Below are 41,007 nucleotides of genomic sequence, written 5' to 3' on the forward strand. Positions count from 1 at the left end.
CGCGCTTGTTGAAGGCCATGAGCCTTCGGATGAATTGATCGAGGACATCCGCCAGTTCGTCAAGAAGGAATTGGCGGCCCACGCAGCGCCGCGTGAAATCGAATTCAAAGACAAGCTTCCGAAAACACGAAGCGGCAAGATCATGCGCCGCGTCCTGAAAGCTTGGGAATTGGACTTGCCGACTGGCGATTTGTCCACAATGGAAGATTAAAAAAAGCCCCTCTGCATTTGCAGAGGGGCTTTCATCATGCTGCGTCTTCTTCACTTTCCGGAGCCTCCGTCTCAGGTTCTGACGGCTCTTCTGGTTCCTCCGGTTCTTCAGGTTCTTCAGGTGGTGCTTCTTCCTCTTCTTCCGGTTCTTCTGGAGCTGGAGTTTCTTCTGCCGGTTCTTCCTCAGCAGGCTCTTCTTCCGGCTCCTGTCTTTCAGTTTCTTGAGATGGAGCCGGAGTTTCTTCTCTTTCCGGTTCCGGTGCAGGCTCCGGTTTCGGCTCTGGTTTTGGCGCTTCGATCGTCACGCCATTGGATGCGGCCGATTGCCGGCCTGTGATATCCACGGCGACGACTGTGTATGTGCCGGGGCCAGGTGCGTTATAGGAGTTGCTGCTTGATTCGGAAACAGAAGCGACTCTGCTGCCGCCGCGGAAAACACGGTAGCCGACGACATCGTTCGAAGCGGAATCGCTCCAAGTGATTGTGCGCCCATTGATCGATGTTCCGACCGGTGCAGGGGCTGCGCTGTCTGCGTCGAATTTCGCGCTGGAAACGACATTGCTGAACCTGGAGCTGCCAGGGAATAATTTGCCGGCGTCTCCGCCAAATGGAGCGAGCATCCGGTCGACATATTCTTCCGAGACACCGAGGCCGCCGCCTGATACAAATTCACTTGGCGTATTCGATAGGGCAGCATAGCGTTTGCCGTTGATGGTCGTATACGATCCGCTGCTCAAGCTGTCATCGCCGTCTTTCGGTGTCATGATGTCAGCGATGAACAAGTCGGAGCGGACTAAACCTGCTTTTTTACAAGCATCGCTCGGTGCGTAGCCTGAAATGCCGCAGAACGAGCGGGTGACGACGCCGTCAGGTTCCTGGAATTTGTCTCCGGTACCGATTGCGTCAGGAGCAACATCATAGGTCGTATTCATCAAGTTCGCCCATAATTGGTTGACGCGGACGGATGGCTGCAAGTTCTGGTTTCTGAAATTATCCAGCGAATATTTTTCCTTGTCATAGCCGAGCCAGACGCCCATCGTGATGTTAGGGTTGTAGCCGACGAGCCAGACGTCGCGTGTTTCTTGTGTAGTTCCTGTCTTGCCTGCAAAATCAGCATTGAATTTGAGCATGCCGTTTGCACGGTTTGCTGTTCCGCGGTCTGTTTTGAAGACATCGCGCAGCATATCGGTCAATACGTAAGAAGCTTGAGGGGTGAAAACGTCTTTCGCCTCGGCCTCATGTTCATAGATGACATTGCCGTCTGCGTCTTCGATTTTATCGATCATGGTCGTTTCCATATGCTTGCCGCCGTTAGCTAAGGTGGCGTAGGCATTGGCGACTTCTTCCACCGACCCTTCGATGCCGCCGCCAAGTGCTGCTGAGACGACGCCATCGTTTTCATCAACGCGGGAGAAGCCGTTGTCGATCATGTATTGGATCGGCATCTCATCACGCATTTGTGCAAACAAACGCAAAGCGGGAAGGTTTTGGGATTGGGCGAGTGCATCGCGTGCCGGCATGATGCCTTGTTCACTTGTCGGGATGAAGTTTGCCGGTTCGTAGCTACTGCCGTTGTCGTTCATGGTGAACTTCACATCGACTACTGGGCTGCCTGCGCCGATTACGCCATTTTCCAGTGCGGGGCCGTAGACTAGCAATGGCTTCACCGTCGAACCGATCGAACGGTAAGCTTGCGTTGCATGGTTCAAGTTCTCGATTTCGTGGTCACGCCCGCCGACGAAGCTCAAGATACGGCCGGTATCGTTTTCCAATGTGACACTGCCGACTTGTACGGGCAATTGGCGGGTTTGCGTTTCGCCGTCTTCATCAATATAATCTTCAGATAAAGTCGTGCCGTATCCTTGGTAGGCTTTCTGTGTGTTTTCTTGCGCTACATATAACTCTTTATTGATGCTGGAATGGATGCGGTAGCCGTTCGACCGTACGGCCCGGTCTGCCAGTATCGCATATTCTTCATAAAGGTTTTGGTCTTGCTTCAGTGTTTCGGGATCTACGCCGTTTTGTTCCGCCAATACATCCATGATGATGCGGGTGGCTCGTTTTTCAAGCTCGGCTGTCACAAATGGGAAGTCTTCGTATGAACGGGTTTCATCTTTGCGGAAATCAGCGACAATATCGTATTCCAAAGCTTCTTGATATTCCGCTTCCGTGATATAGCCCGTTTCAAGCATGCGGTACAGCACTGTTTTCATGCGGTTAAGGCCAGGTTCTAAAGCTTCGCCTTCTTTAGGCGTACCGCCGGGCCCGTATGGTGTATAGCTGAAAGGCGCTTTCGGGATTCCGGCGATGAATGCTGCCTGCGGCAAGTTCAACTCGCTTGCAGGCACATTGAATATGCCTTTTGCTGCCGTTTCGATTCCCGCGATATTCATGCCTGCCGAGTTTCGGCCATATGGAATGATATTCAGGTAAGCTTCCATGATATCTTCTTTGTTCATGAATTTCTCAAGGCGCATGGCCAGGAGGATTTCTTTCGCTTTTCGCTCGTAAGATACTTCATTTGTCAAAATCTGGTTTTTGATCAATTGCTGCGTCAAAGTCGATCCGCCGGTTTGGCTGTCTGAATTGGAGACATCCTGGAACAAGCCGCGCATGATCGCTTTCGGGACGATGCCTTCATGTTCGTAGAAATATTCATCTTCCGTAGCCAGGACTGCGTCGATGGCCACATCGGAGACATCTTCCAGATTCGTTTCTTCGCGGTCAAGGTCGGTCTGCAATTTGCCGAGGTACGTATTGTCGGCGAAGTACAATTGGGAAGTCTCTTCGTAACTATAGATGTCCGACAGCATTTCCTCTTCGGTCCGCAGCTGTTCTTCGTCCACCAATGAAGCGAAATAGCCGGCTCCTGCCGATGCGGCAAATACGCCGCCCGCCACCAATATAATAGCTAGAATGATTGCCAAGTTCCAAATGACTCCCGTGGTGATTTTAAAGCGCTTAAACCATTTATGGGAAGTCCATCTATCGGTTGTTTCCTCTGCCTTCAATAACCATCTTCTCAATTTGTCTTGCACATTATCCCCCTCCTAAAAATCTTTTCTATTATAGCATAATCCGATAATTGAAACGAAAGATATTGACAATCTTTAGGATTCAAGTACACTACATAATAGAATCTTCATAATCAAACGGAGAAAGGCCCGCAGTAGGGCGTGCAATTTTGAAACCAGAGAGCCGGTGGGAGGTGCAAACCGGCCAAAATGCATGCGCCGAATTACAGGCCCGGAGTTTGCGGAAGTGCCCCGTCTGGCACATTTGAGTGGGAGGATGCGTCCTCCAAGCTGGGTGGTACCGCGCATTTGCGTCCCTGCATGAATTTCATGCAGGGGCTTTTTTGTGTCCCGGCAACCAGGCGAAGCAGATAAAGGGAGGAAATTTACATGACAAATGCATTGATCGACGATTTAAACTGGCGCGGGCTTCTGTACCAGCAAACGGATGAAGAAGGAATGGCGGAAGTGCTGGATCGGGAAAAGATTTCATTGTATTGCGGTGTCGACCCGACTGCCGACAGCATGCACATCGGCCATATCGTGCCGCTTTTGACTTTGCGCCGTTTCCAATTGCACGGACATCGCCCAATCCTGTTGGTGGGCGGGGCGACCGGCATGATCGGGGATCCATCCGGCCGCAATGAAGAGCGCCAATTGCAGTCGACGGAACAGATTGACCGCAATGTCGAATCGATCAAAAAACAAATGGAGCAGATCTTTGATTTCCAGACGGAGAACGGGGCGAAGATGGTCAATAACCGTGATTGGATCGGCGGCATGAGCGTCATTGAGTTCCTGCGCGATTACGGTAAATTGATTTCCGTCAATTACATGTTGGCGAAAGACTCGGTCGCATCGCGTCTCGAAGGCGGAATTTCGTTTACGGAGTTTTCCTATACCTTAATCCAAGCGATCGACTTCAACCATCTCTACAATGAATACAATTGCCGCGTTCAGATCGGCGGGTCGGATCAGTGGGGCAATATCACTTCAGGCCTTGAAGTGATCCGCAAGACGCACGAGGAAGAAGCAAAAGCGTTCGGCATCACGATTCCGCTCGTGACAAAAGCGGACGGCACGAAATTCGGGAAGACAGCGGGCGGGGCCGTATGGCTCGATGCGAAAAAAACTTCGCCGTATGAGTTTTACCAGTTCTGGATCAATACGGCGGATGCGGATGTCGTCAAATACTTGAAGATCTTCACGTTCATCGAAAAAGAACAAATCGAAAACTTGGCAGAAAGTGTCGAAACCGAAGCACACCTAAGAAAAGCGCAAACGGTCCTCGCGGAGGAAATGACGAAGCTCATCCACGGGGAAGAGGCGCTAGCGGATGCACAGCGTATTACGAAAGCCTTGTTCAGCGGCGACCTGAAAAGCTTGAGCGCAAATGAAATGAAGGCGGCATTCAAAGACGTTCCTTCTGTCGAGATGCCGAAAGAGGCGAAGCCGATCGTCGATTTGATCGTCGATGGGAAAGTATCGCCATCGAAACGCCAAGCTCGCGAAGACATCGCGAATGGGGCAATCTCCATTAACGGGGAGAAAATCCGTGACCTGGACTACGTCGTCGATGAAAAAGACCGTTTGGATGATGAATTCGCGATCGTCCGCCGCGGCAAGAAGAAATACCATATGGTCCATTTTGTTTAAATACGGAAGCCGCTTGCAGCTGCAAGCGGCTTTTTTAATGTGCATGCGGGTGTTTAATGCCCTTTCGACGGGGAAACACAGTCACTAGATACATGAACAGGATTCCAAACCATTCAAGGGAGGATGATAGGCATGTCACGAGTTGTCGGATCATACGGTACGGAAATGGAAGCGGTGGAAGTCATAGAGGATCTTCAGCGGCAAGGTTACCGGGATGAGGATATTTCAGTTCTCAGCAAAGATAAAAGAGACGTGGAGCGTGTAACGGAAGAAACCGGCACACAAGCTGGGGAAGGAGCTGCTGCAGGTGCTGCTACGGGCGGAGCATTAGGCGGTCTCGGCGGCGTCTTGGCGGGACTCGGTGCATTGGCGATTCCTGGCATCGGCCCAATTGTCGCAGCCGGGCCGATTGCAGCCGGCCTGACAGGCGCAGCGGCAGGAGCAGGCGTAGGCGGGATAGCCGGTGCCTTGATCGGCCTCGGCGTGCCGGAAGATGAAGCAAAAGGCTATGAAGACCAGTTCAAGGAAGGGCGGATACTCGTCTTGGTGGAAGAGGATGGGGCGAAGCAGCCTGACCGCAATGACGTGGACAGATTTACGGAAAAGGAAGATCCGTTGATCGGTACGGAACGCTCAACGAATATCCGCGGCGATGCCGGGCCAGGACGCGACCGGCTCTGAAGATCCGCACCCAAAAACCCCGCAGCGCTTTAATGGCGCTGCGGGGTTTTGGATGTCCCGGATTTATGCATGTGATTGCTTTTCCTTGATGAAGGATGGGAGCGGGAAGTCTTCGAAAGCTTGTGGATGGACAAGCTTGCCGAGCTTGATCGCCCCTTCGATCAGCCGTGGCGACGGCCGGCAGAACAAAGCCTCTTCCATGACGTGGATGTGTTCGATCGCTTTCATCGATTGCCAGTCCGGGCGTTTCAGTACGAGTTCCGGCTTTACTTTCGAGGTCATGATGCCGACCCAAGCGAGGAGGATGAAGTCCGGCTCGCGTTTTCTCACGGCTTCCCAGTCGGTTTGGATGTTCGCGGTTTCCTCGTCCTCGAAACAATTGTGGGCGCCGACAAGCCGGCTGATTTCACTGAGCCAATTGACGCCTCCCGGAGTGAAGACCGGTTTCGGCCACCATTCCCAGTACAAGGAAGGCGAGGAAGATGTGCTGTCGCCGCGTCTTTTAAGTTCAGCGATAGCGGCGTCATATTCCGCGAGGACCGCCGCGCTGTCGAAATGGATGGCTTCGGCCACCGTTTCCAGGTCGTGTCGGATGTCGGCGAGTGATTGCGGGTCCAGGATGAGGTGCGGAATGTTGCGTTTTTCGAGCTCTTCGATATTTTTTTCCATGCCGGGCACGCTGAGCGATGCCAATACAAGGTCCGGCGCCAAGGCTTCGACTTCATCCATTCGTATGGATAGGTCCGGGCCGAGGCGCGGAAGCCGTTCGATGCTCTTCGGCCAGTCGGAATAATCATCGACGCCGACCAGCAAATGATCGGCATTCAAAAAAGCGAGCAACTCGGTATTGCTAGGGCATATGGATACGATTCTCATAAAGATGCCTCCTTTATATGGCTACAGTGTAGCATAGCTTGGAGGAGGAATCGACGGAACGGCAAGAGCTGGCGATTTTCAATCGCTAAGCTTAAACTATTTATCAGGCATAGGACGGCACAGTTAAGAACGTGGATCCGGCTTGATTGAGAAGGGAGAGGGAACGGTGGATGCAGGAAAGATTATTTTATTGAATGGGGTCTCGAGCTCTGGAAAGTCGAGCTTGGCGAAAGAATTAGCTTATCAGCTGGAGAGTTACTTTCATTTAAGTATCGATGACTTTGACTTGGTGATCGAAAAAATGGAAGACCGCAACACGGAAAAGCTGATTCCGATTCCGACGGAAGTGTTTTTTCATGAGGCCGTCAGGATGTTCTCGGATAAAGGGGTCCATTTAGTGGTGGATCAAATTCTACATGATGAAGAAACGATTTCGCACCTCCTATCCGTGCTGAAGGGCTATCCTGTCTTGTTTGTGGGAGTTCATTGCCCTGCAGAGGAAATCGACCGGCGTGAAAAAAACAGGGGAGACCGCCCAATCGGCCAAGGCCGGGCCCAACTAGCGTTTGTCCACCGCCAAAACGAAACCTATGATATTGAAGTCAATACAGGAGAAATCCCGCTTAAGGCGGCGGCTGAAAAAATCATCAACAGGCTGGAAAGCGGAGAAGCTCTTAATGGCTGGCAGGCTTTAGGGAGACAGCGGGCTGGCGGCCTGCTATAAATAGCCACAAAAAACCCTCCAGGAGAACCTGGAGGGTTTTCGTCAATCATTAACGTGAGTAGAACTCAACGATCAATTGTTCGTTGATTTCAGCAGACAATTCGCTGCGCTCTGGGAGACGGACGAATGTGCCTTCTTTTTTGTCAGCGTCGATTGAAACGTATTCTGGAACGAAGCTGTTCACTTCGATCGCTTCGTTGACTACATCAAGGTTGTTGGACTTTTCGCGGAAAGCGATAGTTTGTCCTGGTTTTACGCTGTAAGACGGAATGTCTACGCGTTTGCCGTCAACAAGGATGTGGCCGTGGTTTACCAATTGGCGGGCTTGGCGGCGAGTGCGCGCAAGGCCGAGGCGGTAAACGACGTTATCAAGGCGTGTTTCAAGCAAGATCATGAAGTTCTCACCGTGTTTGCCTTCCATTTTACCGGCTTTGTTGAACAAAGTTTTGAACTGGCGTTCGTTAACTCCGTACATGAAGCGCAATTTTTGTTTTTCCTGCAATTGCAAACCGTATTCAGAAACTTTACGGCGTTGGTTAGCACCGTGCTGACCTGGTGCGTAAGGGCGTTTTTCGAGTTCTTTACCTGTGCCGCTCAAAGAAATTCCAAGGCGACGTGACAGTTTCCATGCTGGACCTGTATAACGAGACATAATGAGTCTCCTCCTCTGATTTGGTTTTTAGAGTAAAATAAAAACCAGATGTATTCATGCTGCAAGCCATTTTGTTTTCATGTACCTTCGCTCAGCAGCCAAGAGTTACGCGATACACCTCTGTCTAGACGAAAGCGCCGGAAATCCGGTTCATGCTTTTCTGGACAAGGAACAAAATGGGCAAACCCGCACATACAACTGCTGCGATTATTTTACACAAAGGCTAGTATACCCGATTTCGGCTGCGGCAGTCAATGGATAAAGGACAGGAATTGCAGAAATGAGGCTTTCTTTTTCCGGGCCCTCAGAGTAAAATGGAGATAGTTGTAAATGTAAGCGCTTTCTATTTTCAGTGAGGGGTGTATGAATGATGAAACAAAAGAAGAAATTTGAAACGGCAGTGATTCACGAGGGTTATGACAGTTCTGTGCATCATGACAGCCTGGCCACACCGCTTTACCAAACGTCGACGTATTCGTTCTTGAATGCCGAGCAAGGGGAAGCCCGGTTTGCCGGGGAACAGGACGGAAATATCTACTCGCGTCTCGGCAATCCGACAGTGCGCGTCTTGGAACAGCGGATGGCGGAGATTGAAGGAGGGGAAGCTGCACTGGCGTTCGGGTCGGGGATGGCCGCTGTCAGTGCCATCCTTGTCCACTTGACGAAAGCGGGCGACCATGTGCTATGTTCGCGCGGAATCTATGGCTGCACATTCGGGTTATTGGAAATCATGGAAGAAAAGTACGGCATTACGCATTCGCTGATTGCCATGACGACGGAACAGCAGATTGAACAGGCGATCCGGCCGGAGACGAAAGTCATCTATGTCGAAACACCGATCAATCCGACCATGGAGCTCGTCAATTTGCGAGCGGTCGAGGCAGCCGCCAAAAAACACGGCTTGCGGGTGGTCGTCGATAATACGTTCAGCTCGCCGTATTTGCAAAACCCGCTCGAGTTCGGCGCGGATTTTGTGCTCCATAGCGCCACTAAGTATTTGAATGGCCACGGCGATGTCATCGGCGGGGTGTTAGTGGGAGCGGATGCGGAAGAGATGCAGACGATCCGCATGACCGTACAGAAAGATTTCGGGGGCATCATGTCGCCATTCGATGCCTGGCTATTGATCCGAGGATTGAAGACCTTGCATGTGCGCATGGACCGCCACATCGATAACGCGGAAAAAGTCGTCGCCTTTCTCCACGGCGAACAGGCAGTAAAGCGCATTTTGTATCCATTCGACGCAGGGCACCCGCAAGTGTCGATTGCAAAAGACCAGATGCGCCGCGGTGGCGGATTGATTTCCTTCGAGCTCGAAGGCGGAAAGAAACAGGCCCAGGAGTTCTTGAACGCGCTGTCGCTCATCAAGATTGCGGTCAGTCTCGGCGATGCCGAAACCTTGATCCAGCATCCGGCAACGATGACCCATGCGGTCGTGCCTCCGGAAGAGCGGGAAAAGATGGGGATCAGCGATTCACTCGTCCGCTTGTCGGTGGGGCTTGAGAACGTCGAGGACATTATGGCCGATCTCGAGCGGGCATTTGCGCACATCAAATCCAATTTGCAGGAAATCTAAAAAAGATCCCGGCAGACTAGCTGCCGGGATCTTTCATGCGTTTAGATGTGTTTCAATAATGTTTCCGCGAACTTTTCGAGCCCGTTGCGGTCTTCTTCCGTGAAACGGGCAAGTTCCGGGCTATCGATATCGAGTACGCCGTATGCTTCGCCGTCTTTGAATAGAGGAACCACGATCTCCGAGCGGGAAGCGGCATCGCATGCGATATGTCCCGGGAATGCATGGACATCATCGACCAACATCGTTTCGTTCTGGGCGATCGCTGTGCCGCATACCCCTTTTCCGACCGGGATGCGCACGCAAGCCGGCATTCCCTGGAAGGGGCCGAGGACGAGTTCGCCGTCTTCCATCAAATAGAATCCGACCCAGTTGATGCGATCGAGGAACTGGCCAAGAAGTGCAGAAGCGTTCGATAAATTGGCGATGCGGTTCGGTTCGCCTGCAAGCAAAGCGTCCAGTTGTTTAATGAGCAAATTGTATTGCTCTTCGCGTGTGCCGCTGTAAGTGGATGTAGCAAACATGGAATCATCTCATTTCTGAAAGTTTCTATTTAATAGTGTTCAGTATAAAAGCGTTCAGCGTATTTGTGCAAGCCTTCGGCACTATGGGCATCCGACCCGAAGACGAGCGGGATGCCAAGCTCGCGCGCATAGGCGATATAGGGCTCCGGCGGATAGAATTCCAGGCAGCCGGGTTTAGAGAGCCCTGCGGAATTGACATCCAGTTCGTAGCCGTGTTCTTTTATCATCCTGAGGATTCTGCGGATCCGGGCCTCGTCGTCGACCGCCTCCTTATGGACATGCTGAAACTTGTGGCATAAAGTCGGATGTCCGATGCGTTTCGGTTTATGTGGGCCAAGATCCGCCAATATGGAAGCCTCGACGGTATCATAATATAGATCATAGACAGCCTCTACGGAACCCATGTCTTTCGCGAGTGCCATAAACACTTCAGCGCTGAAATCGCAGCAGATATAGCGATCCCTGTAGCGCAGGAAATGGACCGATAGGATCGCATCTTCCAGTTTTGGGCCGGCCTGTTCCAGCAGCTGGGCTGTCTGTTTTTCAAATCCCTGGATATAATCCACTTCAAGCCCACTGCGGATCCGCATGTGGGGCGCTTGCTTTTTCGCCTCATCCAGCGCCTCGAAATAGGCAGGCAAATCGACGATGTCCATGCCGCTGTCTTGATCGGGTGTTGTATCCGCAAAGCCTTGCGGCAAGGGGGCGTGCTCGGTAAAGCTGATGTCCGTGAATCCGCTTTTTCCGGCTTTCTCGATATAGGCACGGAACGGATCGCTTGTTCCGTGAGGGCAGAACGGGGTATGGATATGGCCGTCACGTTTACTCATAAAGTTCACCATCTTTTCATTTTGATAAAATTATTCCCTGTTTTCTTCTAATTTGGCAAACAAAAGAGTAGAATACATGTTAAAATGAAAGAATCATTAAACATACTTATGTAACCGGTAATGTATTTGGAACAGGGGGCTAAATGACTTATGATGGAGTATATCATCATTGCGGTCATCATTCTATTGGCGCTGCTTATCATCGGCATGGTGTTTCGAAAAAAACACAATGCGGAAATCGAGCGTCTGGAACAACTGAAACTGCAACTTAAAGAGAAACCGATTATGGAAGAACTCACCAAAGTGAAACAATTGAACTTGAATGGCCAGACAGAGGAAATGTTCGAGCGCTGGCGCAATAAATGGGACGAAATCATGGATGTCGATATCCCGAAAATAGACGCAACGCTCTATGACGCAGAAGAATCGATCAAACGCTTCAATTTCCCGAAAGCTTCCAAGCTGGAAAAACAAGCCGAAGAGAAAATAGATGATACAGACAAGCAAATTGCGGTGATTTTCTCGGAACTGGACGAATTGATCGGCAGTGAAGAGAAAAACCGAAGTGAAATGGACATGATCCAGGACAAGTACGTGCGCGCACGCAAAAACCTGCTTGCGCATAAATCTTCATACGGCGCAGCGGCCGGGCCGCTTGAAAAGCGCCTGGAGTCGTTTGTCCAGCGCTTCGAGGAATATGATCAGCTGACGGAGGAAGGCAATTACTTAAGAGCGCGGGAGACGGTCATCAATTTATCCGCAGACAGCGCACAAGCCTTTATGCTGGTGGATGACATCCCGATGATGCTGGCGGAAATCGACGACAAGATTCCCCAGGATTTGGCTCAGCTGCGGCAAGGCAAACAGGAGATGGAAGAGCAGTCCTATTACCTCAACCACCTCGGATTGACCGAAAAGATCGAGGAGATCGAACAAGAGCTTGCAGGATTGAAAAAACAACTGGAGACTTTGGAAGTGTCCGATAGCAAGAAGCAAATCGATGAAATCAAGGACCGGATCGATGCGATGTACGACCTGCTTGAGAAAGAAGTGGCTGCAAAACACTATATCGATCAACATCTGATGGATACGGAGCGCCACTTGCAAGTGGTGGCCCGGGACACCCAGGAACTGGAAGAGGAAAGCCGTTACGTACAACATAGCTACAAAATCACGGACCAGGAAGCAGCGATTCCGAAAACCTGCCTCGAGAAAGTGGAGCAGCTGGCAAAACGCTTCGAACTCTTGGCGAACCGCCTGGAAGAAGACCAGTCCGCGTATTCAAGCCTGCAGGACGAATTGATGCATATCCGCGAAGACTTGTCGATCGTCGATTCCACACAGATGGACTTTACCGATGCGCTGAAAAACCTGCGCGTCGAGGAAAACAAAGCCCGCATACATGTGGAAGAATTGAGGCGCCGCCTTCAGGAAACGGACCGCATGCTGCATAAAGCGAACATCCCGGGCATTCCGGAAGATATGGATGTCCGCCTCGAGGAAGCGGAAGAGCATCTGTTTGTCGCGATGCGCGCGCTTCGCGAAGTGCCGCTGAATATGAAGCTAGTCGATAATTACATGGAACAGGCAGAGACAAGCATTACGGACGTTGAAGCCAAAGCGAAAGAAATGATTGAAAACGTCTTGCTTGTAGAACGCATCATCCAATACGGAAACCGTTACCGGAAAACGAACCCCCAGCTTCACGCCAATCTTTTGGAAGCGGAAGAATCATTCCGCCAAATGCGCTATACGAAAGCGCTCGAAGAAGCGGCGACGGCTGTCGAGAATTTCGAACCCGGCTCGATGAAACGCATTGAAGTTCTCGTCAAGGAAAACGACTAAGAAAATAACGAAACCACCAGCAGACAAGCTGGTGGTTTTCTTTTCGGAGGGATTGCAATGATCTATTTGGACAATAGCGCAACGACAGAGCCGAATCCGCAAGTGCTCGAAACATACTTGAAGGCGAGCAGCCGCTATTTCGCGAATCCGGCATCGCTTCACCGCATGGGAAATGAAGCGGAAGATCTGCTCGAATCAGCACGCAGCCAGATCAAAGGCCTGCTCGGCTGTGAGCGCATCATTTTCACATCCGGCGGAACTGAAGCGAATAACCTGGCGATCCGGGGCGCGGCCTATGCCAATCAAGAAAAAGGACGCCATATCATCTCATGCAGGACTGAACACCCGTCGGTCCTGGAACCGTTGAAGCAACTTGAAAAAGAAGGATTTGAAATCACCCTGCTGCCGGTCGGCCGGGATGGGGCGATCGACCTTGGCGAATTAGAGCAGACGCTTCGCGACGACACGATCCTCGTAAGCTTAATGCAAGTCAATAACGAGGTCGGCACCATGCATCCGCTGGCACGTATTCGGAGCATGCTTGAAAATCACCGTACGCTATTCCATGTCGACGCCGTGCAAGGCGTTGGCAAATTGCCGCTTAGCGAGCAGGAGATGCCGGATTTATTGACTGTCTCTGCACATAAACTGCATGGATTGAAGAACAGTGGGATCCTGGCGGTCAATAAAGCGGAACTCGTGCCGATCTTGTTCGGGGGCGGCCAAGAAGGCGGGCTTCGCAGCGGGACGGTCTCCGTGCCGAACGCGGCGGCGCTGGCGAAAGCATTGCGCCTTGCAACACCCAAGCCAGATCACCTAGAATGGAATGCGGAATTGCGCACTTTTTTCTCTGGATACAGGGACATTTACATCGTCAGCCCATCCGGCGCCGCACCGCATATCCTTGCGGTTGCCATCAAAGGTGTGCGCGGGGAGACTTTGGTTGGGGCCTTGCAGCAAGAAGGCGTCATCGTCTCCACTTCAAGCGCCTGTTCTTCCAGGAACAGGCAGGCAAGCCACGTCATTGAAGCGATCGGCTTGCCGCGCGAATACCGGGATGGCACGATCCGCATCAGCTTCGGCGCCATGACTACCCGAGAAGACATTATCGAACTTAAGAAACGTTTCCATAAAGCGCATCAATTGATCAAAGGAGTCGAGCAATCATGAAAACTAACCAAATTCTTATCCGGTATGGCGAGCTGTCGACAAAAGGCCGCAACCGGAAATCGTTCATCTCGCGGCTCCGGAATAATATCCAGACTTTATTCGCAGGTACCCCGACACTTCGCATCAAAGCCGAACGCGACCGGATGTTCTTGTTCTGCGACGACGAACAAGGCATGGAAGACATTCTGGAGCGCTTGCCTCATGTATTCGGCATCCAGTCATTCAGCCCTGTCACCCAGACCAGCCTGGATCTGGATGACATGAAACAAACGGCTTTGTCGATCATCAGTAAAATGGACACTGACGGCAAGAGTTTCAAGGTTTCAGTCAAAAGGCCGTATAAGGAATTTCCTTATGAAAAACCCGAAATCATGCGCGCGATTGGCGGCTATGTACTTGGCAACACGCCCGAACTGACTGTGGCGATGAAAAACCCCGACATCGATTTGAGTGTCGAAATCCGGCAGGACGCCGCTTATATGATGGCTGAAACGATCCAAGGCGCTGCAGGCTTGCCGATCGGCGCAGGCGGCAGGGCGCTGTTGATGCTGTCAGGCGGCATCGACAGCCCCGTTGCCGGTTATCATATGCTGAAGCGGGGCGTACGGCTTGAATTGATCCATTTCTTCAGCCCGCCATTTACGACCGAGCGTGCCAAAGAAAAGGTGATGGACCTGGCTGAGAGATTAAGCGGTTTCGGTTCACCGGTGACTTTGCACATCATCCCGTTCACCGAAATCCAGCAGGAAGTCCATAAGCAAGTGCCCGACAATATCACGATGACGTCGACACGCCGTATGATGATGCGCATAGCGGATGCGGTACGCGCAAAGACCGACTCGAAAGCGATCATCACCGGCGAAAGCCTTGGCCAAGTCGCCAGCCAGACGCTTGAGAGCCTGCAGGCGATCAACGCCGTGACGACGACGCCGATCTTGCGCCCCTTGATCGCACACGACAAACTCGAAATCATCGAAACGGCGCAAGCAATCGGCACATACGATATATCCATCCGCCCATACGAGGATTGCTGCACGATCTTCACGCCGGCCAACCCGAAAACGAAACCGAAAACGGATAAAGTCGAGCACTATGAGAGCTTCGTGTCGTTCGATGAGATGATCGCTCAAGCTGTGGCGGAGCGCGAGATTATCGAATTCCCGAGAAAGAAAGAACAGAGTTTCGACGATTTGCTGTAACCTGTTTTATACAAAAAGCCCGGCCAAGAACAAGCTTTATGTTCTTGCCGGGCTTTTGTCATGGGGTAGATTCGTTATTCTATTAGAACAAACACTCGAAATATTGATATTCATCTGAGAAGAAAAATAATGGAGTGCATTTTATTGTGCAGTGATACCAACTACGGTTAAGGAGATTCATTTAAAATAATTATTTTGAATAATTAAATATTTATTGTATAATAATATAAGAATAATATCAGTTAGAAGCAAAGGGGAGAATGGGATGAAACGCGAACAATTGCTGGCACCTGAAAACTATAACTTGGTGGAAGAATTCGAACGGTTTGCGATAGGAGATGGACGCAAGGCGATCATTTGGGAGAATGACAAAGGGGAAAAGCAAGAAGTTACATACGATGAATTGATCCACCAGGCGAACCGGGCAGCGAACAGCTTTGAAAAAGCAGGCCTAAGAAAAGGCGATGTCGTGTTGGTCATGGTGCCCCGCCTTATCGAGGCATATGTGGTTTATGTAGGCGCATTGAAAGCAGGGCTCGTCGTCATACCAAGTTCTGAAATGCTGCGGGCGAAAGACATATCTTACCGCCTGAACCATAGTGAGGCAAAAGCGGTCATTGCGTATGAACCGTTTCTGGGCCAATTCGAGGGAGTCGCGGAAATGGATGGGCTGACGAACTTCGTCATCGGCCAGGGACCGGATTCCTGGATTTCATTGACGGACGAAATGGCTTCAGCTTCTGACCAGTATGAAGCGGCAACGACCAAGAATGACGATATGGCGTTCCTTTCCTATACATCGGGGACGACGGGAAATCCAAAAGGCGTCGTCCATAGCCATGGCTGGGCTTACGCACATTTACGCACTTCCGCAGAGCACTGGCTAGGTGCAAAAAAAGGGGATCTCGTGTGGGCGACGGCGAGCCCGGGCTGGCAAAAATGGATCTGGAGCCCGTTCCTTGCAACACTCGGAAGCGGGGCGACGGCATTTGTCTATAACGGCAAATTCGACCCGGCTGTCTATCTGGAATTACTCGAACAGCGGAAAATCAATGTGCTGTGCTGCACCCCGACAGAATACCGCTTGATGGCGAAGCAGAAAGATTTGGCGAACTACGATTTAAGCTCACTCAACAGTGCCGTGTCGGCTGGCGAACCTTTGAATGCCGAAGTGATCGATGTGTTCCGGAAGCATTTTGGCCTGGACGTGCGTGACGGCTATGGGCAAACCGAAAACACATTGCTTGTCGGCACGATGAAAGGCACTGAAGGGCGTAAAGGTTCGATGGGCAAACCGACGCCTGGCAACCGGGTGGAAATCATCGATGACAACGGGGTGCCTTGCGCAGTTGGAGAAGTCGGGGACATTGCCGTGCACGTCGAGACGCCGGCGTTGTTCAAGGAATATTTTAAAGACGCAGAGCGGACGCAAATGCAGTTCCGTGGGGATTATTATGTGACTGGCGATAAAGCATCAAAAGACGAAGACGGCTTTTTCTGGTTCGAAGGGCGCGGTGATGACATCATCATTTCCTCGGGCTACACAATCGGGCCGTTCGAAGTGGAAGATGCGCTCGTCAAGCACCCAGCAGTACAGGAATGTGCCGTCGTCGGTTCACCAGATGAAATCCGGGGGGCGATCGTGAAAGCTTTCGTCGTCTTGACCGACGGCCAGGAAGGCGGAGAAGGGCTCGTCACCGAACTCCAGAATCATGTCAAGGATTTGACGGCGCCGTATAAATACCCGCGCGCGATCGAGTTCCGCACCGAACTGCCGAAAACGGCATCCGGCAAGATCCGCCGAGTCGAACTGCGGCAAGCGGAAAATGCAAAAAAATAATGACTTTGCCAAAAGCTCCCGTTCGCACCGGGGGCTTTTGCTGTATTTACTTTCCAATAGGGCAGGCATATAATGGGTCTATTATTTCGTGAATAAAAATACTTTAAGAATGGTGCGCGATGCGAAGATGACTGAAGAGAAAAAAGGAACATTGCTGACGATTTTGACCTATACGATCTGGGGGTTCCTGCCGATATTCTGGAAGCAAGTCGACCATGTGCCCGCCGATGAATTATTGGCCGGCCGTATTTTTTGGGCGTTTTGGCTGACGCTTGGCTTTATCGTGCTGACTGGGGGCGGCAAGCGGTTTATGGATGATGTAAAGTCTTTGTGGAAATCGAAGAAAACCTTCTTCCTGCTCATGCTTGCTTCGTTCCTGATTTCGGCTAATTGGTTTTTCTATATTTATGCGGTGACCAACGACCGGATCGTCGAGACGAGCCTCGGCTATTACATCAACCCGCTCATTTCCGTGTTGCTCGGTTCGTTCTTCTTAAAGGAAAAACTTTCGCCTGCCGTAAAGGCCGCTTTTGTGCTTGCCGCTATCGGCGTGGCGGTCATCACGATTTCCTACGGGACTTTGCCGTGGCTGGCGCTCGGCATGGCATTCAGCTTTGCGTTCTATGGATTGATCAAGAAAACCATCCAGCTGAATGCATTAAGGGGCCTGGCGATCGAGACGATGTTCGTGCTCCCGTTTGCGACCGCCTATTATATCTATCTGTTTTCGATCGATCGTGCGGCATTCCTGCATAGCGGCGTGCCGACTGACCTGCTTGTCATCCTGAGCGGATTCCTGACCGCCTTGCCTTTATTATTGTTTGCCATGGGGGCGCCGCTGATCCCTCTGTACATGATCGGCTTCCTCCAATACATTGCCCCGAGCTTGATGCTATTGATCGGCGTCTTTCTGTACGGGGAGGCATTCGGCGTAATTTCGATCATTTCCTTCTCCTTTATCTGGAGTGCTTTGATCCTGTTCACGGGTTCGAAAATCGTGGAAGCGAGGCGGATGAGAAAAAACCCACATTTAGCCGGCGCTGAATTTAGCGGAAAGTGAAACATTTTGAATGCTGTTGCGTATAGTTGAATGGAATACTTAAGGAGGGAACTGAAACATGATGAACACAAAACGATGGATTGCCTTGCTTGCCGCTGCTGCATTGCTGGTGATATCCCTAGTCATTAACTCAGCCTTTTCAGTGCTGCAGTCGGATTTCACTGCCGGCTTTGACGATTGGACAGGCATGGAACAGACGGCTTTGAGCGAACAAGTACTTGAGCCAGGCGATGCCTCCAACCGCATTGCCGTGCTGAACGTGGACGGGGCGATACAGGACACAGGCGAAGCTTCCGTTTTTGCGGCTGCCGGCTATAACCATGATTTGTTCATGGAGCAATTGCAAGCCGTTAAGGAAGACAGCAGCGTCAAAGGCATTGTCCTGCAAGTCAATTCCCCTGGCGGAGGCGTGGTCGAGTCCGCTCAGATCCACGATAAGATCAAGGAAATCCAGGAAGAAACCGGAAAGCCGCTTTATGTCTCGATGGGCGCAATGGCTGCATCAGGCGGTTATTATATTGCCGCTCCGGCTGAAAAGATTTTCGTCAGCGAAGAAACCTTGACAGGATCGATCGGCGTCATCATGCAAAGCGTCAATTACGGCGAATTGGCAGATCGCTACGGGGTGGATTTCGTCACCATCAAATCAGGGCCATACAAAGACATCATGAGCCCGACGCGTGAAATGACCGATGAAGAACGGGCACTCTTGCAGGACATGCTCGACAGTTCCTATGAAGAGTTCGTCGATGTTATCGAGGAAGGCCGTGATATGACAGAAGAAGAAGTGAAAGAATACGCAGACGGGCGCATCATGAATGGACGCCAGGCAGTCGAGGCGAACCTTGCCGATGATTTCGGATTTGCGGAAGACGTCATCCAGGCGATGCGCGATGATTTCGATCTAGCCGACGGTGAAGTGTTCGAATACGGTGCCGGTGACGACTGGGCTTCACTCTTCGCGATGAAGGCAGGCTCATTCTTCGGCATGGATATGGAAACGAAGTTCATCTCGGATATGCTGTCCCAAAACAGCGGGCCGCGCATGATGTATCTATACGGTGAAAACTAAGGAGGTGGAGAAGCATGACTGATCACGTCAATAATGATGCGGCGGAGCGGGAGGCTGCACCTCCGCCGGTCCGGCCGGAAAACGATACGGTTCTTTTCTATGAACGCAAGCCGGCAGGATTTTGGATGCGCTTCTGGGCTTATTTAATCGATCTCCTGGTGATTTCGGCAGTGTCTTCTATTTTGATACGCCCATTGTTTGCGCTATTCGGATGGGAGACCTCAGAGAGCGTATGGTATGCGCCATACGCGATCCTGACAGCTATCGTTTTTTACGGCTACTTTGTCCTGATGACCAAGTTCTTCTCGCAGACAATCGGCAAGATGATTTTCGGGCTGCGCGTCGTTTCGCTGAAAACGGATCGCTTATCATGGCCCACGTTATTGTTCCGCGAATGGATCGGCCGTTTTATCTCGGTGACGATCCTGCCCCTGTATTGGATTGTCGGGTTCACCCCTTTGAAACAAGGGGTGCATGATTTCATCGCGGATACGACCGTCGTCCACGAGGAATCCTACCGCAAACAGCAGATGGCGAGAAAACGCCTGGAAGGGTCTCGGTTGCAAGAGAGTGAAAGCATTTAGTATGATAAAGGTAATCTGAAAGGGAGGCGTTGCAATTTGGTACAAATCACATTCAAGCAAAACCCTGTAACATTGCCAGGAAATGAAGTGAAAGTGGGCGATGCGGCACCGGATTTCACGGTGCTATCGAACAGCCTGGAACCGAAGACACTTAGCGATTTCAAAGGCAAAGTGCTGTTGATCAGTGTCGTCCCGTCGCTAGATACAGGAGTATGTTCCGATCAGACGAAACGTTTCAGCGAAGAAGCAGCTTCACTTGGAGAAGACGTCGAAGTACTGACGGTTTCCTGTGACTTGCCATTTGCGCAGAAGCGCTGGACAGAGATCAATGGGGTGGACTCGATCACGACGCTGTCCGACCACCGCGATCTTTCATTCGGTGAAGCTTACGGCTTGACGATGCAGGAGCTGCGTTTATTGGCACGTTCCATTTTCGTTGTCGACAAAGACGGAAAAGTGACGTATGTGGAATATGTAGCAGAAGGCACCGATCACCCGGATTACGACAAAGCACTCGCAGCGGTAAAAGAGCTGACAAACTAATACCAGGAACCCACTCTAGCCGAGTGGGTTTCCTTATTGAGGACGGAGATTTATGAATTCATCAATGGAAAGCATCTTTACGGCAATCGACAATGAAACCGTGTCGATCCAAAAACAGGAAGAAACTTCCTATCTCGAAAGCCTGCTTACGACGACTGAGCGCTGGCTGGACGGGCAATTGACTATTGCTGAAGGCGGTACAAAAGAAGATATGCGAAAAGCGATTCAATTGGCGATTTTGAAAGGCATGAAAGAGCATGTCCAGCCCCATCACCAAATGACGCCCGATGCCCTGGGCCTGTTGATCGGCTATCTAGTGGAACTATTCGTCAAGGAGCAGCAAGCGACGGTTCTTGACCCGGCAGCGGGCACAGGGAACCTGCTGTTTACGGTGATGAATTATTTGGATGGCCGCATGAGCGGGACCGCTGTGGAACTGGATGATCTCTTGATTCGCCTCGCTTCGAATATCGGCAACTTGATTGAACAGCCAGTGACGTTTTATTTGCAGGACGCGCTGCAGCCGCTATTGATCGACCCGGTCGACTGCGTCGTTTCCGATTTGCCTGTCGGTTATTACCCGGACGAAGCCACTGCATCGAATTATGAGCTGAAAGCGGACGAAGGCATGTCCTATGCCCATCACCTGTTCATCGAGCAATCCTTGAAGCATACGAAAGAAGGCGGCTATTTGTTCTTTGTCATTCCACGGAACATTTTCGAATCGCCACTTGCCGGCCAATTGCATAGCTTCCTGAAACACCAGGCACATATACAGGCCGTGATGGAACTGCCGGAGAATATCTTCAAAAATGCCCAGCACGCAAAAGCCATCTTGGTTTTGCAGAAGAAAAAGGACGGCTTGAAAGCGCCGAAGGAAGTGCTCCTAGCGCGCGTCCCGAATATGTCGAAGCCGGAAACGATGGCGAAATTCTTCACGCAGGTCAATGGATGGTTCAAAGAGAATAAATAATGGCACAAGCCGGTCCTATTGCATAGGGCCGGCTTTTTCGTTTCCGAAAAAAGGCAGGAACTTTCGGGGAAATGGCGAATAGCGTAAAGAGAGAAGATCATGATCAGTTTGAAAGGAGTGGGAATATGTATCAGCAAATTTTGTTGGCTGTCGATGGTTCGGAAAACTCAATCCGCGCGGCAAGGGAAGCGGTAAAGATTGCAAGCCTGGTTGAAGGGGCGGAAGTGACGGTCGTTTATGTCTCCGATTACAAGGAAGATGAGAATGAAGTGATCCACGATGCTTCGGCGATGGAATTCGATTTGGCAAGGCGGAAAAAAATCCAGCCGGTAACCGAAATGCTCGACAGGGAGAAAATATTCCATCATGTCGAAGTGCTGCATGGCATACCCGGACCGGCAATCGTGCAGATGACGAAAGACAAGCAATACGACCTGCTTGTCATCGGCAGCCGCGGGTTGTCGCCGATCCGTGAAGTGATGCTCGGCAGCGTCAGCCATAAAGCCGTCAATCATGCAGAATGCCCGGTCCTTGTGGTCAGATGAAACCGGCCCATCACAGCACGTGGCGATTTGATATACTAAGAAGATCTATCGGTGCATAACGCATCGTGAATTTTAGGAGATGACAATGAAATGAATGAGTTGCCGAATTGCCCGAAATGCGGTTCTGAGTATACGTATGAAGACGCAGGAATGATGGTTTGCCCCGAGTGTGCATATGAATGGAACCCTGCCGAACAGCCGGAAGAAGAAGTGGTGCGCGATGCCGTCGGAAACATCCTGCAGGACGGAGATGCTGTTACGGTCATCAAGGATTTGAAAGTGAAAGGCAGTTCCAATCCCTTGAAAATCGGCACGAAAGTCAAAAGCATCCGTCTCGTTGAAGGAGACCATAATATCGATTGCAAGATCGATGGCTTCGGCGCGATGCAGCTGAAATCGGAATTCGTGAAAAAAGCCTGATTCCTTAAGTTCGGGCACGCAAAAATAAAAAACCGGCCATCCGCCTATTATGGGCGGATGGCCGGTTTTGTTTTGCGGCTCTTCAAACGCCGCGTTTATTGCCCCATAACAGTGTATGCAGCTGCGGCAGCACTTTGGCGTCGTTAAGAGGGGCGGAAGCCAAATGCCTGTCGATCAGCCATTGATAGCGCCCAAGTAGATGCTGTACCAGTTTCTCGTCTTCGGTCGTCTGCGTGTCGTCATTGCCGACTTGCAAAAAGAACGGGAATGACGGATAGCGCAGGTGGAGCTGTTCTGCGAAAAAGAAATCCGCTTCATCGAAAACGACGACTTTCAGGCTGGCTTGAGCCGATGACAGCCTGCCGAGCATCGCATCGAGCTTGGAATAGTCCAGAATCATGCCAGAGCTCGGGGGCTTCGGGGAGACGGTGACTTCATCGATTTCCGAAAGCCAATCCTGCCAGATGCTGCCTTGTGTTTCGACAGCGGTGCGCCAACCTTTTTCTTGGCATAATGCGACCAGTTCCGCGATGCCTTTGTGCAGTGCCGGGTTGCCTCCGGAGATGGTGACATGTGAAAAAGCGCCTTTTCCGAGCTCCTCGAGCTGCCGGGCAATTTCGCCTGCGGCCATCATGACGCTTTTCCCGGTGCCGTCCCAAGTGAACTTGGAATCGCACCATGAACAGGAATAATCGCAGCCGGCGGTCCGGACGAACATCGTCTTCTGTCCCATGACCATGCCTTCGCCTTGGATGGTCGGGCCGAATACTTCCATCACTGGGATCTTCATGAAGACACTCCTTTCGGCCGGTAGATGACATAGCTTGTCGGGGTTTCCCGGACGATGACTTGGATGCATTTCGGTTGGTTTTCCGAACGGTCGAGCGCGTCCTGGATCAGCTTATGTACTTGCTGTGCCAGCTGCTCGGTCGTCGGAAAAGTCTCTGTGAATTCCGGATGGTCATTCAATACGCTATGGTCATAGCGTTTATGGATCAAGTCTTTCAATTGCTTGAAGTCGATAAGAAAACCGATGCCGTTCAATTGGTCGCCGGCAATCGTGATATTCAAATGGTAAGTATGGCCATGCATTTCTGCGCATTTTCCGGCTTCATCGGCCGGGATATAATGCGCAGCGGAAAAATGCATATCTTTGTTCAATTCAAAGCTATAGGAATGTGGAACGGAAGGGTAGAATTGCTGCATCAAGACTTTGCACCTTCTTTTTTGGAAAGGTAAGTCTGCAAGCCTTCGTTGCGCAAGGCGCAGGCCGGGCATGTGCCGCAGCCTGCTGCCGGAATGCCGTGGTAGCAGGTCAAAGTTTCGTTCTGGACGAATTCGAATGCGCCGAGTTTGTCGGACAGTTCCCAAACCCCCGCTTTATCGAGCCACATGAGCGGCGTATGGATGACGAATTGCTTGTCCATCGATAAGTTGAGCGTGACATTGAGCGACCGGATGAAGGTATCCCGGCAATCCGGATAACCGCTGAAATCCGTCTCGCTGACGCCGGTCACGAGATGGCGGGCGCCGAATGCATCGGCGTAAATCGCCGCAAAAGACAGGAACAATAAATTGCGTCCGGGAACGAAAGTGGAAGGCGGGCCGTCCTCTTGCTCTTCGACATCAATCGATTTGCGCGTCAAGGCATTTGCGGATAATTGGTTGATAAGCCCCATATCGAGCACTTGAAGCGATACGCCGAGCGTCTCGGCGATGCGTCTTGCGTGGCCGATTTCCTGCGCATGGCGCTGGCCGTAATCGAAAGTGACGGCGAGCACTTCGCTGAATTCTCCGAGCGCCCAAAATAGGCAAGTAGTACTGTCTTGCCCACCGCTGAAGACAACGACTGCTTTTTCATTTTTCATTTAAATACAGCTCCTTAGTTTTTTAGAGAGGGAGTTTGCGAACCTCTTTGATGAAACAGTTACCATAATAGCATAATCAGGCAAGTTCCTGGGCTTTTTCATGTGTAGTGGAAGGGCGTCAGGGTATACAAGTGGTAAAAGGGAGGAGTAGGTGCAGATGAAAGCGATTGTCATTGACCAGTACGGGGGCAAGGAGCAATTGAAAGAACGTGAAGTGGAAACGCCGGCCATTTCAGCGCATCAAGTGTTGGTGGAAGTCCATGCGACTTCAGTCAACCCGATTGATTGGAAGCTGAGGGAAGGCTATTTGAAAGAAATGCTGCCATGGGAATTCCCGATCATTCTCGGATGGGATGTGGCAGGAGTCGTCAAGGAAGTAGGCGATGAGGTTAAACATTATCATCCAGGCGACCGGGTTTTTGCGCGTCCGGCCACCACACGGCAAGGGACATATGCAGAATTCGTCCCTGTAGATGAGAATCTGCTCGCCCGCATGCCGGAAAGCATGGGTTTTGAAGAAGGCGCAGCGATTCCATTGACAGGGCTAACTGCATGGCAATGCCTGGTGGAAATCGGACATATCAAGAAAGGCGATAAAGTCCTGATCCATGCAGGGGCTGGCGGCGTCGGCAGCATGGCGATCCAGATCGCCAACAGTATCGGCTGCTATGTAGCGACGACAGCGAGCGATAAAAATGACGAACTCGTCACTTCTCTCGGTGCGAACCACGTCATCGATTACCGCGAGGAGGATTTTGCGGATGTGCTGGAGGATTTCGATTTTGTATTGGATACGATGGGTGGAGAGACACTCGAAAAAAGTTATGGAGTCTTGAAACGGGGCGGCAAACTTGTCAGCATCGCCGGACAGCCTGATGAGGAAAAAGCGGAGAAGCTCGGTATCCATGTCAGCAGTTTCTGGTTGGAGCCTGACGGGCAACAATTGAAGAAGTTGGCCGATTTGTTTGTCAGCGGGGAAGTGAAGCCGGAAGTCGGCCGTATCTATCCGCTGACGGAGGAAGGGATGCGGGATGCGCACGAGCTAAGCGAATCCCACCATGCCAGAGGAAAAATTGTCATCAAAGTGAAGGAATAGACATAGAAAAAGCACACGGCTTGGATGGAAGCCGCGTGCTTTTATGTTTGTCATTCAGGTTTTCCGGAACGTTCTTCGGAATAATAATCGTCTGGTGCATCACTTTGCGCTTCATCTGTACGGACGACAAGCACGTCGCATTTAGAGGAACGGACGATATGCTCTGAAACACTGCCGATGAGGAAACGTTCGACTGCATTCAAACCGGTCGCACCACAGACGATCAAGTCGGCTTCGACTCGTTCAGCCAGCTCGCGGGGAATCATCGTTTTAGGGGAGCCGTAATCGACCACGATATTGACCTTTTCAACACCGCCGGCTTCAGCTTCTTTTTTATAGTCCCCGAGTAAGTCTTCAGCGAATTTCTGGGCACGGTCGGCAATCGAACGGTCGTAAGCTTCGATTGCGGCGAACGAACGGGTATCGATCACGTTCACCAAATTCAGCGTCGCATGGTTCCGGGTTGCGATGCCGATGGACTTTTTAAAAGCCCACTCCGCTTCTTTCGATCCGTCGACAGCTACCATGATTTGATTATACTTTAATGTCATCTGTACATTCCTCCTTTGTCTATACTTGTATCTTTCGAGGCATAGGCAAAGTGTTCCTCCTTAAAAGGGTGAAATTTATCGATTTATTTATTATTTCTTTTCCTTTCACTATTCCGGTATATCTTTCGTTCTTTCCGCAAAGGCTTTTCTGCCGCATTTTGGCAAGTTAAAAAATAACTTTTGAAAAGACAAAATAAAAGAGCAATATCAAACAATATCTGTTAGAATGGATTTGGTTTCAAATACTGATAGTTTCGTTCATTTTATTATTTCAGACACAATAAATGGAGGGTTTTGTAATGCGTATTGGGGTACCTACAGAAGTTAAGAACAATGAAAACCGTGTGGCGATGACGCCGGCGGGAGTAGTGAACTTGGCACTTTACGGCCATGAAGTTTTCATCCAAGCTGGTGCGGGGCTCGGATCGGGCTTTACGGATGCCGATTACGAAGCTGCAGGAGCTACAATCGTGGCCGATGCTGACCAAGCTTGGGCACAGGACATGGTCATGAAAGTAAAAGAACCGGTAGCTAGCGAGTACAAGCATTTCCGTGAAGGCCAAGTGCTATTCACTTACTTGCATTTAGCGCCGGAAGTGGAATTGACCAATGCTTTGCTCGAGTCGAAAGTGACGGGTGTTGCTTACGAAACGGTCCAACTTCCGAACAACTCCTTGCCGCTCCTTACGCCGATGAGCGAAGTGGCAGGCCGCATGTCGACACAGATCGGTGCACAGTTCCTGGAGAAAATCCACGGTGGCGGCGGCATCCTGCTCGGCGGCATCCCTGGCGTTTCACGCGGTAAAGTGACAATCGTGGGCGGCGGTGTAGCCGGAACGAATGCTGCGAAAGTGGCGGTCGGGATGGGCGCTGATGTTACGATCCTTGACCTGAACCCAGAACGCCTGCGCCAATTGGACGACCTGTTCGGCAAAGATGTGCAAACATTGATTTCGAACCCGCTGAATATCGCGCAATCGGTCGAAAAATCGGATCTGGTCATCGGGGCGGTATTGATTCCGGGAGCGAAAGCGCCGAAATTGATCACTGAAGACATGATCAAATCAATGAAGCCAGGTTCTGTCGTTGTCGACATCGCCATCGACCAAGGCGGCATCTTCGAGACAAGCGACCGCATCACCACTCATGATGCACCGACGTATGTGAAACATGATGTCGTTCATTATGCCGTTGCGAACATGCCGGGCGCAGTCCCACGCACGTCGACGATCGGCTTGACGAATGTGACGGTCCCTTACGCAGTGCAAATCGCCAATAAAGGGCTTAAGCAAGCGGTTCTTGAAAACGAGGCATTGAAAAAAGGCGTCAACACGATGGACGGCTATGTAACGTATAAAGCTGTAGCTGACGATCAAGGCCTCGAATACAAATCGGTAGACGAATTGCTTCAATAACAATGGAAAAGAGCTGTCCTGGAAAATCCCTCATACGGATTTCCGGGACAGCTCTTTTTTTATCGGTTAATGATCGTCAATTCTTTAGGATACTTGGTCAGCACTTCATAGCCATCTGCGGTGACGGCCAGGTCGTCTTCGATGCGTACGCCGACCTGATCCGTGACATATATGCCGGGTTCAATCGTGAATACCATGCCCGCCTCGAGCGGCATATCATTGCCTCCGTGGATCGACGGGAATTCATGGACGGAAATCCCAAGGCCATGGCCAAGGCGATGTGTGAAATATTCCCCGTATCCCGCGTCTTCAATGACCTTGCGGGAAATCCTGTCAAGTTCAGCCGCGGTGACGCCGGGACGCACTGCATCAAGTGCCGCTTGCTCGGAGCGCTTGACGATTTCGTATACTTCTTTTGCCTGTTCGCTCGGTTCGCCGAAAGCCAGTGTACGGGTAATGTCCGAGCAATAACCCTTGTAAATAACGCCGAGGTCCATCAGTACAAGGTCGCCCCGGGAAATTTTTCGTTGCCCCGTTTTTCCGTGAGGAGAAGCAGCTTTTGGCCCTGTCAGGACGGTAGTATCGAAAGACATATGGGTGATGCCGCGTTTTTTCAGCGCCGTCTCGATCTCGGTCATCAATTCGATTTCCGTCATCCCTTCCTGCATCACCTCGGCTGCGACTTCGATGGCATAATCCGCAAGAGATGCCGCGTGGCGCAGGATGTCGAGTTCTGCTTCGTCTTTGATGACCCGCATGGCATTCATCTGGGCATCGATCGAGTGGATTTCCGGCGACTGGAAAAAATGATTGATCGCATCATAGCGCTCGACATTCATATGAGCCTTCTCGATAGCGATACGCTCCATCGGCTGATTGCGATTGGCTGCCGTTTCATACAGCACTTGCATCGCGTCCTGCGTATCGGCGTGGCCCGCAATTTCGCCCGTCCATCCGGCCGCTTTGGCATCCGGCGCTTCCATTGCCGGGCAAATCAGGAACGGTTCAGCCTCAGCGAATACCATGACGGCAAGCAGCCGTTCTTTCGGGTCACTATTGAAACCCGTCAAATAGAAGATGTTATGCGGGTCGGTAATGAGCGCCGCATCCATTTTCTGCTGTTTCAAATAACGTTGTAAGTTGGTCAATTTGTCCATATGTATTCCTCCCCTTCATGTGTAGCATATCAAAAATCAGGGTATAAAACAGCAGAAAGCAAGGAGCCAAAACTCTATTGGAGGGATATCATGAAAATCTCATATCACGGGCATTCGGTTGTGAAAATCCAGACCGGGGGCAAAACGATCCTTATCGACCCATTCATTACCGGAAATGGATTGACGGACTTGGCGGCAAGTGAAGAAAAACCGGATGCGATCCTGCTGACGCATGCGCATAACGACCATGTCGGCGATACAGTGGACATAGCAAAATCAAGCGGAGCGGTCGTCGTGGCGCCGGTCGAACTGGCGAATTACCTGAGCGGGCAAGGCTTGGATGCAGTCGGCATGAACCTTGGGGGCGCCAAAGAGTTCGAGTTCGGTAAAGTGAAATTCACGAAAGCGTTCCATAGCTCGTCCTATACGGCAGAGGACGGTGAAGTCATCTACGGCGGCATGCCGGCTGGGATTCTCTTTGAAGCGGAAGGAAAGACGGTGTATCATGCTGGGGATACCGAAGTGTTCGGCGACATGGAAATCATTGGCAAGCGCCACTCGATTGACTTGGCGTTTGTCCCGATTGGCGATTTCTTCACGATGGGCCCCGAAGATGCAGCTTACGCCGTAGAACTCATTAATCCGAAGACGGCGGTGCCAATCCACTACAACACCTTCCCGCCGATCAAGCAGGACCCGGAACAATTCAAGCAGGCTGTCAAGCAGGCGGAAGTCAAGATCATGGAGCCCGGAGACAGCATCGATTTATAAATTCCATTAACAGAAAACAGGCAAGGGAGGACAACAATCCCCCTTGCCTGTTTTTTATTGCCTCGAGCCAAGCCCTGCTTTTAAAGGCTGCCGCCGGATTGTCGACTTCCATTCGGATTATGATAAACTAAGGGATAGAGGATAGCAGAAAGATTGGTGAAATAATGGCTACGAAACACGAACAGATTTTGGATTATATCGAGACTTTGGCTGTTGGGGAGAAAATCTCCGTCCGCCGGATTGCCAAGGAGCTTCAAGTATCAGAAGGCACGGCTTACCGGGCCATCAAGGAAGCCGAAAACAAGCGGCTGGTCTCGACGATTGAACGGGTCGGCACCATCCGTATCGAGCGCAAGAAAAAGGAGAATATCGAACGCCTGACCTATGCGGAAATCGTCAAAGTTGTCGATGGCCAAGTGCTCGGCGGCCGGGCAGGTCTCCATAAATCATTGAACAAATTCGTCATCGGGGCGATGCAGCTCGAAGACATGATGCGCTATACGGAAGCAGGCAACCTGCTAATTGTCGGTAACCGCTACAAAGCCCATGAATATGCCCTGCAGGCAGGGGCGGCCGTCCTCGTGACAGGGGGCTTCGATGCATCCGATCAAGTGAAGAAACTGGCCGATGAGCTGGAATTGCCGGTCATCTCGACCAGCTACGATACTTTTACAGTAGCCACGATGATCAACCGGGCGATTTACGACCAATTGATCAAAAAAGAGATCTTGCTCATCGAAGATATCTTGATTCCGCTGGAAAACACTCATTTCCTCCACATAAAAGACCCAATCAGCCGCTATAACGAGCTGAATAATGAAACGACGCACGGCGGATTCCCGGTTGTCGACAGCAACGGCCGGCTGGTCGGGATCGTCACTTCGCGGGATGTCATTGGCGCGTCAGATACGGAAACGATCGATAAAGTGATGACTAAAGACCCCATCACTGTGTCGCTGCAGACGAGCGTCGCAGCAGCAGGGCACCGGATGATCTGGGAAGGTATCGACTTGCTGCCGATCACCGATGACCATCATAATTTGATGGGCATCATCAGCCGCCAGGACGTGCTGAAAGCGATCCAGACAGCACAGCGCCAGCCGCAGCAAGGCGAAACGATCGATGACATCATCAAAAGCCAATTGAATCTGGTGCAGGAAGACGAGCTCAGCCTGGAGTTCCGCGTCACGCCCCAAATGACCAATGCGTATGGCTCGCTGTCATACGGAGCTTACACGATGGTGCTGACAGAAGCAGCAGCGACGGCACTTAAGACAAAAAACCGCAAAGACAGCGTGCTGGAAAACATTACCGTCTATTTCCTGAAACCGGTGCAGTTGGATGCAGCATTGCTTATTCGCCCGACAATCCTGGACATTAGCCGGAAATCAGCGAAAGTCGATGTCGAAGTATTATATGAACAGCAAGTGATCGGCAAGTCGATGCTGACCTTCCAATTGCTCGACCGTTGATAAGCGCCAGCTTGGCTGTGTAGAGATCCGATGCCTGCGCTAAAAAATGCAAAAAAAAAACAACCTCTCCGCAAGGGAGGGGCTGTTTTATGGGTTCAGGCGGGTTTCTTCGTCAAGAAACGCTTGGTAATGGCGATTCGCCTTGAAATTATGGACGATCAGCGCCAAGCCAAGAACAATGAAGATGCCGGCAATGATGTAAGTGACGACAGTTTGGAAAACGAACAGCTGGTTGATGCCGAAAAAGGCGATGAAGCTGCCGAGCGCAATCTGGGCGCGGCTGGCGTACCAGTTTTTACGCACCGGAAGACGTGTGCGGATCTGTTTCGTTTTATAATACAGATAAAATACTGCAGAAATGATAATCAAAAATACGAATATGAGCATGGGGAACCTCCTGTTATGCAAATCTATCTCCATTGTAATGGGGATGGTGAGAAAATGCGAATGGATTTCCCTGGCCACTGGAGGATTGAAGCAATGTATAGTCAAATCATCGACACAATTAAACAATTCGATACAATCATCATCCACCGTCACGTACGTCCCGACCCGGATGCATACGGATCCCAGATCGGCCTGAAATACATACTGAGCCACAATTACCCGACCAAGCGCGTGCTTGCCGCGGGAGAACACGATTACACGATGGATTTCCTCGATTTTCCGGATACTGTCGAAGATGCGGATTTCAAAGGGGCATTGGTGATTGTAACGGATACCGCCAATACGGACCGCATCGACGACCAGCGCTACCACAGCGGGGCGAAACTGGTGAAAATCGACCATCATCCGAATGATGATGATTACGGGGACATTTGCCAAGTGGACACTAAAGCGAGTTCTTCTTCTGAAATGATCTACGAATTATTTACATACGGGCAAGCGGAAGAAAACTGGGCCATGCCCGATGCGGGTGCCAGGTTGCTCTATGCGGGGATCATCGGCGATACCGGCCGCTTCCTGTTTCCGAGTACCACGCAGAAGACATTCGACGTGGCAGGCGAATTGATCAAGTATGATTTCGACCGTAACGAGCTCCATAACGGCATGTACGAGATGGACCGGAAATTGCTTCATCTGCAAGGGTATATGTACCAGAATTTCCAAATAGATGAAAACGGCGCCGCCTATGTTAAAATCACCCGGGACATTTTGGCGAAATTCGGTGTCACTCCGACAGATACGTCCTTATTGGTCGGCTCGCTCGGCAATGTTAAAGGCATTAAAGCCTGGGTCATTCTAATAGAAGAAGATTCTGAAATACGCGTCCGGCTGCGTTCAAAAGGGCCAGTCATCAATATGCTGGCAAAAGAATTCGGGGGAGGCGGGCATCCGATGGCATCTGGTGCGGTCGCCTATTCCTGGGATGAGGCAGACCGGGTCATCCGCCGCCTGGAGGAAATTTGCGCGAAGGCATAAGGAAAGAAGGTGTTGAAATGGTCTACCCGCATATCGTGACGGCGGCTGATCCGCTGCAAAGCACGATTCGCCTCGAAGAACTGTTTGCAGTTCTCACTAAACAAGGCGCCAGCGCGGCAGCCTTAGTAAATTCCAAGTTATATGGCGTCCTGCCATTCTGGGACGCCTGCAGAAAGGCCGGCATCCACGGGGTGCTCGGCCTTTCAGTGCCAATCGACTTTGGCGGTGCCGCATTGCCTGTGGTGCTGTATGCACAGAACAACACCGGCTACCAAATGTTATTGAAGTTGACGAGTGCCTTATCGACTCGTGATGTGGAAGCCATCCCGCAAAAATGGCTGGCAGCTTATCAAGAAGGCTTGCTATGCGTGATTCCCGATAATGCAGCGTGGGTGCTGACAGACCGCAGCGAAGCGCTCGGCATCCTATCCCGTTTATTCGGGGGGCGGTTATTTGCCAGCATCGAACGGCCTGGGGGGGCGGTGCAGAAGACCGAGGAAGCATTTATCGAATTCTGCTCGACATACGGCCTCAAATTCATGGCAAGCCATGAATGCCGTTATGTGAAACAAGAAGATGCCTTTGCTTATGAAGTGGCAAGGGCAATCGGGGAAGGCTACAAATTAAGCGACCCTGAACGCCCGCAACCCGGACATTCAGCGGCATTCGTACCGACCCAAGCACAATTAGCGGAATGGTTTTCGGACCATCCGGAATGGCTGGAACAAAGCCGTGCATTGCTAATGAACTGCCGTGTCACCATCCCGTTGAACCGGCAATTGCTGCCGAAATATCCAGTGAGGGAAGGCAGCGACAAAAGTGAAGTAATCCGCGCGCTTTGCCAAAAAGGGCTTGAAGAACGTGTCGGGAAATTGGAACAAAGCTATTCGGACAGGCTCGATTACGAACTTGGCGTCATTTCGGCCATGGGCTATATCGATTATTTCCTCATCGTTTCCGATTTCATGGCCTACGCCAGGAAAAGGGGCATCATGACCGGCCCGGGCCGTGGGTCTTCTGCCGGTTCGCTTGTCGCTTTCGCACTGCGCATTACGGATGTCGACCCACTCGCCCACGGGTTATTATTCGAGCGCTTCCTGAATCCCGAGCGTGTCACCTTGCCCGATATTGACATCGACTTCGCGGACCACCGACGCCATGAAGTCGTCGAATACGTCGCGAAAAAATACGGCGCCTTGCAGACGGCACAAATCATCACATTCGGCACTTTATCCACAAAAGCGGTTGCGAGAGACACGGCGAGGGTATTCGGCTTTGAAGCAGAAGAGCTCGACAAGATCTCCAAACTCATCCCGAGCCGGCCGGGCATCACCTTGCGCGAGGCGCTTCGCGAATCAAAAGCGCTGGAGGATTGGATCATCGGCAATGAAACCCGTGAGCGTTGGTTCAAGACGGCGCTGAAGCTGGAAGGCCTGCCCCGCAATTCGTCGATTCACGCAGCGGGCGTAATTTTGAGCCCGGGCCCCTTGGTGGATTACGTTCCGATCGAAAAAGGCAATGATGATATTTTCATCACCCAATGGCCGATGCAGGAACTTGAAGCGATCGGCTTATTGAAAATGGACTTTCTCGGATTGCGTAATTTGACGATTCTGGAAAACATGGCGCATATGCTGAAACGCGACCGGAATTTGACGATTGATTACCGCAGCTTGCCGCTCGACGATAAAGAAACTTATCGCTTACTGGCAAAAGGCGATACAGCGGGCATTTTCCAGCTGGAATCACCGGGCATGCGGCGCGCTTTGATGCTCATCAAACCGAGTGCGTTCGGTGATATTGTCGCGGTCAATGCCCTGTATCGCCCAGGCCCGATGGAATTCATCCCGCTTTATGCGCGGCGCAAGCACGGCGAAGAGGCGGTTGCCTATATCCATCCGGTGCTGGAACCGATTTTATCGGAGACCTATGGTGTCATCGTCTATCAGGAGCAGATCATGAAAATCGCCGCGGAAATGGCGGGCTTCAGCTTAGGCGAGGCCGATCTATTGCGCCGTGCGGTCAGTAAAAAGAATCGCCAAATCCTTGACGAGGAGCGGCAGCATTTCGTCGGCGGCGCCACGGCGAAAGGCTATACTGCAAAAGAAGCGGGAGACGTCTATGACTTGATCGTGCGTTTTGCCGATTACGGCTTCCCGAAAAGCCATGCAGTCGCCTACAGCATGATTTCTTATCAACTGGCCTATATGAAAGCCCATTATCCCGTTCAATTTTATGCCGCCTTGTTGTCGAATAGCCAAGGGAATAACGAGAAGACGGCACAGTTCATGCGTGAAATGAAAGAACGCGGGATAACGCTTGCCGCACCGTGCATCGCGAAGAGCCGTTACGGTTTTTCATCGGAAGAACAACAGGTACGCACGGGGCTAAGCGCAGTGAAAGGCGTTCCCGGCACCGCCGTCAAAGCCATTCTCTCAGCAAGAAAGGACGGGCCTTTCCAAAGCCTGTTCAATATTGCTGAACGGATATCTGCCGTGCATTTCACCCGCAAGGCTTTCGAGCCGCTCATCAAAGCTGGGGCACTGGACACTCTCGGAAAAGACCGGGCTGTGCTGCTCGCGTCGCTTGACAGCGCGATCAAACATGCGGAATTGGTGAAGCCGAATGAAGACCCCGGCTTGTTCGATGACGTGGGATCTAGCTTCATGAAACCGAAATACACCAAAGCCGAACCGATGCCGGATGGGCTCAAGCTCGACTTCGAGAAAGAAGCGCTCGGCTTTTATTTGAGTACCCATCCCGTGGAACGGGAAAAAGAGCAACGAAAAAAAGCTTATATGGCACTCAACGACCTGCCGAAGAAAAAAGACCGCGAACGTGTGGAAGTGCTCGGGCTGGTGGAAGATGTGAGGCGCATCCGCACGAAAAAAGGCGATGCGATGGCTTTTGTCGCTTTACAGGATGAAACAGGAGTGGCGTCGGTTACATTGTTCCCAAAAGAGTATGCGCAGTACAACGAAATGCTCGATAAAGACGCACTGCTCGAAATCCAAGGAACAGCCGAAACGCGTCAAGGAAAGACGACCATCATCTGCAAGTCCATCTTGTGATGGAAGGGAATGAACCACATTCAAATAAGAGAATCGACAACGGACTGCATTTCTTAAAAAGAAATGCAGTTTTTTCTTTACGGCAGCCGAAATTTTTTGTAAGGTATAGAAAGATTAGTGGTCAGACCACTTTCAAAAAAATGGAAACAAAAGGAGTTTTCATGAATCAGCCAAAGCGCTATTTAAATATTGTAAGTGAAATGCGGGACATGATTCGGGAACAGGACATCCGGCCAGGCGACCGTATCCCATCGGAACGGGAGTTGGCTGAAAAGCTGGCGGTCGGGCGTTCGACGATCCGTGAGGCGCTCCGTAGCCTGGAATTGCTGGGGCTTATCGAAACCCGCCGCGGGGAAGGGACATTTTTAGCCGATCCAAGAAAACACCGGCTTGTCGAATTACTGGCGACCTTCATACTGCAGGACAATAAAACGCTCGAAGATGTACGGGTGACGATGTGTATTCACGAAACCGCAGCAATCCAGGCCATCTGCGCAAGCGATGCCGCGAAACTTCCGGTATGGGAAAGTTTGCGGGAGCGGCTCGAGGGGCATGAGTTCATCAGGGAAGACTTCGTACGCGAATTGATGGTGCTTTCAGGCAATCGCCTATCGCTGAAGATTTGGTTCTTATTAAAGCAATACGGGGGCAATCCGTATGATGGCGAAGTAAAGCCGGAAGAGAAAAACCTGCTGAAAAATATCCTGCAGGCAATCGAACAACAGGATGCCGAAACAGCCATCCGGGATTTCAAAGCCTGGAGCAGCGTCTTAATCAAAGGAGAGAATGCACAATGGCAATGATACGCGATATATTCAAGCGAAAACGAGATGAAAAAGAAGCGACAATACCGTCCAAAGCGGCAAAAGATGTGCCGGAGGGCTTAATGACGAAATGCCCGAACTGCAAGCACATCACCTTGACGAAGGAACTGGAGAATTTGGGCAAAGTCTGCCCGAAATGCGACCACCATTTCAAGATGACGGCCCGTGAACGAATTGTCCATCTTATGGACGATTCTAGCTTTGAATCGGTAGACGATCATTTGAAATCGGAAAACCCGCTGAATTTTCCGGGCTATAGCGAAAAAGTCCAGGCCGACAGCGAAAAGACCGGCTTGAACGAGGCGGTGCTGACAGGCACCGGGTCGATCAAAGGCCAGCAAGTGGTCGTGGCCGTCATGGATTCGCATTTCCGCATGGGCTCGATGGGCTCTGTCGTGGGCGAGAAAATCACCCGTGCCGTCGAATTGGCCACCAAATTGAAAGTGCCATTTTTGATCTTCACGGCGAGCGGTGGAGCGCGTATGCAAGAAGGCGTTTTGTCGCTTATGCAGATGGCGAAAACCAGTGTTGCGTTAAAGCGCCACTCGAATGAAGGCTTGCTGTTCGTCTCGATCTTGACGCATCCGACAACCGGCGGCGTGTCCGCGAGCTTTGCTTCTGTCGGTGACATCAACTTGGCGGAGCCGAAAGCTTTGATCGGATTTGCCGGGCGCCGCGTCATCGAACAGACAGTGCGCGAGAAATTGCCGGAAGACTTCCAGACAGCGGAATTCCTCCTTGCCCATGGCCAACTCGATGCGGTCGTGCATCGTTCTAAAATGCGCGAGACGCTGTCGACCATCGTTCAATTGCATGTGAAAGGGGCTGGATCCGATGTCTAAAAAGAAAATGAAGACGATGGCGTTTGAAGAGCCATTGATTGAGCTGAGAAAGAAGATTTCTGAGCTGAAGGAATATACAAAGACAGCGGATGTCGATCTCAGTTCCGAAATCTCTTCGTTGGAACAGCGTTTCGCCAAGCTCGAAGAGGAAATCTATGAGAACATGAAACCGTGGGACCGTGTACAGGTGGCGCGCCATCCTGAACGGCCGACGACATTGGATTATCTGCCGCTCATCTTCAGGGACTTTATCGAACTGCACGGGGACCGCGTCTATGGCGACGACGAGGCGATCATCGGCGGTATCGGGAGTTTTGAAGGGCAACCGGTAACGATCATCGGGCATCAGCGCGGCAAGGATACGAAAGAAAACGTCCGCCGCAATTTCGGGATGCCGCATCCTGAAGGCTACCGCAAAGCATTGCGCTTGATGAAGCAGGCGGAGAAATTCGGCCGCCCGGTCATTTGCCTGATCGATACCAAAGGCGCCTATCCAGGAAAGGCTGCGGAAGAACGTGGGCAAAGCGAAGCAATCGCCCGCAACCTTGTAGAGATGGCCGGCCTTGAAGTACCGGTGCTGTCGATCGTCATCGGTGAGGGCGGAAGCGGCGGGGCGCTTGCGCTTGGCGTCGGCAACCAGATTTTGATGCTTGAAAACTCGACATTCTCGGTCATTTCGCCAGAAGGGGCCGCATCGATTCTCTGGAAAGACGCAGCACTTGCCAAAACTGCTGCAGAAGCCATGAAGATCACGGCGCCCGATCTATTGGAAATGGGCATCATCGAGCATATGATCCCTGAAGTCCGCGGAGGCGCACATCACGATACAGCCCGCCAGGCACAATTGATCAGCGGCGCCATCCGCTATTCACTAAAGGAATTGGAAGGCATGAGCACAGAACAATTGATTTCACAACGCTATGAGAAATTCCGGGCAATCGGTGTTTTTTCAGAATAAAAACCAGGCCGCGAAGAGCGGCCTTTTTATATTTTCAATTTAAGCAAAAAACGCATGCGGCACAGGAGTTATGGACTGACAGCGCAGGCCCTACGTGGTAAGGTGAATAAAGTAAAAAGGAAGTGCAGGAGGCGGTTCTGGTGAAGAAAATTGGAGTATTGACAAGCGGCGGCGATTCCCCGGGTATGAACGCGGCAGTACGGGCTGTCGTCCGGAAAGCCATCTACCATGGCGTTGAAGTGGCTGGTGTCTATTATGGCTATCAAGGCTTGATCGAAGGAAACATCGAAGACTTGCAGGCAGGGGACGTAGGCGACATCATCCAGCGCGGCGGGACAAAGCTCTATTCCGCCCGCTGCGACGAATTCCGCACTGACGAAGGGCAATGGAAAGCGATCGAGCAGATGAAGAAAAAAGGGCTCGAGGGCTTGGTGGTCATCGGCGGAGACGGTTCATACCGCGGTGCCATGGCTTTGACCAAAAAGGGGTTCCCGAGTGTCGGGGTTCCCGGAACGATCGACAATGACATCCCGGGAACGGATTATACGATCGGTTTTGATACGGCGCTGAATACCGTCATCGAAGCGATCGATAAAATCCGTGACACGGCGACCAGCCATGAGCGGACATTCATCGTCGAAGTGATGGGCAGAGATGCAGGCGACTTGGCCTTATGGGCTGGCCTGGCAGGCGGCGCCGAGACCATTCTCATCCCTGAAGACCCGTTTGACATCGATGACATGCTCGAACGTCTCGAAAGCGGCCGCAAGCGCGGCAAGAAACACAGCATCATCATCGTTGCGGAAGGCGTCATGAGCGGCGGGGAGCTGGCCGATTTGATTGCGGACAAGACCAATGTGGAAACACGCGTCTCGGTCCTTGGGCACATCCAGCGCGGCGGCTCGCCGACTGCCCGCGACCGTGTGCTCGGCAGCCTGTTCGGCGCACGTGCAGTGGAAGTGCTGATGGAAGGAAAAGGCGGCTTGGCAATTGGCATGAAAAATCATCAGGTGATAGACTATGATATGACAACGGCGTTCGAAAAAGAGCACGATGCCGATATGAGTTTGTACAAGCTTTCTAAAGAATTATCAATTTAAACAGCTAATTGGAGTGAGTCTATTGAGAAAAACGAAAATCGTCTGCACCATCGGGCCGGCAAGTGAATCACCGGAAGTATTAGAACAATTGATGAAAGCGGGCATGAATGTCGCCCGTTTGAACTTCTCGCATGGCGACCATGAGGAGCACGCCTTGCGCATCAAGCGCATCCGCGAAGCTTCCGAAAAGACAGGTATCACAGTGGGGATTCTATTGGATACGAAAGGCCCCGAAATCAGAACCCATAAAATGGAGAACGATTCCATCGAACTCGAAACCGATCAGGAAATCACGATTTCCATGACAGAAGTGCTCGGCACGAAAGAGATGTTCTCGATCACTTACGATAAATTGATTGAAGATGTCCATGAAGGCTCGATGATTCTGCTGGATGATGGCTTGATCGAATTGCGCGTTACAAGCATCGATAAAGAACGCGGCCAGATCCATACCATCGTTGAAAATGCCGGCACGCTGAAAACGAAAAAAGGCGTCAACGTTCCAGGCGTTTCGGTTCAATTGCCGGGAATCACTGAAAAAGACGCAGCTGACCTCTTGTTCGGGATTGACCAAGATGTCGATTTTGTCGCAGCTTCATTTGTCCGCAGACGTTCAGACGTTATGGAAATCCGCAGCCTGCTGGAGAAAAACGGCGGATCTCACATCCAAATCATCCCGAAAATCGAGAACCAGGAAGGCGTCGACAATTTGGATGAAATCATCATGGTTTCAGACGGCTTGATGGTTGCACGCGGTGACCTTGGGGTGGAAATTCCTGCTGAAGAAGTGCCGATCGTTCAGAAGTCGATGATCGACAAATGCAATAGCGCAGGGAAGCCGGTCATTACAGCGACCCAGATGCTCGATTCCATGCAGCGCAACCCGCGCCCGACCCGTGCAGAAGCAAGCGATGTAGCGAACGCCATTTTTGACGGCACGGATGCGATCATGCTATCAGGTGAAACGGCCGCGGGGCTTTACCCGGTAGAGTCGGTCGAAACGATGCACCGCATCGCTGAAACGACTGAAGCTGCGCTCAACCATAAACAAATCGTTTCCAACCGCCGCAAGGAAAAAGAGTCGAACATGACAGAAGCGATCGGCCAGGCAGTCGCATACACGGCACTTAACTTGCGCGTGCAGGCAATTCTTGCGCCGACTGAAAGCGGCCATACGGCAAAAATGATTTCCAAGTACCGCCCGGGTTCACCTGTCATCGCGGTGACATCGACCGCCCGCACTGCGCGTAAACTGACATTGATCTGGGGCGTGCAGCCGATTGTCGGAACACGCGTCGAATCGACGGATGAAATGCTTGAAGTGGCAGTGGAAGAAGCACTGAAGCACGGATTGATCAAGCACGGCGACCTTGTCATCATCACAGCGGGCGTTCCAGTCGGTGAAGCTGGCACGACCAACTTGATGAAGTTGCGCGTCATCGGTGATATCCTGGCGAAAGGGCAAGGCATCGGCAAGAGCGTCGGCTTCGGCGAAGCTGTTGTCGTGCGCAACGCCGAAGAGGCATTGGCGATGGATACTGAAGGAAAGATCATCGTCACGTACGGCACGGACCGCGATATGATGGACGCCATCAATAACTGCGCTGGCATCGTGACCGAAGAAGGCGGCTTGACAAGCCACGCTGCGGTAGTTGGGCTGAGCCTTGGCATCCCGGTGATTGTCGGCGTCAAAGATGCGGTGACAAAAGTGGAATCGGGCCAGGAAATCACGATCGATGCGGATGCAGGTGTCATTTACCACGGCCATGCAAGCGTGTTGTAAAGAAAATTTGGAGGTCGATTGACTATGATGAAGTGGATTTTCCTGGCATTGGTGATCGTACCGACTCTAGAGCTTGCGATATTGATCTGGGCAGGCGGACAGATCGGATTTTTCTGGACGCTCGCGTTGATTGTCGCGACAGGGCTGCTCGGTGCCTACTTGGCAAAACGCCAAGGGCTTAAAGCGATACGGGACATCCAGTCGAGCATGAGCCAGATGCAGCCTCCGGGCGACCGCCTGATCGGCGCAGCCTTTATTTTGGTCGGCGGCACTTTGCTGCTGACGCCAGGGTTCATTTCGGATGCAGTCGGGTTCAGCTTGTTGTTCGGCCCGACGCAGAAGCTCTACAAGCCGTTCGTTTACCGGATGCTTCAAAAGAAGATGAAAAATACCCGGATTATCGTAGGATAATTCCGGGTTCATTCATCATTAGGCAATCGTTTTTAAATTTTACCAAGCGTTTTCATTCACAAATTGTACAAAGTTGATTATAATGACTAGGTAAGTCCATTTACGGAAAAGTGCATGAAAGCAGATGGCTCATTGTTCTGTTTTTTTTTTGGAATGATGAAGTAGAATGTAGAAGGAGAGATTTACATGACATCATCAAAAGGTTTAGAAGGTGTAGTCGCAACACAATCGGCGATCAGTTCGATCATCGATGATACCCTTACATACGTCGGCTA

At 51.4% G+C, this 41,007-nt stretch carries 39 protein-coding genes and 1 riboswitch (1 of these 40 running past the window's edge); of the genes, 28 read left to right on the top strand and 11 right to left on the bottom strand.

From position 1 onward, the window contains the following. Positions 1 to 211, top strand: partial view of an acetate--CoA ligase gene (gene acsA, locus DP119_RS14330; protein WP_101190072.1) — the 3' end only. It extends 1,511 nt beyond the left edge of the window; 211 of the gene's 1,722 nt are visible here — the last part of the coding sequence; its start codon lies beyond the left edge, outside the window; it ends in the stop codon at positions 209 to 211. A gap of 34 nt (positions 212 to 245) precedes the next feature. On the opposite strand, the gene DP119_RS14335 is transcribed toward acsA, so the two are convergent. Next, a complete protein-coding gene (locus tag DP119_RS14335) occupies positions 246 to 3,248 on the bottom strand; it encodes a transglycosylase domain-containing protein (protein WP_112233793.1) in 3,003 nt (1,000 codons plus the stop codon). A 366-nt stretch (positions 3,249 to 3,614) separates the two neighbouring features. On the opposite strand from DP119_RS14335, the gene tyrS reads away from it, so the two are divergent. Both tyrS and DP119_RS14345 read left to right on the top strand, forming a co-directional pair. Further along, positions 3,615 to 4,880 carry a tyrosine--tRNA ligase gene (gene tyrS, locus DP119_RS14340; protein ID WP_112233794.1) on the top strand — a complete coding sequence of 422 codons (1,266 nt, stop codon included), beginning with the start codon at positions 3,615 to 3,617 and terminating at the stop codon, positions 4,878 to 4,880. 132 nt (positions 4,881 to 5,012) lie between these two features. Then, positions 5,013 to 5,561, top strand: a complete 549-nt coding sequence (locus tag DP119_RS14345) for a general stress protein (RefSeq protein ID WP_112233795.1) — start codon at positions 5,013 to 5,015, stop codon at positions 5,559 to 5,561. Positions 5,562 to 5,624: 63 nt separating this feature from the next. On the opposite strand, the gene DP119_RS14350 is transcribed toward DP119_RS14345, so the two are convergent. Next, a complete protein-coding gene (locus DP119_RS14350; protein WP_068868842.1) occupies positions 5,625 to 6,437 on the bottom strand; it encodes a cobalamin-binding protein in 813 nt (270 codons plus the stop codon). 166 nt (positions 6,438 to 6,603) lie between these two features. On the opposite strand from DP119_RS14350, the gene DP119_RS14355 reads away from it, so the two are divergent. Beyond that, positions 6,604 to 7,161 (top strand): chloramphenicol phosphotransferase CPT family protein, encoded by a 558-nt coding sequence (locus DP119_RS14355; protein WP_167399245.1) that lies wholly within the window; start codon positions 6,604 to 6,606, stop codon positions 7,159 to 7,161. 49 nt (positions 7,162 to 7,210) lie between these two features. Here the strand turns inward: DP119_RS14355 and rpsD are convergent, their stop codons facing one another. Next, positions 7,211 to 7,813, bottom strand: a complete 603-nt coding sequence (gene rpsD / locus DP119_RS14360) for a 30S ribosomal protein S4 (protein ID WP_068488533.1) — start codon at positions 7,811 to 7,813, stop codon at positions 7,211 to 7,213. 367 nt (positions 7,814 to 8,180) lie between these two features. Between rpsD and megL the strand changes: the two genes are divergently transcribed. Further along, positions 8,181 to 9,389, top strand: a complete 1,209-nt coding sequence (gene megL, locus DP119_RS14365) for a methionine gamma-lyase (protein WP_112233797.1) — start codon at positions 8,181 to 8,183, stop codon at positions 9,387 to 9,389. Between the two features lie 41 nt (positions 9,390 to 9,430). Here the strand turns inward: megL and DP119_RS14370 are convergent, their stop codons facing one another. Beyond that, entirely contained in the window at positions 9,431 to 9,910 is a 480-nt protein-coding gene (locus DP119_RS14370; protein WP_112233798.1) for a GAF domain-containing protein, read from the bottom strand. 29 nt (positions 9,911 to 9,939) lie between these two features. Further along, entirely contained in the window at positions 9,940 to 10,740 is an 801-nt protein-coding gene (hisJ, locus tag DP119_RS14375) for a histidinol-phosphatase HisJ (protein WP_112233799.1), read from the bottom strand. 150 nt (positions 10,741 to 10,890) lie between these two features. Between hisJ and ezrA the strand changes: the two genes are divergently transcribed. From ezrA to DP119_RS14430, 11 genes are all read left to right on the top strand, one after another. Next, positions 10,891 to 12,585, top strand: a complete 1,695-nt coding sequence (gene ezrA, locus DP119_RS14380) for a septation ring formation regulator EzrA (RefSeq protein ID WP_112233800.1) — start codon at positions 10,891 to 10,893, stop codon at positions 12,583 to 12,585. 57 nt (positions 12,586 to 12,642) lie between these two features. Further along, on the top strand, positions 12,643 to 13,755 hold the full coding sequence (locus tag DP119_RS14385) for a cysteine desulfurase family protein (RefSeq protein ID WP_112233801.1): 1,113 nt from the start codon (positions 12,643 to 12,645) through the stop codon (positions 13,753 to 13,755). After that, the gene (gene thiI / locus DP119_RS14390) at positions 13,752 to 14,954 is read left to right on the top strand and encodes a tRNA uracil 4-sulfurtransferase ThiI (protein ID WP_112233802.1); all 1,203 of its coding nucleotides are present in this window, start codon (positions 13,752 to 13,754) and stop codon (positions 14,952 to 14,954) included. Before DP119_RS14385 ends, thiI begins: the two co-directional genes overlap by 4 nt. 265 nt (positions 14,955 to 15,219) lie before the next feature. Next, complete coding sequence (mbcS, locus tag DP119_RS14395; protein ID WP_112233803.1) at positions 15,220 to 16,794, top strand: acyl-CoA synthetase MbcS; 1,575 nt, start codon at positions 15,220 to 15,222, stop codon at positions 16,792 to 16,794. Between the two features lie 127 nt (positions 16,795 to 16,921). Further along, positions 16,922 to 17,854 carry an EamA family transporter RarD gene (gene rarD, locus DP119_RS14400; RefSeq protein ID WP_112233831.1) on the top strand — a complete coding sequence of 311 codons (933 nt, stop codon included), beginning with the start codon at positions 16,922 to 16,924 and terminating at the stop codon, positions 17,852 to 17,854. A 61-nt stretch (positions 17,855 to 17,915) separates the two neighbouring features. After that, positions 17,916 to 18,926, top strand: coding sequence for a signal peptide peptidase SppA (sppA, locus tag DP119_RS14405; RefSeq protein ID WP_112233832.1), 1,011 nt, complete (start codon positions 17,916 to 17,918; stop codon positions 18,924 to 18,926). A 14-nt stretch (positions 18,927 to 18,940) separates the two neighbouring features. Beyond that, positions 18,941 to 19,510: an RDD family protein gene (locus DP119_RS14410; RefSeq protein WP_112233804.1), complete on the top strand. Its 570-nt coding sequence runs from the start codon at positions 18,941 to 18,943 to the stop codon at positions 19,508 to 19,510. A 36-nt stretch (positions 19,511 to 19,546) separates the two neighbouring features. Further along, positions 19,547 to 20,053: a thiol peroxidase gene (gene tpx, locus DP119_RS14415; RefSeq protein ID WP_112233805.1), complete on the top strand. Its 507-nt coding sequence runs from the start codon at positions 19,547 to 19,549 to the stop codon at positions 20,051 to 20,053. A gap of 52 nt (positions 20,054 to 20,105) precedes the next feature. Next, positions 20,106 to 21,026, top strand: coding sequence for a class I SAM-dependent methyltransferase (locus tag DP119_RS14420; protein WP_112233806.1), 921 nt, complete (start codon positions 20,106 to 20,108; stop codon positions 21,024 to 21,026). 125 nt (positions 21,027 to 21,151) lie between these two features. Beyond that, complete coding sequence (locus DP119_RS14425) at positions 21,152 to 21,571, top strand: universal stress protein (RefSeq protein WP_112233807.1); 420 nt, start codon at positions 21,152 to 21,154, stop codon at positions 21,569 to 21,571. Between the two features lie 90 nt (positions 21,572 to 21,661). After that, the gene (locus DP119_RS14430) at positions 21,662 to 21,991 is read left to right on the top strand and encodes a zinc ribbon domain-containing protein YjdM (RefSeq protein WP_112233808.1); all 330 of its coding nucleotides are present in this window, start codon (positions 21,662 to 21,664) and stop codon (positions 21,989 to 21,991) included. Between the two features lie 82 nt (positions 21,992 to 22,073). Here the strand turns inward: DP119_RS14430 and queE are convergent, their stop codons facing one another. Genes queE through queC form a run of 3 tightly spaced genes read right to left on the bottom strand, consistent with a single transcriptional unit; the run spans position 22,074 to position 23,859 of the window. Beyond that, complete coding sequence (queE, locus tag DP119_RS14435; protein WP_112233809.1) at positions 22,074 to 22,781, bottom strand: 7-carboxy-7-deazaguanine synthase QueE; 708 nt, start codon at positions 22,779 to 22,781, stop codon at positions 22,074 to 22,076. Next, positions 22,778 to 23,200 carry a 6-carboxytetrahydropterin synthase QueD gene (gene queD / locus DP119_RS14440; protein WP_112233810.1) on the bottom strand — a complete coding sequence of 141 codons (423 nt, stop codon included), beginning with the start codon at positions 23,198 to 23,200 and terminating at the stop codon, positions 22,778 to 22,780. Before queD ends, queE begins: the two co-directional genes overlap by 4 nt. Continuing rightward, complete coding sequence (gene queC / locus DP119_RS14445; RefSeq protein ID WP_112233811.1) at positions 23,197 to 23,859, bottom strand: 7-cyano-7-deazaguanine synthase QueC; 663 nt, start codon at positions 23,857 to 23,859, stop codon at positions 23,197 to 23,199. The genes queD and queC overlap by 4 nt, the downstream gene beginning before the upstream one ends. An 8-nt stretch (positions 23,860 to 23,867) precedes the next feature. Next, positions 23,868 to 23,911: riboswitch (PreQ1 riboswitch) on the bottom strand. A 105-nt stretch (positions 23,912 to 24,016) separates the two neighbouring features. Between queC and DP119_RS14450 the strand changes: the two genes are divergently transcribed. Beyond that, complete coding sequence (locus DP119_RS14450) at positions 24,017 to 24,955, top strand: NADP-dependent oxidoreductase (protein ID WP_112233812.1); 939 nt, start codon at positions 24,017 to 24,019, stop codon at positions 24,953 to 24,955. Positions 24,956 to 25,005: 50 nt separating this feature from the next. Here the strand turns inward: DP119_RS14450 and DP119_RS14455 are convergent, their stop codons facing one another. Further along, positions 25,006 to 25,506: a universal stress protein gene (locus DP119_RS14455; RefSeq protein ID WP_112233813.1), complete on the bottom strand. Its 501-nt coding sequence runs from the start codon at positions 25,504 to 25,506 to the stop codon at positions 25,006 to 25,008. Positions 25,507 to 25,805: 299 nt separating this feature from the next. On the opposite strand from DP119_RS14455, the gene ald reads away from it, so the two are divergent. After that, a complete protein-coding gene (ald, locus tag DP119_RS14460) occupies positions 25,806 to 26,921 on the top strand; it encodes an alanine dehydrogenase (protein WP_112233814.1) in 1,116 nt (371 codons plus the stop codon). Between the two features lie 59 nt (positions 26,922 to 26,980). On the opposite strand, the gene DP119_RS14465 is transcribed toward ald, so the two are convergent. Next, entirely contained in the window at positions 26,981 to 28,078 is a 1,098-nt protein-coding gene (locus DP119_RS14465; RefSeq protein ID WP_112233815.1) for a M24 family metallopeptidase, read from the bottom strand. Positions 28,079 to 28,168: 90 nt separating this feature from the next. On the opposite strand from DP119_RS14465, the gene DP119_RS14470 reads away from it, so the two are divergent. Then, positions 28,169 to 28,849: a metal-dependent hydrolase gene (locus DP119_RS14470; protein ID WP_112233816.1), complete on the top strand. Its 681-nt coding sequence runs from the start codon at positions 28,169 to 28,171 to the stop codon at positions 28,847 to 28,849. A 164-nt stretch (positions 28,850 to 29,013) separates the two neighbouring features. Then, positions 29,014 to 30,321 (top strand): DRTGG domain-containing protein, encoded by a 1,308-nt coding sequence (locus DP119_RS14475; RefSeq protein WP_112233817.1) that lies wholly within the window; start codon positions 29,014 to 29,016, stop codon positions 30,319 to 30,321. 87 nt (positions 30,322 to 30,408) lie between these two features. Here the strand turns inward: DP119_RS14475 and DP119_RS14480 are convergent, their stop codons facing one another. Next, the gene (locus tag DP119_RS14480; RefSeq protein ID WP_068868864.1) at positions 30,409 to 30,708 is read right to left on the bottom strand and encodes a YtpI family protein; all 300 of its coding nucleotides are present in this window, start codon (positions 30,706 to 30,708) and stop codon (positions 30,409 to 30,411) included. 93 nt (positions 30,709 to 30,801) lie between these two features. Between DP119_RS14480 and DP119_RS14485 the strand changes: the two genes are divergently transcribed. The 8 genes from DP119_RS14485 to DP119_RS14520 all read left to right on the top strand — a co-directional run bounded on the left by DP119_RS14485 (position 30,802) and on the right by DP119_RS14520 (position 40,732). Then, positions 30,802 to 31,743: a DHH family phosphoesterase gene (locus DP119_RS14485; RefSeq protein WP_112233818.1), complete on the top strand. Its 942-nt coding sequence runs from the start codon at positions 30,802 to 30,804 to the stop codon at positions 31,741 to 31,743. 17 nt (positions 31,744 to 31,760) lie between these two features. Continuing rightward, positions 31,761 to 34,814 carry a DNA polymerase III subunit alpha gene (dnaE, locus tag DP119_RS14490; protein ID WP_112233819.1) on the top strand — a complete coding sequence of 1,018 codons (3,054 nt, stop codon included), beginning with the start codon at positions 31,761 to 31,763 and terminating at the stop codon, positions 34,812 to 34,814. Positions 34,815 to 34,975: 161 nt separating this feature from the next. Next, positions 34,976 to 35,617, top strand: a complete 642-nt coding sequence (locus DP119_RS14495) for a FadR/GntR family transcriptional regulator (protein WP_112233820.1) — start codon at positions 34,976 to 34,978, stop codon at positions 35,615 to 35,617. Then, the gene (accD, locus tag DP119_RS14500) at positions 35,608 to 36,480 is read left to right on the top strand and encodes an acetyl-CoA carboxylase, carboxyltransferase subunit beta (protein WP_112233821.1); all 873 of its coding nucleotides are present in this window, start codon (positions 35,608 to 35,610) and stop codon (positions 36,478 to 36,480) included. The genes DP119_RS14495 and accD overlap by 10 nt, the downstream gene beginning before the upstream one ends. Further along, a complete protein-coding gene (locus DP119_RS14505) occupies positions 36,473 to 37,438 on the top strand; it encodes an acetyl-CoA carboxylase carboxyltransferase subunit alpha (protein WP_112233822.1) in 966 nt (321 codons plus the stop codon). Before accD ends, DP119_RS14505 begins: the two co-directional genes overlap by 8 nt. A 140-nt stretch (positions 37,439 to 37,578) precedes the next feature. Beyond that, positions 37,579 to 38,538, top strand: a complete 960-nt coding sequence (gene pfkA, locus DP119_RS14510; protein ID WP_112233823.1) for a 6-phosphofructokinase — start codon at positions 37,579 to 37,581, stop codon at positions 38,536 to 38,538. Positions 38,539 to 38,560: 22 nt separating this feature from the next. Then, on the top strand, positions 38,561 to 40,321 hold the full coding sequence (pyk, locus tag DP119_RS14515; protein WP_112233824.1) for a pyruvate kinase: 1,761 nt from the start codon (positions 38,561 to 38,563) through the stop codon (positions 40,319 to 40,321). A 24-nt stretch (positions 40,322 to 40,345) separates the two neighbouring features. Beyond that, positions 40,346 to 40,732, top strand: a complete 387-nt coding sequence (locus DP119_RS14520; protein ID WP_112233825.1) for an FxsA family protein — start codon at positions 40,346 to 40,348, stop codon at positions 40,730 to 40,732. Positions 40,733 to 41,007: the final 275 nt, after the last annotated feature.

It is taken from the genome of Planococcus maitriensis, from assembly GCF_003289925.1.
GTDB lineage: Bacteria > Bacillota > Bacilli > Bacillales_A > Planococcaceae > Planococcus > Planococcus maitriensis.

Coding starts and splice junctions, on each gene's coding strand:
- tyrS (WP_112233794.1), top strand. CDS start 3,615: ATGACAAATGCATTGATCGACGATTTAAACTGGCGCGGGCTTCTGTAC.
- DP119_RS14345 (WP_112233795.1), top strand. CDS start 5,013: ATGTCACGAGTTGTCGGATCATACGGTACGGAAATGGAAGCGGTGGAA.
- DP119_RS14350 (WP_068868842.1), bottom strand. CDS start 6,437: ATGAGAATCGTATCCATATGCCCTAGCAATACCGAGTTGCTCGCTTTT.
- rpsD (WP_068488533.1), bottom strand. CDS start 7,813: ATGTCTCGTTATACAGGTCCAGCATGGAAACTGTCACGTCGCCTTGGA.
- megL (WP_112233797.1), top strand. CDS start 8,181: ATGATGAAACAAAAGAAGAAATTTGAAACGGCAGTGATTCACGAGGGT.
- DP119_RS14370 (WP_112233798.1), bottom strand. CDS start 9,910: ATGTTTGCTACATCCACTTACAGCGGCACACGCGAAGAGCAATACAAT.
- hisJ (WP_112233799.1), bottom strand. CDS start 10,740: ATGAGTAAACGTGACGGCCATATCCATACCCCGTTCTGCCCTCACGGA.
- ezrA (WP_112233800.1), top strand. CDS start 10,891: ATGATGGAGTATATCATCATTGCGGTCATCATTCTATTGGCGCTGCTT.
- DP119_RS14385 (WP_112233801.1), top strand. CDS start 12,643: ATGATCTATTTGGACAATAGCGCAACGACAGAGCCGAATCCGCAAGTG.
- thiI (WP_112233802.1), top strand. CDS start 13,752: ATGAAAACTAACCAAATTCTTATCCGGTATGGCGAGCTGTCGACAAAA.
- mbcS (WP_112233803.1), top strand. CDS start 15,220: ATGAAACGCGAACAATTGCTGGCACCTGAAAACTATAACTTGGTGGAA.
- rarD (WP_112233831.1), top strand. CDS start 16,922: ATGACTGAAGAGAAAAAAGGAACATTGCTGACGATTTTGACCTATACG.
- sppA (WP_112233832.1), top strand. CDS start 17,916: ATGAACACAAAACGATGGATTGCCTTGCTTGCCGCTGCTGCATTGCTG.
- DP119_RS14410 (WP_112233804.1), top strand. CDS start 18,941: ATGACTGATCACGTCAATAATGATGCGGCGGAGCGGGAGGCTGCACCT.
- DP119_RS14420 (WP_112233806.1), top strand. CDS start 20,106: ATGAATTCATCAATGGAAAGCATCTTTACGGCAATCGACAATGAAACC.
- DP119_RS14425 (WP_112233807.1), top strand. CDS start 21,152: ATGTATCAGCAAATTTTGTTGGCTGTCGATGGTTCGGAAAACTCAATC.
- DP119_RS14430 (WP_112233808.1), top strand. CDS start 21,662: ATGAATGAGTTGCCGAATTGCCCGAAATGCGGTTCTGAGTATACGTAT.
- queE (WP_112233809.1), bottom strand. CDS start 22,781: ATGAAGATCCCAGTGATGGAAGTATTCGGCCCGACCATCCAAGGCGAA.
- queC (WP_112233811.1), bottom strand. CDS start 23,859: ATGAAAAATGAAAAAGCAGTCGTTGTCTTCAGCGGTGGGCAAGACAGT.
- DP119_RS14450 (WP_112233812.1), top strand. CDS start 24,017: ATGAAAGCGATTGTCATTGACCAGTACGGGGGCAAGGAGCAATTGAAA.
- DP119_RS14455 (WP_112233813.1), bottom strand. CDS start 25,506: ATGACATTAAAGTATAATCAAATCATGGTAGCTGTCGACGGATCGAAA.
- ald (WP_112233814.1), top strand. CDS start 25,806: ATGCGTATTGGGGTACCTACAGAAGTTAAGAACAATGAAAACCGTGTG.
- DP119_RS14465 (WP_112233815.1), bottom strand. CDS start 28,078: ATGGACAAATTGACCAACTTACAACGTTATTTGAAACAGCAGAAAATG.
- DP119_RS14470 (WP_112233816.1), top strand. CDS start 28,169: ATGAAAATCTCATATCACGGGCATTCGGTTGTGAAAATCCAGACCGGG.
- DP119_RS14475 (WP_112233817.1), top strand. CDS start 29,014: ATGGCTACGAAACACGAACAGATTTTGGATTATATCGAGACTTTGGCT.
- DP119_RS14480 (WP_068868864.1), bottom strand. CDS start 30,708: ATGCTCATATTCGTATTTTTGATTATCATTTCTGCAGTATTTTATCTG.
- DP119_RS14485 (WP_112233818.1), top strand. CDS start 30,802: ATGTATAGTCAAATCATCGACACAATTAAACAATTCGATACAATCATC.
- dnaE (WP_112233819.1), top strand. CDS start 31,761: ATGGTCTACCCGCATATCGTGACGGCGGCTGATCCGCTGCAAAGCACG.
- DP119_RS14495 (WP_112233820.1), top strand. CDS start 34,976: ATGAATCAGCCAAAGCGCTATTTAAATATTGTAAGTGAAATGCGGGAC.
- accD (WP_112233821.1), top strand. CDS start 35,608: ATGGCAATGATACGCGATATATTCAAGCGAAAACGAGATGAAAAAGAA.
- DP119_RS14505 (WP_112233822.1), top strand. CDS start 36,473: ATGTCTAAAAAGAAAATGAAGACGATGGCGTTTGAAGAGCCATTGATT.
- DP119_RS14520 (WP_112233825.1), top strand. CDS start 40,346: ATGATGAAGTGGATTTTCCTGGCATTGGTGATCGTACCGACTCTAGAG.